Annotated in this window: 46 protein-coding genes, 2 tRNA genes and 1 rRNA gene (2 of these 49 cut by a window edge); 24 read left to right on the plus strand and 25 right to left on the minus strand. The window is 40.9% G+C overall.

Annotated elements, in window-relative coordinates:
* Positions 1 to 241: ribosomal RNA gene (locus AC3KZC_RS16570) — 16S ribosomal RNA — on the minus strand (it extends 1,301 nt beyond the left edge of the window).
* A 621-nt stretch (positions 242 to 862) separates the two neighbouring features.
* Here AC3KZC_RS16570 and plsB point away from each other — a divergent pair.
* The gene (gene plsB, locus AC3KZC_RS16575) at positions 863 to 3,292 is read left to right on the plus strand and encodes a glycerol-3-phosphate 1-O-acyltransferase PlsB (protein WP_490578541.1); all 2,430 of its coding nucleotides are present in this window, start codon (positions 863 to 865) and stop codon (positions 3,290 to 3,292) included.
* Between the two features lie 84 nt (positions 3,293 to 3,376).
* Positions 3,377 to 3,859, plus strand: a complete 483-nt coding sequence (locus AC3KZC_RS16580; RefSeq protein ID WP_490578542.1) for a glutathione peroxidase — start codon at positions 3,377 to 3,379, stop codon at positions 3,857 to 3,859.
* A 45-nt stretch (positions 3,860 to 3,904) separates the two neighbouring features.
* Here the strand turns inward: AC3KZC_RS16580 and AC3KZC_RS16585 are convergent, their stop codons facing one another.
* Positions 3,905 to 4,096, minus strand: coding sequence for a PA3496 family putative envelope integrity protein (locus AC3KZC_RS16585; RefSeq protein ID WP_490578543.1), 192 nt, complete (start codon positions 4,094 to 4,096; stop codon positions 3,905 to 3,907).
* 291 nt (positions 4,097 to 4,387) lie between these two features.
* Between AC3KZC_RS16585 and AC3KZC_RS16590 the strand changes: the two genes are divergently transcribed.
* On the plus strand, positions 4,388 to 5,179 hold the full coding sequence (locus tag AC3KZC_RS16590) for a DUF2884 family protein (RefSeq protein ID WP_490578544.1): 792 nt from the start codon (positions 4,388 to 4,390) through the stop codon (positions 5,177 to 5,179).
* Positions 5,180 to 5,252: 73 nt separating this feature from the next.
* On the opposite strand, the gene AC3KZC_RS16595 is transcribed toward AC3KZC_RS16590, so the two are convergent.
* Entirely contained in the window at positions 5,253 to 6,692 is a 1,440-nt protein-coding gene (locus tag AC3KZC_RS16595) for an aminotransferase-like domain-containing protein (protein ID WP_490578545.1), read from the minus strand.
* A 103-nt stretch (positions 6,693 to 6,795) separates the two neighbouring features.
* Between AC3KZC_RS16595 and AC3KZC_RS16600 the strand changes: the two genes are divergently transcribed.
* Positions 6,796 to 7,752: a DMT family transporter gene (locus tag AC3KZC_RS16600; RefSeq protein ID WP_490578546.1), complete on the plus strand. Its 957-nt coding sequence runs from the start codon at positions 6,796 to 6,798 to the stop codon at positions 7,750 to 7,752.
* Between the two features lie 37 nt (positions 7,753 to 7,789).
* Here AC3KZC_RS16600 and AC3KZC_RS16605 read toward each other — a convergent pair whose 3' ends face one another.
* On the minus strand, positions 7,790 to 8,713 hold the full coding sequence (locus tag AC3KZC_RS16605) for a diacylglycerol/lipid kinase family protein (protein WP_490578547.1): 924 nt from the start codon (positions 8,711 to 8,713) through the stop codon (positions 7,790 to 7,792).
* A 1,052-nt stretch (positions 8,714 to 9,765) separates the two neighbouring features.
* Between AC3KZC_RS16605 and AC3KZC_RS16610 the strand changes: the two genes are divergently transcribed.
* From AC3KZC_RS16610 to AC3KZC_RS16640, 7 genes are all read left to right on the plus strand, one after another.
* Complete coding sequence (locus tag AC3KZC_RS16610) at positions 9,766 to 10,467, plus strand: carbonic anhydrase family protein (protein WP_490578548.1); 702 nt, start codon at positions 9,766 to 9,768, stop codon at positions 10,465 to 10,467.
* Between the two features lie 72 nt (positions 10,468 to 10,539).
* Entirely contained in the window at positions 10,540 to 12,153 is a 1,614-nt protein-coding gene (locus AC3KZC_RS16615) for a sensor histidine kinase (RefSeq protein WP_490578549.1), read from the plus strand.
* Positions 12,150 to 12,833 carry a response regulator transcription factor gene (locus AC3KZC_RS16620; RefSeq protein ID WP_490578550.1) on the plus strand — a complete coding sequence of 228 codons (684 nt, stop codon included), beginning with the start codon at positions 12,150 to 12,152 and terminating at the stop codon, positions 12,831 to 12,833. The genes AC3KZC_RS16615 and AC3KZC_RS16620 overlap by 4 nt, the downstream gene beginning before the upstream one ends.
* Before the next feature lie 256 nt (positions 12,834 to 13,089).
* Positions 13,090 to 13,180 (plus strand) — tRNA-Ser (locus AC3KZC_RS16625).
* A 20-nt stretch (positions 13,181 to 13,200) separates the two neighbouring features.
* A tRNA-Ser gene (locus tag AC3KZC_RS16630) sits at positions 13,201 to 13,293 on the plus strand.
* A gap of 209 nt (positions 13,294 to 13,502) precedes the next feature.
* Positions 13,503 to 14,687 carry a cyclic di-GMP phosphodiesterase gene (locus tag AC3KZC_RS16635; RefSeq protein ID WP_490578551.1) on the plus strand — a complete coding sequence of 395 codons (1,185 nt, stop codon included), beginning with the start codon at positions 13,503 to 13,505 and terminating at the stop codon, positions 14,685 to 14,687.
* Between the two features lie 103 nt (positions 14,688 to 14,790).
* Complete coding sequence (locus AC3KZC_RS16640) at positions 14,791 to 16,182, plus strand: M28 family peptidase (RefSeq protein ID WP_490578552.1); 1,392 nt, start codon at positions 14,791 to 14,793, stop codon at positions 16,180 to 16,182.
* A gap of 89 nt (positions 16,183 to 16,271) precedes the next feature.
* On the opposite strand, the gene AC3KZC_RS16645 is transcribed toward AC3KZC_RS16640, so the two are convergent.
* From AC3KZC_RS16645 to AC3KZC_RS16655, 3 genes are all read right to left on the minus strand, one after another.
* Positions 16,272 to 19,163: an insulinase family protein gene (locus AC3KZC_RS16645; RefSeq protein ID WP_490578553.1), complete on the minus strand. Its 2,892-nt coding sequence runs from the start codon at positions 19,161 to 19,163 to the stop codon at positions 16,272 to 16,274.
* Positions 19,164 to 19,607: 444 nt separating this feature from the next.
* Complete coding sequence (locus AC3KZC_RS16650; RefSeq protein WP_490578554.1) at positions 19,608 to 20,087, minus strand: hypothetical protein; 480 nt, start codon at positions 20,085 to 20,087, stop codon at positions 19,608 to 19,610.
* A 304-nt stretch (positions 20,088 to 20,391) separates the two neighbouring features.
* Entirely contained in the window at positions 20,392 to 21,315 is a 924-nt protein-coding gene (locus AC3KZC_RS16655; RefSeq protein WP_490578555.1) for a DUF808 domain-containing protein, read from the minus strand.
* Between the two features lie 284 nt (positions 21,316 to 21,599).
* Between AC3KZC_RS16655 and AC3KZC_RS16660 the strand changes: the two genes are divergently transcribed.
* Complete coding sequence (locus AC3KZC_RS16660) at positions 21,600 to 23,633, plus strand: methyl-accepting chemotaxis protein (RefSeq protein WP_490578556.1); 2,034 nt, start codon at positions 21,600 to 21,602, stop codon at positions 23,631 to 23,633.
* A gap of 75 nt (positions 23,634 to 23,708) precedes the next feature.
* Here AC3KZC_RS16660 and AC3KZC_RS16665 read toward each other — a convergent pair whose 3' ends face one another.
* Positions 23,709 to 24,782: a GGDEF domain-containing protein gene (locus AC3KZC_RS16665; protein ID WP_490578557.1), complete on the minus strand. Its 1,074-nt coding sequence runs from the start codon at positions 24,780 to 24,782 to the stop codon at positions 23,709 to 23,711.
* 239 nt (positions 24,783 to 25,021) lie between these two features.
* Here AC3KZC_RS16665 and AC3KZC_RS16670 point away from each other — a divergent pair, with 239 nt between their 5' ends.
* Entirely contained in the window at positions 25,022 to 26,191 is a 1,170-nt protein-coding gene (locus AC3KZC_RS16670) for a PrnB family protein (RefSeq protein WP_490578558.1), read from the plus strand.
* A 4-nt stretch (positions 26,192 to 26,195) separates the two neighbouring features.
* The gene (locus AC3KZC_RS16675; RefSeq protein ID WP_490578559.1) at positions 26,196 to 27,311 is read left to right on the plus strand and encodes an aminotransferase class V-fold PLP-dependent enzyme; all 1,116 of its coding nucleotides are present in this window, start codon (positions 26,196 to 26,198) and stop codon (positions 27,309 to 27,311) included.
* A 20-nt stretch (positions 27,312 to 27,331) separates the two neighbouring features.
* On the opposite strand, the gene AC3KZC_RS16680 is transcribed toward AC3KZC_RS16675, so the two are convergent.
* From AC3KZC_RS16680 to AC3KZC_RS16710, 7 genes are all read right to left on the minus strand, one after another.
* Positions 27,332 to 28,096: a substrate-binding periplasmic protein gene (locus AC3KZC_RS16680; protein ID WP_490578560.1), complete on the minus strand. Its 765-nt coding sequence runs from the start codon at positions 28,094 to 28,096 to the stop codon at positions 27,332 to 27,334.
* 109 nt (positions 28,097 to 28,205) lie between these two features.
* Positions 28,206 to 29,189: an ABC transporter substrate-binding protein gene (locus tag AC3KZC_RS16685; protein WP_490578561.1), complete on the minus strand. Its 984-nt coding sequence runs from the start codon at positions 29,187 to 29,189 to the stop codon at positions 28,206 to 28,208.
* 85 nt (positions 29,190 to 29,274) lie between these two features.
* Positions 29,275 to 30,558 carry a sensor histidine kinase gene (locus AC3KZC_RS16690; RefSeq protein ID WP_490578562.1) on the minus strand — a complete coding sequence of 428 codons (1,284 nt, stop codon included), beginning with the start codon at positions 30,556 to 30,558 and terminating at the stop codon, positions 29,275 to 29,277.
* Positions 30,559 to 31,920 carry a sigma-54-dependent transcriptional regulator gene (locus AC3KZC_RS16695; protein WP_490578563.1) on the minus strand — a complete coding sequence of 454 codons (1,362 nt, stop codon included), beginning with the start codon at positions 31,918 to 31,920 and terminating at the stop codon, positions 30,559 to 30,561.
* A gap of 85 nt (positions 31,921 to 32,005) precedes the next feature.
* Complete coding sequence (locus AC3KZC_RS16700) at positions 32,006 to 34,450, minus strand: ABC transporter permease (protein ID WP_490578564.1); 2,445 nt, start codon at positions 34,448 to 34,450, stop codon at positions 32,006 to 32,008.
* Between the two features lies 1 nt (position 34,451).
* Positions 34,452 to 35,177: an ABC transporter ATP-binding protein gene (locus AC3KZC_RS16705; RefSeq protein ID WP_490578565.1), complete on the minus strand. Its 726-nt coding sequence runs from the start codon at positions 35,175 to 35,177 to the stop codon at positions 34,452 to 34,454.
* The gene (locus AC3KZC_RS16710; protein ID WP_490578566.1) at positions 35,174 to 36,439 is read right to left on the minus strand and encodes an HlyD family secretion protein; all 1,266 of its coding nucleotides are present in this window, start codon (positions 36,437 to 36,439) and stop codon (positions 35,174 to 35,176) included. Before AC3KZC_RS16710 ends, AC3KZC_RS16705 begins: the two co-directional genes overlap by 4 nt.
* A 254-nt stretch (positions 36,440 to 36,693) precedes the next feature.
* Here AC3KZC_RS16710 and dbpA point away from each other — a divergent pair, with 254 nt between their 5' ends.
* The 6 genes from dbpA (at position 36,694) to AC3KZC_RS16740 (ending at position 45,107) form a co-directional block, all read left to right on the plus strand.
* Complete coding sequence (gene dbpA, locus AC3KZC_RS16715; RefSeq protein ID WP_490578567.1) at positions 36,694 to 38,076, plus strand: ATP-dependent RNA helicase DbpA; 1,383 nt, start codon at positions 36,694 to 36,696, stop codon at positions 38,074 to 38,076.
* A 191-nt stretch (positions 38,077 to 38,267) separates the two neighbouring features.
* Complete coding sequence (locus AC3KZC_RS16720) at positions 38,268 to 39,782, plus strand: hypothetical protein (protein WP_490578568.1); 1,515 nt, start codon at positions 38,268 to 38,270, stop codon at positions 39,780 to 39,782.
* Between the two features lie 72 nt (positions 39,783 to 39,854).
* Entirely contained in the window at positions 39,855 to 40,514 is a 660-nt protein-coding gene (locus AC3KZC_RS16725; RefSeq protein WP_490578569.1) for a hypothetical protein, read from the plus strand.
* A gap of 133 nt (positions 40,515 to 40,647) precedes the next feature.
* Positions 40,648 to 43,413: a CHASE domain-containing hybrid sensor histidine kinase/response regulator family protein gene (locus AC3KZC_RS16730; RefSeq protein ID WP_490578570.1), complete on the plus strand. Its 2,766-nt coding sequence runs from the start codon at positions 40,648 to 40,650 to the stop codon at positions 43,411 to 43,413.
* 35 nt (positions 43,414 to 43,448) lie between these two features.
* On the plus strand, positions 43,449 to 44,579 hold the full coding sequence (locus AC3KZC_RS16735) for a GNAT family N-acetyltransferase (protein ID WP_490578571.1): 1,131 nt from the start codon (positions 43,449 to 43,451) through the stop codon (positions 44,577 to 44,579).
* A gap of 192 nt (positions 44,580 to 44,771) precedes the next feature.
* Positions 44,772 to 45,107 (plus strand): hypothetical protein, encoded by a 336-nt coding sequence (locus tag AC3KZC_RS16740; RefSeq protein WP_490578572.1) that lies wholly within the window; start codon positions 44,772 to 44,774, stop codon positions 45,105 to 45,107.
* A gap of 2 nt (positions 45,108 to 45,109) precedes the next feature.
* On the opposite strand, the gene AC3KZC_RS16745 is transcribed toward AC3KZC_RS16740, so the two are convergent.
* Positions 45,110 to 45,712, minus strand: a complete 603-nt coding sequence (locus AC3KZC_RS16745) for a DUF938 domain-containing protein (RefSeq protein ID WP_490578573.1) — start codon at positions 45,710 to 45,712, stop codon at positions 45,110 to 45,112.
* A gap of 202 nt (positions 45,713 to 45,914) precedes the next feature.
* Between AC3KZC_RS16745 and AC3KZC_RS16750 the strand changes: the two genes are divergently transcribed.
* Positions 45,915 to 46,124 (plus strand): hypothetical protein, encoded by a 210-nt coding sequence (locus tag AC3KZC_RS16750; RefSeq protein WP_490578574.1) that lies wholly within the window; start codon positions 45,915 to 45,917, stop codon positions 46,122 to 46,124.
* Between the two features lie 51 nt (positions 46,125 to 46,175).
* Here the strand turns inward: AC3KZC_RS16750 and AC3KZC_RS16755 are convergent, their stop codons facing one another.
* The 7 genes from AC3KZC_RS16755 to AC3KZC_RS16785 are packed head-to-tail and all read right to left on the minus strand — an operon-like array spanning position 46,176 to position 52,187.
* Positions 46,176 to 47,249 carry an alpha-hydroxy acid oxidase gene (locus AC3KZC_RS16755; RefSeq protein WP_490578575.1) on the minus strand — a complete coding sequence of 358 codons (1,074 nt, stop codon included), beginning with the start codon at positions 47,247 to 47,249 and terminating at the stop codon, positions 46,176 to 46,178.
* A complete protein-coding gene (locus AC3KZC_RS16760; RefSeq protein WP_490578576.1) occupies positions 47,246 to 48,622 on the minus strand; it encodes a tetratricopeptide repeat protein in 1,377 nt (458 codons plus the stop codon). The genes AC3KZC_RS16755 and AC3KZC_RS16760 overlap by 4 nt, the downstream gene beginning before the upstream one ends.
* Positions 48,619 to 49,257: an energy transducer TonB gene (locus AC3KZC_RS16765; RefSeq protein WP_490578577.1), complete on the minus strand. Its 639-nt coding sequence runs from the start codon at positions 49,255 to 49,257 to the stop codon at positions 48,619 to 48,621. The genes AC3KZC_RS16760 and AC3KZC_RS16765 overlap by 4 nt, the downstream gene beginning before the upstream one ends.
* Positions 49,258 to 49,659 carry an ExbD/TolR family protein gene (locus AC3KZC_RS16770; RefSeq protein WP_490578578.1) on the minus strand — a complete coding sequence of 134 codons (402 nt, stop codon included), beginning with the start codon at positions 49,657 to 49,659 and terminating at the stop codon, positions 49,258 to 49,260.
* On the minus strand, positions 49,649 to 50,032 hold the full coding sequence (locus AC3KZC_RS16775) for a MotA/TolQ/ExbB proton channel family protein (RefSeq protein ID WP_490578579.1): 384 nt from the start codon (positions 50,030 to 50,032) through the stop codon (positions 49,649 to 49,651). The genes AC3KZC_RS16770 and AC3KZC_RS16775 overlap by 11 nt, the downstream gene beginning before the upstream one ends.
* Complete coding sequence (locus tag AC3KZC_RS16780; RefSeq protein WP_490578580.1) at positions 50,033 to 51,373, minus strand: MotA/TolQ/ExbB proton channel family protein; 1,341 nt, start codon at positions 51,371 to 51,373, stop codon at positions 50,033 to 50,035. It abuts the gene before it with no gap.
* Complete coding sequence (locus AC3KZC_RS16785) at positions 51,366 to 52,187, minus strand: DUF3450 family protein (protein ID WP_490578581.1); 822 nt, start codon at positions 52,185 to 52,187, stop codon at positions 51,366 to 51,368. The genes AC3KZC_RS16780 and AC3KZC_RS16785 overlap by 8 nt, the downstream gene beginning before the upstream one ends.
* Before the next feature lie 135 nt (positions 52,188 to 52,322).
* On the opposite strand from AC3KZC_RS16785, the gene AC3KZC_RS16790 reads away from it, so the two are divergent.
* Together AC3KZC_RS16790 and AC3KZC_RS16795 are read left to right on the plus strand one after the other, a co-directional pair.
* Complete coding sequence (locus AC3KZC_RS16790; protein ID WP_490578582.1) at positions 52,323 to 54,569, plus strand: TonB-dependent receptor; 2,247 nt, start codon at positions 52,323 to 52,325, stop codon at positions 54,567 to 54,569.
* A 91-nt stretch (positions 54,570 to 54,660) separates the two neighbouring features.
* Positions 54,661 to 55,359: a Fe2+-dependent dioxygenase gene (locus tag AC3KZC_RS16795; protein ID WP_490578583.1), complete on the plus strand. Its 699-nt coding sequence runs from the start codon at positions 54,661 to 54,663 to the stop codon at positions 55,357 to 55,359.
* A 40-nt stretch (positions 55,360 to 55,399) separates the two neighbouring features.
* On the opposite strand, the gene AC3KZC_RS16800 is transcribed toward AC3KZC_RS16795, so the two are convergent.
* Both AC3KZC_RS16800 and AC3KZC_RS16805 read right to left on the minus strand, forming a co-directional pair.
* On the minus strand, positions 55,400 to 56,236 hold the full coding sequence (locus AC3KZC_RS16800; RefSeq protein ID WP_490578584.1) for a class II glutamine amidotransferase: 837 nt from the start codon (positions 56,234 to 56,236) through the stop codon (positions 55,400 to 55,402).
* Positions 56,237 to 56,562: 326 nt separating this feature from the next.
* Entirely contained in the window at positions 56,563 to 57,273 is a 711-nt protein-coding gene (locus AC3KZC_RS16805) for a LipL32 family surface lipoprotein (RefSeq protein ID WP_490578585.1), read from the minus strand.
* 309 nt (positions 57,274 to 57,582) lie between these two features.
* Between AC3KZC_RS16805 and AC3KZC_RS16810 the strand changes: the two genes are divergently transcribed.
* Positions 57,583 to 57,671 carry the 5' end (the start) of a DUF2960 domain-containing protein gene (locus tag AC3KZC_RS16810; RefSeq protein ID WP_490578586.1) on the plus strand. It continues 169 nt past the right edge of the window, so only the first 89 of its 258 coding nucleotides appear in the window; the start codon lies at positions 57,583 to 57,585; its stop codon lies beyond the right edge, outside the window.

Genomic DNA, 57,671 nt, shown 5'->3' on the forward strand with positions numbered 1-57,671 from the left:
CCACTTGGGCCAATCTTTAGGCGTGAGGCCCGAAGGTCCCCCACTTTGGTCCGTAGACATCATGCGGTATTAGCAGTCGTTTCCAACTGTTGTCCCCCACCTAAAGGCATGTTCCCAAGCATTACTCACCCGTCCGCCGCTCGCCACCTCAGGAGTAAACTCCCTTGTGCTGCCGCTCGACTTGCATGTGTTAGGCCTGCCGCCAGCGTTCAATCTGAGCCATGATCAAACTCTTCAATTAAAAGTTTTTAGTCTTTCGACTGCTCAATGAATTCTGATTTTTGTTTCCACAATTCTTAATAAAAAGAGAAAGTGAAATCAAATTGACTGTATAGTCACTCAGTTACATTTGAGACTCTAAATTTTTTGCTTTATTCAAAACCTAAGTTTCGAACTAAGCTGTTAGAACTCAACCTGTACGAGTGCCCACACAGATGATTGCTTAAATTGTTAAAGAACGTTGCAGCGCCAACTCTAGGAGCTTGCTGCGAAGTGGAGCGCCATGATAAACGTTTCACTTTTCAAGTCAACACTTAATTTTAAATTTCTTTCAAAACCAAACTAAGTTTTATCTAACTCTGTGAGTCGACTCTTGCCTCGCTAAGCGTTGCTGTCTGCCGTCTCAGTGGGGTCGCATTATAGGGGGATCCTTTTTTTGATCAAGCTTTTTTTATCAAAAACAACACGAAAGAACAATAAGTGTTCGAAGTGTTGTTTTTTAGAGCTGTTGGGTTAGATTTTACCGTGTTTAAGGCTAATTTTACGCTTTAGGTTTTGCTTCTATTAATTGATATGCGAACATATTGGAATGGTCTGTCCAGTTTCGTTGCTGGATTTTAAATTTAAGTATGATGGTGAATGTATGGATATTGTGAATTTGTTAGTGAAAGGATTAGCACAGCTAGCGAATAAGCTAATTGTTAAAACTAAATTATTACCCGATGATCCGGTAAAACAGTTTAACCTTAATCCAAACGCTCCTACCTTTTATATAAGTAGGCTAAATTCTGCCGCCGATTTAGCAGCATTGACTGCAATCTGTAAACAACTAGGGTTGCCAAATCCCAATGGGTCAGAACACCTATTATCTGATATAAAAGTAGATAGATACCTTTGCTTACAAAATCCAACGCCATTATTCAGTAATGAAGCCTCACCCACTGATGCATTAAAGCAAGGGGAGATTTTATTTCAAGCCCTTCAACTAGACCCAAGTTTAAATATTCAAATTATACCTGTGACAATCTTGTGGGGTCGAAATCCGGGAAAAGAAAAAGCCGGACTTGGTACATTACTTTCTCACTCTCTGACTCCTAGCTGGTTACGAAAAATATTTGTTGTACTGTTTTCTGGACGCGGCAACCTGATCCGCTTTAGTCAACCGCTCGAACTTGCTCCTTTGCTTAACCGCAAAACAAAACGACAAGATTTACCTCATGCATTATTAAGAGTTGCACGCTTTCATTTTAAGCGACAAAAATTAGCTGCTACAGGGCCTAAACTACCATCGCGGGATCATTTGTTTCAAAGCCTACTTGCAACACCACACGTTAAAAAAGCAATTATTGATGAAGCTAAATCAAAAAACATCAGCGAATTAGAAGCAAAGAAAATTGCTCTTAAATTATTAAGTGAAATTGCAGCGAATTATAATGATGCCATGATTAGCATAGGGGATCGCATTTTAACTTGGCTTTGGACTAAGCTTTATAATGGCATAGAAGTTAATTATACCGATAAAATTCATGAGCTAGCTCATAAAGGACATGAAATTATCTATGTCCCTTGCCATCGTAGCCACATGGACTACCTACTACTCACTTATGTTATTTATCATCAGGGATTGGTGCCACCTCATATCGCAGCAGGCGTTAATTTAAACTTTTGGCCTGCAGGGCCTATTTTTAGACGCTCTGGTGCTTTTTTTATCCGCAGAACATTTCAAGGTAATAAACTTTATTCAACTATTTTTAGGGAGTATTTGTCGCAACTTTTTATCAAAGGTTATTCAATTAAATTTTACACTGAGGGTGGTAGAAGCAGAACTGGAAGACTACTTCCACCTAAAACAGGTATGTTAGCTATGACTATACAAGCCATGCTGCGGGATATTGAAAGACCTGTTTCTGTTGTGCCAGTTTATATTGGCTATGAACATGTAATGGAAGTAAATACCTACCTTAAGGAGCTAGCTGGTAGCGCAAAAGCCAAAGAGTCAATGTTCGGTATCATTAAAACGATTAAAAATTTAAAAAACTATGGCCATGGTTATGTTAACTTTGGTGAGCCAATTAATCTCAATCAATATCTAAATCAACACCAACCCGATTGGCGTGAGAATATCGACTGCACCCAAGTACAAAAGCCGCAGTGGCTCAATAGCCAAGTTGCGACCATTTCAAATCAAATAATGACACACATCAACTCAGCAGCAGCACTTAATAGCGTTAATTTACTTGCCATTATTTTGCTTCAAAGTGAACAAAAAGCACTTCCCCAAAACCAAGTGATTGCCCAGCTAAACTTTTATATGCAATTATTTAATCAAGCCAAGTACAGCAATACTATTTCTATGCCTAACAAAACAGCGCAAGAGCTTATTAATCATGCCTTAACATTGGGAAAATTCAATTTGGTCGATGATATTATTGCAATAAATAGCAAAGAAATAATTTTGCTTAATTACTATCGCAATAACGTTATACATTTGTTCGCAGTGCCAAGCTTGCTTGCACTACATATTCTTAGAACTCGTACCACAAACATCGATGATTGCATCAAGAAAGTAAAAATCCTACACCCTTTATTTGCCGCAGAATGGTTTATGAGCACTCTTGATGAACACTATATAAAAGAGGTGATAACCTCTTTTGAAGATCAAAGTTTAATAAGCTTAACAGGCGATCAGATTAATATTAGCCAATCGAGTAGCAGTTATTTTATGCTCGATTTACTTGGCCGAGTATTAGATTGCACACTACAACGCTATGCTGTGGTCATAGGCCTGCTAACCGAACAACATAAAATGGATAAAAGTGATTTAGAATCATCGAGCCACGCATTAGCTGCTCGTTTGAGTAAACTTCATGGTATTAATACACCTGAGTTTTACGATCAAAAAGTATTAACTGGTTTAATTGCTGGTTTAAAAGAGCTAAATCTTGTTGAGCTTAATGAACAAAATCAATTAATAAGTACAGAACGCCTACAGCATAGCTCTACTATAATTAACTCCTTATTAAAGCCCTCTGTGCTTCTATCAATTCAAAATCAACTTTCTGGACACCATTAAACGCTTTAGTATCTCGCTCTACAAACAGCTACTTTGTAGAGCAATACCGTACTAACAATGGCACTAAATAATAAAGGGTAGAAAATGGTTCCGTTTTATCAATTTGAAGCAATTAGCTTGCAAGGAAAACCTATCTCACTGGCAGACTATCAAGGGAAAGTTATATTAGTCGTCAATACAGCAAGCCAATGTAAACTGACGCCCCAATTTAAGGGGCTCGAAATGCTATACCAGCAATATCAATCCGATGGGCTGGTGATCTTAGGGTTTCCATGCAACCAATTTCGACAACAAGAACCTGGTAATGCACAGGAAATTAATGAGGTGTGCCAATTAAATTATGGCGTCACATTTCCAATGTTCGATAAAGTAAGGGTAAATGGCAAGCATAGCTCACCCATTTATCAATATTTAAAGCAGGAGCTACCAGGTTTTTTTGGGAGCTTTATCAAATGGAACTTTACTAAATTTTTAATTGGTCGAGATGGATTACCCATCAAACGATACGCACCAATATCGACACCTAAAAGTATTGAGCAAGATATTGTTAACGCTTTAAAAACGTAAATTACCCGCATTAAAAAAGGGCTCAACTGAGCCCTTTTTTATGAATTAGTCTTCTAAGTAACTGTCGAAGTCATCATCTCCGATATTCTTACGCAAACGTTTTTGCTCTAAGTAATCTTCAATTTTACGTTTCACTTTTCTTTTCTGATTGTCATTTTGGGCCTTTCCACCTGGCTCAAAACTATCATCACTTTCTAAAGAATCATCGAAATCGTCATATGAATACGTCTTACCCACACCTATCTCCAAAAACAGGATTATATACAGTTAGTTCTAGATTGAATAAATAGCCGCAAATGCGATTATTGCAAAGAGAAATATTTTTATCGTATTGACAAGATAATTAAATCAAACTTATTTAAATAGTCAAAATAACTATTTTTTCGTCAAAACCTTTATTTTTAGAGATATTCAAAATCATCAATAAAATTTAAATGTTTGATTTTAAACAACTAAAATACTGGCATTCAACTTGTAATAGATATATCAACGCAACATAACAATATCTATACAACGGGATTAGTTAGTATGAAATCAATTATTTTATTAAGCTCAGTTTTACTTGCCACTCCAGCGATAGCGCATTCAGATGCTCACAAAATTTCATTTTCTTCAGATTCATGTAATGTAGAACTAAAACAAACGCTCAGGATCACACCTGAGTATCTTGAAATCGAAAATAGCCAACATCAAATAATGCTCATTGATAATAAAGGCCATCTTACTTTAAATGGGCAACAAATCTCAGTTTCAAACAAACAACAAACCATGCTCACCGACTATGCCAATGGCTTAAGAGTCCAAATGCCTCAAGTAGCGGAGATAGCATTAGAAGGTGTCAAAATAGCAGGCGTAGCGATTGACGAAATCAGCCAAGCGTTTGGATTAAAACATATGGAAGGTATGACAAACCTGATGGACGAAGTGAGCGTTCAAATTAACGATAGCTTTTATCAAGATGGCATTTTTGTTATCGACCAAGCACAGTTTGATACCATAGGCGATAACTTTGGTGAAGAGTTTGACCAAAAAATCGATAAAGCTATGGAAGAAGCCGTGATGAATTCAGTGGGAAGTCTTTTAATCTCACTTGGCTCAGAATTAATTGGTGCGGGTGGCAATATGGGAGAGTTTGAAAACCGCATGGAAAGAATGGCAGAGCAAATTGAGCAAAAAGTTGAAGTTCAGGCTAACGTACTTGAAAAGAAAGCGGATGCATTATGTGGTTCAATTGAGCAGCTAGCTCAAGTAGAACATCAATTACAACAAAGTTTACCTGAACTTAAAAATTACGATTTGTTTGTGGCGAATCACAAATAAATCAAGCCTTGTCAGTCATCAGCAAGCAGAATACCAGCCGCAATGCGGCTGTTGTTTTTTTATAAAATAAATACTAGCGACGATTTTTGAGTAGAGTCCCTAATTGCGCGATTGCTTGCTCGATTTCAAGTGTCCAGATTACGCCATAACTCATACGTAAACAGCGCTGGTATTTATCACTCGCCGAAAAAATACTCCCTGGAGTAATACTAATATTGTGCTCTAACGCCTCATGAAATAACCGCGTGGCATCATAACCTACTGGTAACTCAACCCAGATCACACAACCACCTTGCGGATCACTAATGCAAGTCTCGATTGGAAAGTGACGTTGGATCTGATGGATCATCCGCTCTTTATTTGACCGTAAGGTCTGGCGCAAACGTACTAAATTACGATCGTAGTCTCCACTTGCTAGAAACTCTGATAATGTCCATTGATTGAGTAACGGCGCCGAACAACTCAGAGCACGCTTTAATCTGAGCGCTTGCTTTGCAAAACGACCGGCTATCATCCAACCAACGCGATAACTAGGTGCAGCTGTTTTTGAAAAAGATGAACAGGTAATAACTAGCCCTTTTTGACTATAATATTGTGCCGGTTTTGCTCTTTGCTCAGTAAAATGCAAGTCGCCATAAACATCATCTTCAATTAATACCACCTCATGGGACTCTAATAATGCAACTAAAGCGGCGCGATTAGACTCGGGCATAAATGACCCGACGGGGTTATTGACCGATGTTGAAAAGACGCCTGCCACAATTTTATGTTGCTCAAGCGCTTTGGCTAAATCGTCTAACCAAATTCCCTGCTCACTACAAATTGGAATTTCAAGCGCCTTTAAACCTAAGCTTTCAATTAACTCAATAATGCCAAAATACGTTGGCGACTCGATTGCAATCACATCCCCAGGCTTTGCTACACATTGCAACGCAATCGCTAAAGCCTCCTGTGCACCATTAGTAATTATGAGTTCATCAAAGTTAACGCCAATACCAAAATCCAAATAACGGTAAATCAATTGTTTTTTCAACGGCGCAAACCCATCCATTGATCCATAGTTAATTGCAGCTTGGCCTGACATACTCATGACTCGGCGCATTGTTCGGCTAAGGGCTTTTATCGTAGGACTGGCAGCGATTGGATTTGCAATACCAAATGGCACAACACCCGGTCGATGAATAGCGTCATATACTTGTTCTATTAAGGATTGTTTTTGCACTGCCACAGGCTGATTCAACATTCGCCGCCGTTTTGGTTTAGCCGCTAATGAATCCATCGCTTTTAAAAAATAGCCCGATTTAGATTTCGCCTCTATCAAACCTTGACGCTCAAGCTCTAAATAAGCTTGTTTTATAGTTGGTACACTCACCGCTAAATTTGCAGCCATGACACGTAATGAAGGTAACTTTTGCCCGGCGTGCAACGTACCTTGTTGTTTCATGTGGCGAATGAGCTGTGCAACTTGTTGATATAAAAAATCAGTTTGATGACGATCGACAATAATAGACATAAGCTAAATCTGTGTAGGTTACATTTATAAATATCTGTACATGTTAACTATACAGAAAAACTTTAAACTGCCAACCATCCCTTGATTACGCAATCGAATTACCATGAAGAATATATTGTTATATCTCAGCACTGTCCTTATTTGGGGCTCAACTTGGCTCGCTATCGAATTTCAACTCGGTGAAGTTGCAGTAGAAGTCTCACTCTTTTATCGCTTTGCTTTAGCCGCTTTACTTATGTGGCTTTTTTGCCTTATCAAAGAGCTACCAATGCAATATGGTATAACGCAGCATGCTTTTTTTGTCTTACTGGCCTTTTTTAACTTTGGCGCTAACTACTTAATTTTATATTGGGCGCAGAATTATTTAACCTCAGCCATGACATCTATCGCTTTTTCAATGCTGTTATTAATGAACATAATTAATACACGGATCTTTTTTGGTAAACCGATTGCAGCTCGCATCTATCTTGGTGCAATGATGGGGGTGATTGGGATCATCGTCTTATTTTGGCACGATCTAAGCGATCTGAGCTTGTCGAATGAAGCGATTATCGGCTTATTACTCTCACTTGGGGGAACTTTAGCTGCATCATTTGGCAACATGATCAGTGTACGTAATTCAAAAGCAAACATTGGTGTATTACAAGGTAACGCATGGGGCATGTTATACAGTAGTATTTTATTGTTTATTTACAGCGTATTAAGCCAAGCAGAATTTACTATCTCAACCTCAACAAGCTACTGGGCTTCACTGGTTTATTTATCAGTATTTGGCACAGTTATCGCTTTTGCTTGTTACTTTGCGCTACTTAAGAATATCGGCCCAGAAAGAGCAAGTTATGTCATTGTCCTTTTCCCGCTTGTGGCTGTGGTACTCAGTACTTATTTTGAAGGATTCATTTGGGATTCCAACACTATTATAGGCTTTACTTGTGTATTAATAGGTAATGCCATTGTATTAACACCGACAGCAAAACTTAAAATGCTGTTCAACTTATCCCCAGTCAAAGAAACGTTAAAGGCAGAACCTGAGCTTGTAGCGTCTCGCTCTGCCCAATAACATTAACTGACTCAACCAAAGGGCTACGGCCCTTTTTTCATGGTACTTTTATTAAAATTGCATTGGGTACTAGCTTCATTGTAGTTGGCGTCAACCCAACATATTCGCCATCCGCTTCAATGGGTAAACCTACGCTGAGCACACTCATTTCTTTTATAGCCATTTGTTTAACCACTTTAGGGCTTAATGGCATCGCAAACGTCATTCGAATCAATTGCACCAATTTAACCAGTAGCGAGCAATCCCTGATCATTACACATTCCAGCGCACCGTCAGCAATATTGGCATTTGGCGCCACCTTCATTCCACCACCAAAATAACGACCATTCGCAAATAGCGTCATAAAATGCTGATAGCGATATTGCTCAGATCCATGTTGGAGTTCGATTGATTGAGGTTGATAATTCAATAAATGCTTTAACGTTAAACCAAGGTAAGCCAATTTAGCCCAGTAGCGCCGTTTTTGCTTATCAACTGAATGAGCTACAACATATCCATCAAAACCAACACCTGCAACATTAATAAAATAGCGATTTCCTACCTTACCTAAATCATAAAATTGCTGCTGTTGAGAAAATACAGCTTGCTTTAGTTGCGCCATCGACCAACCTAAAGAGCGTGCAAAATCATTACCCGTCCCGCAGGGCAATAATGCAATTGGTGTGAGTTGATGTGCCATGCAATTAACCACCAGATGCAAGGTGCCATCTCCACCTAACACCATGACTTGTTGATAATATTGTAAATTTTCCGCAAAAAAGCGTTCATTTTCAACGACATTACTCGAGGTGTAATACAACTGATATTGAATATTTTTATTGGTCAGTTCATTTAACAACCATGCCATTAGATGCTTTTTAAGCACGTTTTGAAAAGGATTAGATACAATTAAAAAAGATAAGCGCTGCACGATGATTAGATTTCTTAACTTAAAAAGTAATAAGGCAATATTTTCCAGCATACCCTCACGCACAGAAAAACCCAGTGATTTTGGCTTTAAAACAGCATTTTATGCACTTTCAAAGCAAAAAGCAGACTTTTATGCACAAAAAACCAGTAACTATTCAGAACTTTAAAGAATCAATTTCAGATTAGTTTTTTTAATCTTTAAAAAGTAATTTATCTCATTAGTCAAAAGCCACAATTGAGTGCAAAATAGCCACCAAGTTAACCAATTAAGACGAGAAAAGTAATGACACCCAATACATTAAACAGCCAAGATCAAGGTATTAAACAAGTAACAAAAACGTTAGGGAAACGCGCAAGATTAATATCTAAATTAAACAGTTATGGTAGCAAGCTAGGTTTATCAAACGCAGTAAGATACAAATAATCAAACTGTAATTTTGTTACTTTTCTTGATGATGTTCATTTTTATTAAATAGATAACCCATCAGCGCAATGCTATTAATGTGTTATTTTAAAAAATGAACATCTCATTATTTTTTTTAACCCAAAAAACCTTTCATTATTTCATTTAAAGACGCGCCGCAGCACCAAATCTCATTTCTCTTTAAATTCACTCATCAGCCATACTCAATCAATATTTTTTACTAACCTCAGTTCTGAACAAGAGATTTAGCAACGTGTTGAATTAAAAATAAATTTCTACATCATTCATCTCTAACCTCAGATTTTAGGACTAACAAGGTAGATGTGATCGTCAATAGTTCACCTATTACACGTCCATGCTGTACTGCTAACACTGTAAGTAGCGTCTAAGATAGATTGATTAACCAGTATTACGCTTAATTAACACCTGATACGTACACCATATTGCATAAAATAACTAAAAGACCTTTAAGTTAAATTTACTTACCCATTAAACAAATTTAATCATTTCAACAAGCTGTCTTTAGTGCTCGTCTATATAATTTGTTGGCGTTCCTGTATTACCCCTCATTGGTTTTTTGAGGTGTTTACACTAATTAATTTTCTTTGAGGGGTATTTTCAGGGGACAGGAACGCACTTAATTCTTATCAATACAATTGCACAACAACGGGGAACACACCATGTCTTTAAATAAACTTGTTTTAGCAGCAAGCTTAGGTTTGGGCTTAAGCCTTTTACCTATTACTAGCTTCGCATCTGTACCTGCACAAACTGCGGTATCACAAAGCGCCATTACTCCAGACCAAGCTTTAAAAATGCTGATCGATGGCAACAAACGTTTTGTAGACGGCAAAATGGTTGAGCGTGATTTAAATAAACAAGTTTCGGCAACTGGTGCTGGTCAATATCCGTATGCCACTATTATTGGTTGTATTGATTCTCGTGTACCACACGAGTTAGTGTTTGATGCTGGTATCGGTGACATTTTCTCAGCTCGTATTGCTGGAAACTTCGTTAACACTGATATTTTAGGCAGCGTAGAATTTGCAACAGCAGTTGCAGGTTCAAAGCTAATTGTTGTTCTAGGCCACACTGAGTGTGGCGCTGTTAAAGGTGCTTGTGACAATGTTGAGCTTGGTAACTTAACACATACACTAAGCAATATTGCACCAGCAATTTACGCAACAACTGATATTCCAGGTGTACGTACTTCTAAAAACAAAGAGTTTGTACAAGCCGTTGCTGATAAAAACGTTGAATTAACTGTACAAAATATCTTAGATCGTAGCCCAGTGATTGCAGATTTAGTGAAACAAGGTAAAGTAAAAGTCGTCGGCGCGATGCACGATGTTGCTACAGGCAAAGTTACTTTCACTAAATAATACTTGCCCATCAACTCGTTACTGCGCCAAATTGCACTAATGCAGTAACGAGTTTTTTATTTTTGTGCGGAAATGAGCTTGAAGCCAGCAACCTCTCTTTATCATAGTAGTCGCCTCACCCATAAGCTGTTGTTAGCTTTTTTTGTGATCTTTTTATTTACCAGCCTGATAGCTTGGTTGTATTTCGACAGCTCAGAGCGCTACAGTCGACACGCAAAACAATCCGACTTAACTCACGAAGTACTCACTCACTATTCAGAAATAGCCAAGCTTAGCTTGGAAAAGCTCATCGCCATGGGTGAAATCGTACGTACAGGTCAAGTGCAAACCCCCCAACTGCGTGAAGAAAACGAACATCAATTACGTGCTGCACTGTTCAATGTTCGAGATAACTTGCTTAAAAAAATCACCTTTAGCAAACAGATTGATGCAAACAAAGAACTTGCGGTACTCGATAGCATTAGCCAAAAAGTAGAGCAAATCATTACCACAAATAACGAAATCAAGCTATTAGTGGCGCAAAACAAACTACCTGAAGCGAATCAACTCTTTAGCTTACTGCAAAAACAAGGGGTCGATACCGAGTTTAATCAACTCATTGGCAATGCCGTTAGCCAAGAACAAGCACAGGCACAGGACATTCGTAACAACGTTAATACTCTTTACCACTGGAGTAACCGAGTGCTTGCAGCCGCTTTAGGTGCAATGAGCTTATTTACCTTAATGACATTTTGGTATTTTTGGCGCCGCATAAACTCCGCCACCAAACAATTACACGCAGCTACCAGTCAATACAGTGAAGGTAACTTAGCACATCGCATCGCTCCGCTTAGTGATTTTGAATTTCAGTATCTCGGTACAGCCCTCAATGGCATGGCCGGTCAACTCGCAACACAACAAGCCGAACTCAATGAAGCGAAACGATCTTTAGAACAAAAAGTAGCCCAGCGTACCGAAGCGCTCGAGCGTTCAAACCAAAAGTTAGCGCAAGTTGACCACCAACGCCGCCAATTTTTAGCTGATATTAGTCATGAACTACGCACACCACTGACAATTATTCGCGGTGAGTCTGAAGTATTACTACGCAGCAAATCCGCCCAGCCTTCTGATTACAAAGAAGTATTACAACGTGTCGTTGATGAAGTTCAGCATACTACAGCATTAATAGAAGATTTAATGTTGGTTGCTCGCTCAAGCGCAGGCCAACTAAAACTGAGCTACCATCAATTTGATTTAAAAAACTTGCTCAGTGAAATGCAGCAAATTTATCAACGTAAAGCCCGTGATCAACAAAAAACGATTATCCTCAACTTGACCAATCAAGATGCAATTATCGATGCAGATGAGCGCCGTTTACGTCAAGTTATGATGATTTTACTTGAGAATGCCCTAGCATATTCACCCAGCCAAACACAAACTGAAATTCAATTGATCATGCGAGAAGAACTCATCGTGATTAAAGTGATTGATCAAGGCATGGGCATTCCAGAAAACGAGCAACAACAAGTATTTGAACGTTTTTATCGTGGCAACCGTGGCCAAACACCAGGTTCAGGGTTAGGATTACCTGTAGCAAAAGCAATCATTGATGGCCATGGCGGTCACATAACATTGCAACCTAATCCAACTGGTTTAGGCTGTACCGCAACCGTATTACTGCCCATTTTAGGTACCGAGACAACATGAGAATATTATTAGTTGAAGATGACGACCGCGTTGCGAGTTTTTTAGAACGAGGCTTACGCGCTGAAGGTTACTTTATTGTTCGTGCGTGTGATGGTAAAGAAGGCTTAGAACTCGCTCAAGAAGGCGATTTCCAATTAATTCTATTAGATATCATGCTCCCTAGCTTAAATGGCTTAGAAGTATGCCAAGCATTACGCATCAAAAAAAATCTGGTGCCAATTATTATGCTAACCGCAATGGATGAATCACAAGACATCATCAAAGGTTTGCGTTTAGGCGCTGACGATTATGTAACTAAACCATTTGCCTACGACGAATTACTTGCACGCATTGAAGCCGTAACACGTCGCACACCCAATGAAATCAAAAATACCAATATTCTAGAATTTGGCCCACTGTGCTTTGACCGCAGCAGTTACATTGTCAGCCTTGATGGTGAAGAAATTTCTCTCACTGTCAAAGAGATGGCCATTCTTGAATTACTGATGACCAATACAGGAAAATACCTTAGTCGCGAACGTATTTTAAGCAATGTTTGGGGCATGGAAATGGATCCAATGACGAATGTTGTTGATGTATATATTGGCAAACTACGCAAAAAGCTCACCATTGAAAGTAAAGGTGAGAGTATGATAGAAACCAAACGAGGCATTGGCTATCGCCTTAATTTAGTTGAATAATTTCTACACTAAATCATTAAAATTAAAAACCAGTAACTACAATAATCGTGGTGCTGGTTTTTTCGTTTTTAATCAAAAATGCTTTTAACCTCATACATCCCCCCTTCGTTCAAGCCTGATTTACTCAATAAAAATGAGTAAAAACATTCATTTCAATAAAAATTAAAAATAAATCATGTTTTTTGCACAAAGAATAAGCAAACAAACCTATTTACTATTTACATGCCCATAGAGGATAAGTATTATCTTCACCCACGGAGAGATGGCAGAGTGGTCGATTGCACCGGTCTTGAAAACCGGCATAGGTTTGTAGCCTATCTAGGGTTCAAATCCCTATCTCTCCGCCATATTTTACAGATTAAACGCCGGAGAGGTGGCCGAGTGGCCGAAGGCGCTCCCCTGCTAAGGGAGTATAGGGTTTGTAGCCCTATCGAGGGTTCGAATCCCTCCTTCTCCGCCATTTAATAAAAAAGCTCAGTTGCAACGCATCTGAGCTTTTTTGTTTTTAAGCCCTTTATTTTTCATATTACCCACCTTCACACGCACAATTTTTTTCTAAATTGATTAATTAGCTTTCTTGAACTTGAATTAAGCATAACTACGACATACCGCAACGCTTTTATTGCAACGGCGGTATATATTTAAAATTACTGAGACTCCACCATTAATATGCTGCAAGAAATCAAAGTAAATGAGCTCATAATTGGCCATTTTGTTATGAAAATAATGCAGCAAAATGCTAACTACCAATTAGCCAAACCAACTCACATAAAAAACCTCAATGCAATCAAACAACTTAAAGCCAAAGGTGTTACCTCTGTTTTGATTGATCCAGATAAAACACTTCATCAAACCGTACTTCCTGTGCCTATTTCAAATCAAACACAAACCCGCTCTCCCTCAAAACAACTAATTGAAGAAGATGTACGCCGCGCCAAAGCCGTGTTTGATGAGTCCAAAGCAATTTCTGCCAAAGTATTTAACGACTTACTCAGCGGCCGTGAGCTCGATTTAAAACCCGTTGTAGATATCACCAATACTGTCATTGCCGAAATATTTAAAAATTCTAGTGCACTTGCTTGTGTTATAAACATTCGCGCAAAAGATCAATATTTACTAGAACACTCAGTATCAGTTTCTGTCTTAATTAGCATTTTTGCGCGTTATCTCGATCTTGACCCAGAAATAACCCATCAATTGGCTATCGGTGGTTTTTTACATGACATAGGTAAAATAAAAATACCTGATGCCATATTAAATAAACCTGGCAAGTTAACTGATGATGAGTTTGAGATCATGAAAACACATGTTAATCATTCAATTACCGCCATTGCTGCAACGGCAAATATTCCCGCGCTGAGTTTAGAGGTTGCTGCGCAGCATCACGAAAAGCTCGATGGCCAAGGCTACCCATTTAAACTCAGCAGCAATGACATTTCTTTCCATGGGCGCATGATTGCTATTTGCGACATTTTTGATGCACTCACTGCAAACCGAGTCTACAAAGAGGGGTTTTGCCATATCAAATCATTTAGCATTTTACGAAATCTGGCCAAGCTCAATCACCTTGATGGCGAACTAGTTGATCAATTTATTAAATGTATGGGTGTCTACCCCATTGGCTCTTTAGTTGAGCTTCACTCTCACAAACTGGCGATGATAGAAGGCCACAACGATAACAGCCCAACAAAACCAATAGTTAAAACATTTTATGATGTTGACCAAAAAGGTTATCAACCCGCAATATCTATCGATTTATCAAACGATGAAGACTACATCGTAAAAGGGGTGCGGCCTGATGATTTTAATTTAGACATGAGCCACATCGTCGAATTTTTACTCAACCAAGGTTAATGTTTAATATCAAGCGATGAAAGGGTTCACCTCAATCTCTTTGCGTTGATTTGCCGAAAATGATTAAATGTTGGCCTTTGTTCACAGCTAGATACCTGATCTTATGAAAAAACTTTTCACTTTTGCTGTAATGGCAACCTTTAGCCTGCATTTGCAGGCCGCTGCACCACTATTCACACCGCAACAATTAGAGCACGTTGCCACGATTCGCAATCAAGCAATGCAAAGCCCGTTAGCGTTTGAGCTTTTAACCTCGTTAACCACTGAGATAGGCCCTCGCTACCCAGGCACCGAAAATGACAAGCTAGCAGTAAAATGGGCACAAGAAAAACTCACCAGTTTAGGATTTGATAAAGTATGGCTAGAGCCTGCGCATTTTCCTGATTGGCGTCGTTATAGTGAATCAGGCAGCATCCTCACTCCGAGCCACCAACCAATTCACTTAACAGCACTTGGCAACAGCATTAGCACACCTAAAGATGGTATTACTGCTGATGTCATTAAATTTGAAACCCTAGAAGAGCTCACTGCAGCTCCAGCTGAAATTGCCAAAGGTAAAATAGTCTTTATTAATTACCGCATGAATCGTGATATTGACGGTAATGGCTATGGACCGGCGGTACAAGCGCGTAATTCTGGCGCGGTAGAAGCAGCTAAAAAAGGCGCTATTGGCTACATGATGCGCTCTGTAAGCACCAGCCATCATCGCTTTGCACATACTGGTGGCAGCCACTACAAAGAAGGGATCACCAAAATCCCAACCGTTGCCATTGCCAACCCTGATGCAGACCAAGTGGCGCGCTTAATTGATTTAGGTAAAACAGTCAGCGTTAATATTAATATTCAAGCTGAAGATCGCGGCCAAGGAAGTGGTTTTAACGTTATCGGCCAATTTAATGGCACTGACACGCCAGAGCAATATGTCTTAATTGGCGGGCATTTAGATTCTTGGGATTTAGGCACCGGCGCGCTCGATGATGGTGCTGGCGTTGCACTTTCAATGGCTGCAGCGAAATTTGTCAGCAATGTGAAACGCCCAAAACGCAGTATTCGAGTGGTATTATTTGCAGCCGAGGAGCTAGGTTTATGGGGTGCAAAAGATTATGCTACAGCCCATAAGGCAGACTTAACAAACATTGTCGCTGCTGCAGAGTCTGACTTTGGTGCTGATGTAGTTTATGCGTTTGAATCAAATGTATCCGCTCAATCCCTGCCAATTGTAAGAGAAATCGCCAAGCAACTGGAGCCGCTTAATATTGAGTATATAGGAAAAAATAAAGCCGGTGGAGGCCCTGATCTGATCCCACTTAAAGGCGCTGCATCTATTCCGGTTTTTGACTTACACCAAGATGGCACCGATTATTTCGATTATCATCACACAGCCGATGATACGCTTGATAAAGTTGACCCCGCTAAGTTGCAACAAAACGCTGCTGCTTATGCCGTATTTGCTTTTATGGCAGCTGATGCGCCCTTTGCCATGACAGGTAAATAGCTCTTATTGTTAAAACAAAAAAACCAGCTCGCGCTGGTTTTTTATGTGTGTCATCAGGTGAACAAGCTAAAGTCTCACCCTACTAACTCTTACATCAAGATACTGCGCGTATCACCACTGGCAAAACAGCCATTGGCTCGGCAGATAGCTGCGTCGCTTAAGCTTTGTTGATAGTCATCTTCATCACGATGCACTTCACCAAAACTACGCACTACAAAAGGGTGAATGTCTTGCACTGCATGCTTAAAAAATGGCAATAAGTCTTGCACTTTAAGCTGCTCAACCGCCGCCATTAATTGATTATCGCTATCAAAAGTAAGTACATGACTATTAATTTCAGCCCAATAATGCGCAGTCCGTTCATTTAGGTTTTTATCTTTAGTCGCTAAATCTTTTAATAAACCATCTTTGTAATCTGCAAACTGCGCCGCTGTTAACACAGAGAGCTGCGCCTCAAAATCCACAAAAAACTGCTCGATACGACGTGTTAACTCAACCGGCCCAACTTTGGGTGATTGAATTAAAAAATACAAGCCCGACAACTCTCCAATGCTCGTGCTACGCCCCGCAACTATATAACCTAATTGCTGCTCAGTTCGGATCGCTTTAAAAAACGGCGCATTAATCACGCTACCTAACATCGCATACAATGCCCTAGTACGTAATGATTTATCCGGATTAACATAGCTCATAATCAATGCGGAATCATCATGATTAATGTCAAGCTCACGAATTAACGCTCGACCACTACTATTTACCCTTACTTCTTTTGCTGGTCGCGAGAAAGCAGCTGAATCTGTCATATTCAGCTCATACAAGGTCTGCGCTAAACGCTCTGACTCATGACGCTGGATATTACCGTGAGCTAACACTTCAATGTCAATCTGCTTATGAAAATCAAGAATATACTGCTCAAGGCCTTCAATAGTCACCGCTTTTAAGGCTTCAGCTAACTGTTCAGGTGCAAACACCTTATTACGTTGAATTTCACCTAAAACAGATAAGCCTTGCGAATAAGGTCGGTTAAATTTGGTGTTACCCCAAGCGCGAATAAGGCGGTTTTTATGTAATTCAAATGCCGCAGCCGCAATTGTTAAATGACGCACTCGATGATTAAGGGTGAGTAATAAATCAACCTGTTTTTCATCAAAACCATTGGCACCAAAACCCATACCTTGATTTGTTGACCACAAATTATAATTAAGCCCCGCTTGCTTTGCCGGATAACCAAACTCAGTCAAACTGTCTTTTAATAATGCATTATATAAAAAGTTTTTAGCTCGCGAGCCCGCATCTTTGCCCGCCATTGGCGAATAAATTTGTACATTAATTGATGCTTTTGGCACCAAAAATTCAGTATCTTGTTTATGCCACAACTTAAAACCCGCTCGTTCAAACACCACTTCGGGTAACGGTTTTACGTCAACGTGTTCTTTTAAGGTTAAATTGGTGGCTATAAAAGGGTTCGCTTTAGGAAGGGCAAAGGCTTTTTTTACCGTATCAGCCTGATACAGCGCCAACTGCTGCTCTGTAAGCGGCGCAATAGCATAGGGCGTATGATACTCAGCTTGCACCTTGTTGGTTGCTAAACCTTTAGCAACTATAACCTGGCGCATATTTTGTGGTGTTAAATAAGCAAGATACCTTTTAACTAAATCGACAGAAAAATCTTCGTAAATGAAATCTGAATTTAATACATATTGAGGCGCATAATAATGTAATTGTGAGGCAATGCGTCTAGCCGTATTAGCCGATGAATATTTCTCTTGAAAGTCAAAGTTCGTTTTTGCAATCGCACGCAGTTCATCAAAATATAATGGTTTTAAGCCTTGCTCAGCAATCAGCCTTAAATATGAAAACATAGCTTGTGTCACAGTATCGTATTGCGCCAAGCCCGCTTCGGTCAGTGTCATTGCGACCGTAAATTGCTCAAAGTCATCAGGCCCATAATAATAGCTATTGAGCGATTCAATTAAGCCTTGCTGCTTTAAATAACTATATAAACTGCCCACGCCTTCATTTGCTAACAGGTCACTAATGAGCGTCAATGGCTTCTCTTTAAAATACTGCTGAGATGTCGGCACAGGGAAATACAATGTGAGCGTACGGGTATCTTTCATCGGCTCAATGTGTATTTTCACCCCAAGTTGTTCGGGTAAAAAAGGCCGCTCTATGGCCGGAGTGGACACTGAACCATTCGTAGGAACTTGCATAAACTGAGCACGCACCAACGCTTCAAGTGTATCGAGTTCTTCTTTGGCAACCACACTGAGCGCCATACGACTGGCTGAATAATATTGTTCGTATTGATTTTTTAAATCATCTATCAACAAACTCCCCTTACGATCCGCAAGGGTGGCTAAATTACCCACAGAGAATTGGCTCGCTGGATGCGCTTGGTTTGAGGTTTCTTTTAACACCTCACGAATCCGACGCGCATCGTCTTTTATCTTCATGGTGTACTCAGAGTTCACCGCATTTTTTTCGCGTTCAACATATTGAGGGTCAAATGTAGGAGCAATAAAAAACTGCGCAAAACGGTCTAACGCCTGCTCAAATGCATCTTCATTCACTTCAAAATAATAATTGGTATGCTCTTGACCCGTACCCGCATTAGACCACCCCCCATTTTCTTTCAAAAACTCATTATATTCGCCCACTTTTGGGTATTTTTCAGTCCCAAGAAACAGCATGTGTTCAAGAAAATGCGATAGCCCTTCACGGCCTTTAGGATCGGCCATATGACCGATGTGAACATCTAACGATGCAGCAGCTTTATCTGCTTTTAAATCTGATACTAATACAACTTTTAATCCATTTTCTAATTGTAAGTAGCGATATTGACGCTCGTCATTTTGGCTTTTAATTATTTTCTTTGAGGTTGGAGGTGTATTGATAGGAAGAGAGCTGCAACCCACTAACGAAGTCCCTAGGGTTGTAGCAACAATCGCAGCGACTACATTTAACTTATTATGCTCCATTAATACCTCTCTTAAGTGGCCAAAACACGATTTATGCCAGCTAAAAATAGGGAATTAAAAACAAGTTAAAAATAACGTAGGCTATAACAACAAAATAGTCACAAGGATAAATAAAAATAATATCCAATGTATTCACGCACTTAAACTCGTTTTGTAATAAAACCCAGTTCGAGCCTCATAATAAACCAGCCGAGCATATTAACACGTTGGTGATAATTTGTCCCATAGAAGAATGAATGTTATTTAATCCCCAACATTGGACAACACTCTCAATAACGCATTGAATTTAAAGTGAATTATCAAATAATTCATCTCTAGCCAGATATTTTAAATACTAACAAAGCGGACGGGGTGTTAATAGCAGTTCTATTACAAGTAAATCCAACACTGTTAGCATTAAAATTCGCTGCCTGAGGTAGATTTATTGTCCAATATTAAAGTGATTTAATGTCCCAAATCATCTAAACAGGCATGACACAGCTTTAAAAAGTCTTGAAGGTTGTTTTTAGCCCAAAGCTGTTGTTTGTAATCACTTTCTGCAGACAAAAAACCAAGAAAATCACCATAACCATGCTGGCTAAATTTATTTATGTACTCTTTAAAAGCATCTTGGGTTGTGTGATTCCCAAGTGTCGCCTCTTTTATGACATGCTCTGCAGCTTCAAAAATGATCGTTGTAAAACGCAAAGACTGTATTTCTGGTGAACCTCCGCTCTGTAATCGCGTAAATCGCTCTTTTTGAGCCAAAAAATCAGCACGCGCAAAATCGTATAATAGCTGAGATAATTCACGCCCTTCTTTGTTAGCCACCTCAGCACGCCTGCGATACAGCATTAACTCCTTACGGTAGTTTTCGCCTCTAAAATACAAAAAAGCCATTAAAAAAAGCGCAACTGCAGCAATACCCAATAATGTCATACTCATAACAACCCTACCTAAGTAATCTGAACTCTGGATAATAAATCTATCTCCAGTGGCTATTTTCAACAATAACTACGTTGAGTTTACTTGCAATAAACCAGCTATTGACGCGTAAACTCGCCTTGTTATCCCTGTAAATCTCTGACTGGAGAGTTTCTGGGTTTTTATATAAATCAAATCAATACGTTACTAAATCCCTAACCAGAATTCAGGTTAAGTAGATAAAAATAAGCTAATGATTAAACCTAGCCTTAATTACTGCGCTTGTCATATTCCTCGGTTTGTTAGAGCATCGGCAAAAATACAATCAAGTCGCGGTACGAGTTACAGCTTTTCGGATAACGGCCGCACAATAAATAACGCCAACCACGACCAGACCCGCTAAAAAGCCAAAAAGACCATTAAATAATGCGGGAATCATCCATGCCAACCACGTCACAATATAGGGTAAGAGTAAGGCTGATACCTGCCCTTCTAAAACAGCAATAAAGTGCAGACCATGGCTCAAAATACCACCGCCAACCATAAACATAGCGAGCGTGCCTACAATCGAAAGCGTTTTCATTAAATAAGGAGCGCAATTAACCAACCCCGCACCTAATATCGCTGCAATACTTTTTGGTTTGTTGTGAGTTAAAAGATAGAGCCCCGCATCATCAATCTTCACAATTAACGCCACAATACCATATACCCCGACTGTCATTACGAGTGCGATAATACTGAGCACTGTAAATTGCGAAAACAAACTCGCTCCTGCAACTGTGCCTAGCGAAATAACAATAATCTCAGCCGATAGAATAAAATCTGTTCGAATTGCCCCTGAAATTTTTTGTTTTTCGTATTCGCTAGCGCTTTGAGGCTCTGCGCAATTATCACGTGGATTTTCCTGTGCGGGCGCCAAATAACTTTCGGCAAATTTATGTGCACCTTCATAACATAAAAATAACCCACCAATCATCAGCATGGGCACAATGAGCATGGGTAAAAACGCGCTGATCAGTAATGCTGCTGGTACTAAAATAATTTTATTAAACAAAGAGCCTTTGGCAACGGCCCACACGACTGGTAATTCACGATCAGCCGTCACGCCTGAAACCTGTTGCGCATTAAGCGCCAAATCGTCACCCAATACACCCGCTGTTTTTTTTGCCGCAACTTTACTCATTGCAGCAATATCATCAAGCAAGGTCGCAATATCATCAATTAATGTAAATAAGCTAGCACCAGCCATAAAAATCCCTTTTAAGTTATTGGTTTTATTTAAGCGCTAACATACACAATGCGCTATCGTTGAGCTAGTGCTATGACTCGTGATTTAAAGATGAACGAACATCAATCTCACTTGCCACTTTAGCCAATTAAAGCATTCAGTTTTAGTGCCGATAAAATTGACACTGATTTAATTCTGCTAAAGTTATACACACTAAAATGTAATTTAAAATTGAGTTTTTACTCAAATCACCCTTATTATTAATGCTTAAAATGCACTATTAACAATAATATAAAGAAGCTAGCATGTTCAAAATTGAATTAACAATCAGACAAAAAATCATCCTTGGATTTAGCACATTAACAGTGCTACTGATTGCTGCCAGTTGCTTTTTTTACTTATCCTTAAGCCAAATTGCCCAAGCAAATAATAAAGTCAAAACCATAGCGACACCGATCCAAGAACACAGTCGCACTTTACAAATTCAATTATTAAAAATGGTTAAATTAGGAGCACTGGCCTACACCCAAACCACTCAAGCAGCGATTAATCAAAGTCAAAAAAACTTTGCCAACTTAAAAAACGACTATCAAAAAACCACCGATGAACTCAACGATAAAGTTGCTGACCAACCACTCATGCGTCAAACCTTGCTTGAAACCCAAACCAGTTATCAAGCATATTTAGCCACCACGACACACATGTTTGATGCCGAACTTGCAGCCATTAGTGCTGAACAACGCTTTAATGACCTTGCGATGCAAGTTGAGCAATGGCGCAATAGTGCCAGCATGGCCATGCTTGATTTAGAAACGCTTAATGCCAATGGGCAAGACCGCTTACTCGAGGAAGTGATTGGAACTGGAGTACGTATTGATGACCTACTATTCACTTTAGCAAGTAGTCTCAAAGGCCTAGCTCAAATTAGCCAACTTGATGCAGTAGATGCGCACCATGGAGATATGCAGTTTTTAGTCGGTAATATTCGTACTAATTTTGAATATTTAATTCGCCAAGCTGTCGATTTACCAGCGGGTGAGTTAATTGCACGCTTTGATGCTGATTTAAAACAACTTTACTCTGCGCTCGATACGCCCGCAGCCCTGCACCAACTTCAGCGCGCAAAGTTAGAACAAAAAAATCTGGCGCAACAAGCCTATTTTGCTGCCGAAGAACACTTTAATCAAAGCTACCTTGGTTTGGATAAACTCAATCAACAGGCCAACGTGCGCTTTGATAACTTACAGCTCGGTGCACAAAACGCGATAACTCGCGGTGAAACTCTCGCGATTACTATCGCATTTGTGTGCATAATCTTAGCTAGCTTTATTGCTTACTTTACCGCTAAAGCGATGCTTGGGCCGTTAAGATTAGTCAATCGAGCCTTAGCCAACATTGCTGCTGGTGACTTAACTCAACGCTTTAAACAGCGCAGTAATGATGAGTTTGGCCACTTAATTGCCAACATAAATAAATTGTCAGATGATCTCACGCAATTATTACAAGTGATCGAAAAAAATGCGCTCACACTCAATCAATCGGCGCAAGAATCTCGCGATCAAAGCTTAGAAATTTCACATGCTGCAAAATCGCAAATTACCCGTGTGGCCAGTGCCAAAACACTGGCTGAAAAAATCTATCACAGCTCTGAAATGGTGTATAACGAAGCAAATAGCAGCGCCGAGCATGTCTCTGCAGCATCAAAATCAAGCCATGAAATTCGCAGCATTGCTAACAACAATCTTGAGCGCATCAATTCCCTCTCTGAGCGCCTAAATATTGCAGTCAACACCATGACACGCCTCACAAAGCACAGCCGCGATATTGGCAGTATTTTAGACACCATAGGCAGCATTGCCGAACAAACAAATTTACTGGCACTTAATGCGGCAATTGAAGCAGCCCGAGCAGGTGATCACGGCCGAGGATTTGCCGTTGTTGCTGATGAAGTTCGCTCTTTAGCCGCGCGCACCCAAGCAAGTACCGCCGAAATTCATGCCATGATTTCAAACCTCCAGCAAGAAACAAAAGCCGCAGAAACCGCGATAGAACAAGGTCAACAAGCAGCTAATTTATGTGTCGAACAAAGTAATGAATTAAGCCATGCAATTGCACAGATAGAATCGGCGCTCAATACCATTGATAAAATGAGCGAAAGCATTACAGCAGCATCTAAGCACCAAGTAGACTTTAGTGTCGAGATAAGTGACACCATGCAAATAACCGAGCAAGCGGCACAAGGAAACGCCGAACAAGCCCTTTTGATGACACACAGCAGCAGCGAAGTGAGCAAGCTAGCAGACTCTCTTTCATCATCAGTGAAACGCTTTAAATTGTAATTTAACCTTTGTTTTGTAAAGACACTTTTAAGAGTAACAAAGGGGATTTTCTGGTCAATTATTAACCAGACACTGCTAGCCTTGAACCTGATTTCGCCCTTGCTCTTTGGCGAGATAAAGCTTGCTGTCAGCAGCCATAATTGCACTATTTAATTGCGTCGCGGATGCCGCCTCTGCCACACCAAAACTCACGGTTAAATCGATATAAACTTGTTTTAAATTATCAAATTGATGAAAAGGGCTACTTTGACACTCCGCCCTCACTTTTTCAGCAACACAAATCCCATCACACAGGGCTGTTCGAGGCAATAACATCAAAAACTCTTCTCCGCCGATACGCGCGACCACGTCAAGCCCACGTAGATTTGATTTGAGCAAATTGGCAACATGCTTGAGCACGTGGTCTCCGGTATCGTGACCATAAGTGTCATTGACTCGCTTAAAAAAATCGATATCAGCCATCACCACAACCATAGGAAAGTAATGTTCTGGCTCACGATGTGCATTGACAAAAAATACTGAATCTAAAAAACGGCGATTAGGTAACAGAGTAAGCGGATCTGTATTGGCTTGCTTTTGACGCTGATAATTAATATTTGATAGCTCCTGATGACTGCGATACCGTAAGTACTCAGTTACAAAAGCTAGAAAAATAGTCACTAAATACGAGGCGATAAAACGTGACTTCTCTTCAATTCTATAGTCGGCCAAAATCAAATCTGGCTGATAGAGTAAATATAAAATTGCGGAGAATATGAATAAGTTAGCTACGAGCCCTTTTCGGTAATCAAATAAAATAAAATACACCAACGGAAAAGGGTAAAGCCAATAGAGCGCGGTATTTTCATGGCCACCACTGAATACCAACCCCATCATTAGCGCTGCAACACCCAACCCATTGATGTAGCATGATAAGCGAAAATAAGAGTGAAAATGCGAAATAACTGCATTACTCAACACCACCACAGAACTTAATAATAAAATACATGTGAGGAGAGAATCTTGGCTGGCAACATGCTGCAGATAAAACAAAAATAAAATGCCGCCGCCAATGTAACTCGAAAAATACAATACTAACTTTTGTCTTTTTATCTCAATATCTTGCGATGATTGCAGATCTATAAAATTTGACCACCAATCCGATTTCATTCGGCACTACTCTCAACAATCAATAAAACGCACGATGCAATAACAATTACAAAGACAATAAAGAAAAATATTAACTCAAAATACTACGCGCAACACGCAATATTTAACGAAATTTATACATAAGATATTCAAAAAAACGAGTAACTATTAATAGCGACCTTTCTCTGATAGGTGATTTAAGGTGAAATAATTCCTCTCTGCTATGATGGTTATGATTAAAATAACAATAGTAACCACCTATGACTGATAACGTTAATCAATTTGATTATTGGATCCGCCATGAATTTGTTGACCTCAACACCGCCCTTGAGGACATTTACTGGCAACAAGAAGACAAAACTTTAATCGCACCAAGCGCTAAACCACTGCTAGAACAACTTGAGCACCAAGGTAAAGAATTGATTGTCCAACTATTGGCCGAAGGCAATACTGACCAAGGCTTTGACCATGCATTTGATTTACTAGGTAATGTTGGCTTATATATGGCCGCTTGCCGGCGCCATGAAATTACTGAACCTAGCCGTGAAACTCACTCACCTCTGCAACAAGCAAGCGCGCTGGCAATGCACATTGGTGCATCTCTTGGAGTCATTCCTCGCTTTAGCACTGCACATCTTACAACGCACAACAAAGCTATTAATGGGGTATATAAGCGCTTCACAACCTTAGCAGACGAAAAAACCTTTATTGATTTTAATACCAAAGGCATTTTAGCGTATAAGCAAGCGGCTGATTCATTACTGCGAATTATGCCTTTAGGTTTATCGCACCCTGCGACTGCCGAGTTGTTAAAATCTGCGATAGTCGCCTTGCAAAATGTACATAACCATAACGAACAGCTATTTAATGCGCTTGATACAGAGCGATTTTTTTACTGCGTACGACCTTATTACAAACCCCATCGGGTAGGCAGTTTAATTTACCGAGGAGCCAATGCAGGTGACTTTGCAGGCATAAATGTCATCGATTTACTCACTGGGTTATGTGCTGGTAATGACCCGAGTTATTCACAAATATTAGTCGACAAATTTTTATACATGATGCCCGAAGATCAGGCCATCTTGCGTGACTGCATGCGCCAACCCAATATGCTTGATCAATTTCTTGCTTTGAGTGCAGAGCAACATCAACCTTGGTATCAAGAGCACCTTGCACTCTTTTTAACGCTTTGCCACTGGCATGGACTCACCGCTATTCAGCATCACAATCAATTAGTTGAAAAATATATTTGCCAACCTGCAACACAACTAAAACCAGCACAAATGGCCGCATTAACAGCGAGTGGCCCACCACTGCAAGTGTTACTAAATAGCTTAACAAAGTTGCGTGATCGCCGTGCTGGCGCTCAGCGAGATGATATTTCGACACGTTTTAACGATTTAGAAAAATTAAAAGCAATACTAAGGTAGTGTGATGAATCATAAAGAAGAATTTATTTTAGCCGATGGTATTTATTTATTAAGTCACTCTGTCGGCCGACCGCTTCGTAATTGCCATGATGTAATCCAACATACTTTTTTAGACCCATGGCAACAATCTAATCGAGAACCTTGGCCCGACTGGCTGGCGGCAATCAGTAACTTTCAAACTGCACTGGCGCAGCTTTTTCATGCGCAAGCAGAAGACTTTTGCCCGCAAACGAATTTATCCAGTGCACTCACTAAAATTATCGGCTCATTAGCACAATTACAACAACCCAATACCACAATACTAATGAGTGAAGATGACTTTCCAAGTATGGCGTTTGCATTTCAACATGCTTTACATCAACACGCCTCCATCCGATTTATTCCTAAGCAAACCGACTTAACTCAATTTGCTAACTGGCAGCCCTACTTAACCGACGACCTCGATGCTGTTTTTATTTGCCATGCCTATTCGAACACAGGCCAACTAGCACCTATTGAAGAGCTTGTTGCAAAAACAAAAGCGATGGGGATTATTAGCATCATCGATTGCGCACAATCGGCGGGCGTGATACCTCTGAATATTAGCCGCATTGATGCCGACTTTGTGATTGGCTCAAGCGTAAAGTGGCTGTGTGGAGGACCTGGCGCTGCGTTTTTATGGGTTAACCCGAAACGAGAAAACCAATGCGAGCCCAAAGATGTTGGCTGGTTTTCACATCAAGATCCATTTGAGTTTAATAGCCATCACTTTCGCTACCATTCAAGCGCACTTAAGTTTTGGGGCGGTACCCCCTCTATTTTACCTTTTGCTATTGCTGCCAATAGCATCCATTACGTTAGTAAACTCAGCATAAAAAAAATCCACTTTCACAATCAGGCATTACTGCTGCCGATTATTGACACATTTACACCCTATTGCGTCTCACCAACAAACCTGACTCTTGCTAGCGGTACGTGTATTTTAAATTTTGCCGATAAGCAGGAAGCCGTATTAACCGCTCTTCGCAAAAATAATATCAGCGTAGATGTTCGTAAATATGGCATTCGTATTTCACCTCATATTTATAATGATGAAACCGAAATACACAAACTTGTTGAGATAATGAAGCCGTATGCTTGATTCACCTAATACAGATAAAACTATAAACTGTTAATAATGTCCTGAGCTGGTTTTTCACCGTACCATTTAACCAAGATTTCGTAATACACCATAGAGCGAGACAATTGCTCAAAGGCTTGCTGATAGGCGACTATAATTTTGGGGTCTGTTTGTTTTGTGAAAGCTAAATAAATACTATTACTTTTAATTTCAAAAGCTGGCTCAAGCTCTTTAGGATCTAAAAGAGCCAGTTCAGCAAGACGCTGTATTCCCAAGTTAGTAGTTAAAATCACGTCATTGTGATTAGCGTAAAGTTTACGAATTCGACCAAAATTATCTTCAGATAAATCTAAATTATTAAATCCTAAACTAAGCAAATAATTTGCTTTGGCATCGTTTCGAGTGGCAGCAATAGAATGCAGCTTTTTAGCTTCCTCAAGTGTGGCAATCTTTAACGATGAACGACGATGCTTGTACAGCACCCATTTCACGCGCAATAAAGGGCCAACCCAGTGAAATTGGTCTTCACGTTCAGCAGTACGTGACGTTGAATAAAGCGCACTATTAGGAGTATTCAACACCGTATTCATAGCTCGTGTCCAAGGTACAACATGGCTTTTAACCCGATACCCCGCTAAGCGGTTGAGCTCCTCAATCATTTCAACGCTCGAACCCACTAAAATACCTGATTCATTAAGGTAATTTCCAGGTGGAGACTCTTCGGTATAAAAGTTCAGTGTTGGCTTTTGTGCAAAAGTACTACAAGAAAAATATAAACCTATTAAAGCGCAAAAAATCCGAACCATAATCTCTCCAAAAGTGATTTTCACAAAAACACCATTCTCAAACAGAGACACCTTGTGAGATTGCTAATGTGGCTATCATCACGCATCTGTAAAGCTTATATCCACGTGATTAGTAAACACTTTTAGCTGTGCACCCTAAAGGCATCCAAGCTGCAACTTGCGGCTGATAATGCTTTAACCACCGCTGTGCTGCCTGTGCTTCACTTTGTTGATCAACCTCTTTTAATGCTGATGCTTTGGCTATCATTTCATGACTAAAATGAATATTTTTTAATAATTGATAAACACAAGGCCACGTCTGCTCAGTTCCCGTCCATACCACTTTTTTAATTTGGCTGGCTGCTGGACTTGCACAATCATGGGTCATCATAGAATTAACACCCCAGCTCGGCCTCAGTTCACAATCAGGTTCATACGTTGGAAATTCAATAAACTGGCCTTTAACGTATAAGTCGGTCCAATTAGGCGTCCAATTCAGTAATACAATCGGTTTGTTTTTTTCAACGGCCTGCTTGAGCTTTTGCCACAGTGGCGTTGCGCTTGGTAAACGATCGATGCGAAAATTTAAATTTAAAGCACGGATCAGTTCAGCATGGCGCGCATTCCAAGGGCCGGTAAAAAACACACCTTGTTTGGGATTTTTTTCAGTTGAAAATAATGCTGCACAACGATTTAACGCTTGCCAATTAGGCAAATCGGGGCACAACGCTAAAACGTATTCAGGCACCCACCACTCCTCGCGGCCAATCGCATCATGGTTACCTAGGTCTTCAAACCACCCTTTGGCCAACCCTTTGACCAAGACATCGGTCAATGAACTTTGCCAGACCTCTATTTGCACATGAACAATACCTTGGCGAAGTGCCCCCCACTGGTTTTCAACTGAAATATCTTGGTATTCAACAGGATAACCTAATTGCTGAATCAAAGCCCCCACCGCCTGTGACAATACACGTTGGCTGGCCCATTCATTTACAGCAATAACAACAGGTGGCTTGTGGGTAGGTATTTTTTGGCCTGCCAAACTGCTCTGACTTAAAACAAGTAATACATAAAATAAACAAAAGGACAAAACACTGCGAGATCGCTTCATAACACACCTCAATAACACCCATCGAGTCAGTATAGTAACAAATACCATTTTTGAGTTTTATGGACTGCTATTTTGTCTTGCCTAATTAACGCGGCAATACAATCAATACCTCCGTGCCAATGCCATCGATATTTGGCCTTAAAGAGAGATCACCGCCTTGGTTTCGGATCAACTCCCGACTTATCACCAAGCCAATACCTGCACCTTGCTGTTTGGTGGTATAAAACGGCACGAATAAATTATCTGGATTTTTAATGCCAACCCCTTGGTCAACAATTTTAATAACAACATTATTTCCTTGTTGCTGCCAAAATAATTTAGGCGGGATGCCATTTGACGCCTCAACTGCATTTTTTATTAAATTAATCAGTGCTTGCTCTAACTGGCCTAAATCAACCGAAAACGTAATATTCTGCAGGCTCACTAATTCGAGCTCGGGAAATATCGCGTGTAACCGCTGATTAATGTGATGACTACTGACTGATTTTTTTTGCGCTGCACTAACTTGCGAAAACGCACTGTAGCTGGCGACAAAATCAAGTAAATGCTGAGCCCGCTTTTCAATTACTTGTAACATATCAAACGCCAAGTCATTTTCTTTACCCAGCTGCCCTTGCTTTTTTAAATGCAATAACGATTGGCTCATCGAATAAATTGGCGTGAGCGAATTGCGCACTTCATGATTAATGACCCGAATTAAACGTTGCCAAACTTGCTGCTCATTGGCGCGTAATTGAGTTTCAATCGAGAAAAAAGCCAGCAATTCGTAACACCGACCCGAGCGCCAAAATCGATGGCTCGATATTTGAAATCGCTCTTTAAAATCAGCATGTTCACTTTGCTGCCAATGGTCACGCGTGCGTACAAGCCCTATATCTTGCGCACTTAACCCTTCAACACGCTGTAATTGCAATGCCGCCAATAACGCATCATTGCCCGAATAAACATGTCCATGAGGGTCAAGGATCACAATCGGTAAATCAAGCATGGCAACAAACTCAAACACCAACTCTTCTGTTTGGCTATGCTCACGTTTTTTATTGGCGATGGTATCAGCGACTTTTTTAAAATCAGCCTTCAAACCATCAAGGCGCCCGCCAGCATATTGCGCCAAATGCCAGCTATTGGTTTCTTGATAGGCCAAGGCATCCAGTTGCAAACCCAAGCGCTCTATGAGGTCAATCACACGTTGATAACTTTTACTCAGCGCCCATAAGCTAACAGCTAAAAAAGGCAGTAACAGCGTAAAGCTCGTAAACCAATCAAACGACCACGCATACGCAAGCAATCCCGCCATGATTATCAATACAACAAAAACGATGCTAAATAACTGCGTTAAACGCCTTTCAAACGATGCATCACGGGGCATTTATCGCTCCAATTCTTTTAAATCAAGCTGAAATTTTTCAATGCGCCGATAAATCGCCGATTTACTCAACCCTAAAAATTCGCCTGCTGCGATTACATTGCCGTTAAATTCTTTAATTGCTTTGACTATCATTTGTTTTTCTAGCTCATCAAGTGGTAAAAGCGGCAGTTCAGACGAAGCACTAGCTGCGCTTTGTTGCAGTGATAAATCACACACTTTAATCTCTAAATCATCACTCATTATCACCGCACGCTCAATGCAATGGCTCAATTCGCGCACATTACCCGGCCAGTCGTACTGCGTTAAACACTGCATCGCTGCGGATGAAAAAAATAACCCCACTCGCTGGTATTTTTTACTGTGCACGGTTAGCAAATGAGCACTCAAAGCAATAATGTCTTCAGGTCGCTCTCGCAGTGGCGGAATGTGCAGCTCGATGGTATTTAGGCGAAAAAATAAATCTCTGCGAAATTCACCTTGCTCAATACTGCTTGCAAGCTCAGCATTGGTTGCAGCAATAATCCTCACATTGGCTTGCTGAGTTTGGCTTGAACCGAGCACTTCAAATTCTTGACTTTCAAGTACACGTAGCATTTTACTTTGTAATTCAAGAGGTAATGTTGCAATCTCATCTAAAAACAACGTGCCACCAGCGGCTATTTCAAACCGCCCGAGTCGGTCTTCTTTGGCATCGGTAAACGCGCCTTTTTTATGGCCAAATAATTCACTTTCAAATAACGAAGGCGCTATCGCGCCAATATTAACGCTGACAAAACGCTGATCTTTTCGCGCTGAATGCTGATGAATGTAGTGTGCCAGCAAGCTTTTACCAGTGCCATTTTCGCCCGTAATTAAAATACTGGCATCGGTTTGTGCTGCCCGTTTTGCTTGAATTAACAAACGATGCATCACGGCAGAATCTGCAATATAGTCATCCTGATTACTCGGCTGTAGCGCTTTAAAACAAGCATTCTCATGGCTGATTTTTTGCTGTTTAAGTTGCTGCTGTACAATCGAGATTAAGCGCATGTTGTTCCAAGGTTTTTCTATAAAATCTACCGCACCTAGTTGCATGGCTTGCACCGCCACATCCACACTCGCCCACGCCGTCATCACCACCACAGGAATAGACATTTGCTGCGCCTTTAATTGCTGAAGAAAGCGTAACCCTTCTTCGCCCGATGTGGTGTCGAGCTTAAAATTCATATCCAATAAAATCAGGCTAATACTACAACTGGCGATCGTATCAAGCGCCTGTTCTGGGCCTTGCGCTTCAATACATTGATATCCCATTTGATTAAGCGCGATAATTGCAGCCATGCGCACATCGGCCTGATCATCAATAACTAAAATCGTGTTCATAATCACTCTTTTTTAAATAACAAAGCAAAAGTGCTAGGCTTTTGCTTTGTGGATCAATCTTTTTGGCGGGTGTTAATCTGCCGTTTTATTCATTGCGTAGCGCAGCCATTGGCTTGGCCTTAATCAATAACCATAACGGCCTAAAACATGCGATGAGCGCTATCAGCAGGGTGATGCCCCATGCCAGCAATTGCAATGCCATATCCATCACTGCCCAGCTGGCGAATTGGGCCTGATAAAGAGCAGTAACACCCAATAACACCATCACCGCAAGGCTAAAGCCGATTAACACAGGAATGACCGCTTCCTTGCTCATCAATTTAATTAAACGCGCTTTTTTTGCCCCGAGCGCCATGCGAATACCAAATTCATAACGACGCAAACCCAGGTTGTAACTTAATACGCCAAATATCCCAATTGCCGCTAATACTAACGTAAATAGTGCCAAGGTACTGCACAAAGCAACCGTTAAGTGGCTCATGTAAAGTAAGCCGTCATACTCTTGCTGTAAGTCTTTAAATTGCCATAACGTTAAATGACTATTGGCTTCTCTGAGTAGATTTAATATTTTTTCACTGTTAAGCGTGACACCGTCTTCCATTGCAATGGTAAACATATAGCTCCAAGGTTGCGCAGGCCACCACATGTGTCTACCAAGCGATTCATCATAATATTTAGGGTGATTAAAATCGTCGGTGACGCCGACTATTTCAAACATTTTATCCTCTAACCCCTTATAGCTTTTACCGATAACCTTTGTGTATTCCTGATCGGGTAATAACCATTTTGCCACACTAATAGATACCAACAACTCATTGGTTTCCCCTCGCATGGCTTGCTCGCTAAAAGTGCGGCCAGCAAGTATTTTGGTACCCACTAAATCAAAGTAATCAGGCCCAACCCATTGGCTTGGAAAGAAAATGGAGCTTTTGCCTTCAACATCGGTCAGTGTGTTGGCATTTTGTCTTGGTGATACTGGGCTATGGCCAATTGCCACATCTTTGATGCCTTCGCTATTTTTCAGCACGTGTTGATATTGCTTAAGTTGTTCATAACGCTCTGGCAGTGTTGCATTGTTATCAGCTTGAAAAAGCTGAGCAAAGTATAAGTTTTCAGTATCGCTACCGAGTGGGCGATTAATGGTATCAAGCGCTTTGCTGACAATCATAATGGAGAAGCTAACCAATAAAGCAGCAACAAACATTTGGCTTGCGATCAGTATACGCACAGTACGGCCAGATACTTGAGACACACCGCCTTTACCGCTGCTTTGCATTTGACTATTTAGTGTTTTGTAGTTAACTAAGCGAGCCGTAATGACTGAGAATACATACGCCAAGGCAACACAGATAGCAATGGCAATGAGCACCAAGCTAGTGTCGACAGCTAAACTATTGACTAGCGGCAAACGGCCTTCAGCTAACACCTTAAAGAGCCTAATTCCCCACACAGATAAAAAGAGTGCAATGCTGACTGAAATAGTCATCAATATCAGTGATTGCTGTAGGATGCTATTAAATAAAATTTTACGTTTGGCACCCAGTACAGCTTGCAGTGCTAATGTTTTGTGCTGTGCCAAAGCACGCGAGAAAAACAACGTGCTGACGTTAAGTACAGCAATAATAAATAAGCCTAATGCGCCAGCAAGCATCATTAAACTAAGCTCATCATTATTACCCAGTTCAGCTTCACGATAAGGCGTGACAACAGGGTTCACATCAGTAATACCGCCATTGTTGAGCCACTCAGATTTAATGGTATCAATTTGGGCTTTTAAGTCGGTTTTTACTTGCTCGTTGTTAACGCCCGGCTTTAATACTGCAATCAATTTTAAGTTTCGAAACGTGTTGGTCCACGGACTTTGCCAGTCATCATTGTGAAAAAAACGGCGATCTGCGCTCATTGGTAGCCACACATCTACTAAGCCTGTTTTTATCATGTATGACGGACTAAACTCATTAGAAACAACGCCACTAATAGTGTATGAAATACTCCCTAATGTTTGTAATGGGGTGCCAATGACATCGGGATTACTGTCTAAGTGCTCACGCCAGAAACGCTCTGAAATAACAACGCTATCATCAATTTGATCTAGTGTTTCGCCATTTTTAAAAGGCTGTCCGAGGATAAACTTTGTATTGAGTAGTTTAAAATACTCACCACTGACATATAAAATATCTTCTTTTGGTTCTCCTACAATATTTTTAAAGATCATTTCATCAGCATTGATAATAAACGCACTTTCAAAAGATTTATTGTTCTTAAACCAATGCACCATCGATTGATAACTTTGAAAGCCAACGGCATCGTAATCGGCATAAGTGAGACTTTGCTCAACCACCACCATGCGGGTTTCGTCAAACACATCAAGCGGCTTCAAAAAATAGCTGTTTACTAGGCTCAGCACCACAAACAGCGTGGCTAAGGTCAGCGATAAAGTCGCAACAACCGCAGCAACAAACCCCGGTGCGCTTTTTAACGATGCCCATGCCAAGCGCAGTTGGCTGCGGGTTTTTATCAAACTCACCATGTTACACCCCCTCGGCAACTGGGCGTGTGGCACGCGCTGTTGTGTGTGCGATAATTTCACCATCAAGTAATTTCAGCTGAGTTTTTGCCCGCCCTGCATAACGTAAATCATGGGTCACCATACAAATCGTGGTGCCTTTTTGATTCAGCGCATCGAGCAAGTCCATCACTGCATCGCCATTTTTTGAATCTAGGTTACCCGTTGGTTCATCCACTAATAAAATACTTGGGCTACCCGCCAGTGCCCGTGCAATGGCAACCCGCTGCTGCTGCCCACCTGATAGCTGATTGGGTTTGTGCTGCAAACGGTGGCCCATTTCAACTTCTGCTAAGGCTTTTTTTACCGCGTTATCAATCTCAGGTTGACTCATGGCCGGTTCTCGATAGGTCAGCGGCAAAGCCACATTATCAAAAACCGAAAGCTCATCTATTAAATTAAACGACTGAAAAATAAAGCCAATATGTAAATTTCGCAGCTCTGCTTGTTTATCCATATCTAAACTCGAAGTATCAATCCCTTTAATAAAATATTGGCCGCTGCTTGGGCTATCAAGTAGGCCTAATAATGACAACAAAGTCGATTTACCGCCTCCTGAAGGGCCGCTGATACAAATATAATCACCTTGCTGAACCTCAAGGCTGATATTTTTAAGGGCGTAGGTTTCAACATTTTGGCTGCGGTAAACCTTGGCGATGTGTTTTAACGAAATAAGCGTATTTGAGTTCATAAACTGTCCTGTTCTATTTTTATAGTTGCCAAATGCTGCCATTTTGATAAATCAGAAATGATCAGCTGCTCGCCCACCGCTGCGCCCTGCAGAAGTTGAATTTTATTGTCACTGAGTGTACCAAATTCAATCGCTTGCGGATGCGCTAAATGGGTGTTGGTATTAAGTTTAAAAAGTGTGTGGGTCGAATGGGGTTTCACACCTTGTGGTAGGTTTACCAGTAAGGCATTGGGAATTATTTGAGTAATTACATAACCTTCAATGCTTAAATCAGGCCGAGCATTAGCGGGCAAATCCCCCAGCAGCGCTAATTCAATCATCACTCGCCCTTCGGTGACAATTGGATCGATACGCGTGACGATAGCATCTACTTCACGACTAAAAGTATTTACTTTAGCTGCCATATTTAACGTAATCTTCTCAGCATCGGCCTGCTGAATAAGCAATTCAGCTTTGAGCGCCGCATCGGAACCGACCACGCCAAGGCGTGTTCCTGGGCTTAAGTTTTGCCCAAGCTCTACAGTAAGCTCTTGCAACATACCATCAATGCCAGCGGTTACTTGTAATTCGTTAAACGCCTGTTGCTGCACATTAAAATTCAATTCAAATTGCTGTAACAACTCTTGTTGCACTTTAGTACGCTCACGCTGCATTGCGTGCAGCTGCACTAAACGTTGCTGCTCAATGGTCACACGTTGTTTTAGCTGCTTTACAGCAAGCAAACTGCGCTTGTAATCAAGGCGCGAAACAATACCTTGGTCTATTAGCTGGCTTTCTGCCTCTGCGCGCAATTGTGCATTTTCAAGTTCACTTTGTAGTAGCGTTAAACCGGCTTCGTGCTCTAGAACTTGGCTTTTTTGATTGATTTTTTGCTCGTTCAACTGCGCCTTTTGCCGTGCAAGCTCCAACCTTGCAACCGATAAACGCTGTGCTTGCGCTGGATTGGCTAAGCTCAAAATCACCGTATCTTTTTGAACTCGAGTACCCGGATAAACATGAATCGCCTCAACCGTAGCAACATCTGAATGAGTTAAATAACGTTGGTACTTTGCTTTTAAACGGCCAAACCCCCGCACTTTTACCGCAAAATCACCACCAACAACTTCAGCAACTTGCAATTGCGAGGCAGCCAGACTAATTGGGCTTAACCATTTTTGCAGGCCAAATAACAAAAATGCTAAAGCCACCACAACGAACACCCAGCTTATTTTGCTGCGATATCCACTTTTAGCTTTGCTATTGAGCGTTGTTTCAATATCCATAAATTAATACTGCACGTGTTATCTATTTATAAACTGATTACGCCAGTATTGTGCCAAAAATTAAAGCACTGAAAAGTAAGGGTATTTTATTTTTAGACTGTCCAACCTTTCCCATTCAGGGGAAAATAAAACTACAAATGGGAAAAAAGAAACAGCCAAGTACACTTGGTTAAATTTACTGCGTAGTAAACCTAATAACTCTGATATAATAAGGGTTGAATTTTTCCCCATGCTTATCAAAACAGGATACCACCTTGAGCCAATCAGCATTTTCATCACTCAAGTTACAACCTGCGTTACTTGAAAACTTAACGTCACTTGAATATACCTCGATGACGCCAATTCAAGCGCAAAGCTTACCGCACATTCTTTCAGGTAAAGATGTGATTGCCCAAGCTAAAACGGGCTCAGGTAAAACCGCGGCATTTGCCCTTGGTTTACTCGAAAACCTCGATGTACGTAAATATCGTATCCAAGCACTGGTACTGTGCCCAACGCGTGAACTTGCTGACCAAGTTGCTCAAGAAATTCGTAAACTCGCTCGCGGTATTCCAAACGTAAAAGTTTTAGCTTTATGTGGCGGGGTGCCAATGGGCCCACAAATTGGGTCACTCGAGCATGGCGCTCATATTATTGTGGGCACACCGGGTCGTATTGAAGATCACTTAAGCCGACGCACGCTAGATTTAAACCACGTCAATACCTTAGTGCTTGATGAAGCAGATCGCATGCTCGATATGGGCTTTTCAGCTGCACTTGATGCCATCATTGACCAAATGCCTCGCGATCGCCAAACCTTGTTTTTTAGTGCAACTTTCCCTGAAAAAATTCAGCAAATTGCTAATCGCATTATGCGTGATCCAATTAAAGTGGAAGTCGAAAGCAATCATAACAACGTTAATATTCGCCAATACTTTTATAAAGTTGAGCAAAATAAACAACGTACCACTGCTCTGCGTTTATTGTTACTCAAACACGAGCCAGTTAGCTGCGTCGTATTTTGTAATACACGCGTTGAAACGCAAGCCGTTGCCGATGAATTAGCTGTCAGTGGATTTAGTGTATTGGCCCTACATGGCGAACTTGAGCAACGTGAACGCGACCAAACCTTAGTCCGTTTTGCCAATAAGAGTATCTCGATTTTAGTGGCAACAGATGTGGCCGCCCGCGGACTCGATATCAACGAACTAGATATGGTCATTAACTACCACATTACCCAAGATCCTGAAGTCCATGTACACCGCATTGGCCGCACAGGCCGAGCTGGCAGTAAAGGTACGGCACATTCGTTATTCACTGATAATGAAAGCTACCGTGTAGCTGCAGTCTCTGAGTATTTTGATAAACAGTTTGAACTTTCAGCACTACCGCCATTCACTTTATTAGACAAAGTGCCAGAGAAACCACTAATGGTGACACTGCAAATTGACGGTGGTAAAAAGCAAAAAGTTCGCCCAGGCGATATTTTAGGTGCACTCACCAGTAAAGACGGCATTGCCGGTAAGCAAGTAGGTAAAATTACTGTACTTGATAACTTTGCTTACGTGGCAGTTGCTCGCGATGCAGCCAAACCAGCTCTACGTAAATTAGGTGAAGATAAAATCAAAGGTCGCTTATTTAGAGCCCGCCGCATCTAATTTACGCTTTAAGTCCACAGCGTTAACTGTGGACTTAATTTCTATCCTCATCCAAGATTAAACACTTCCATCATCTTGTTCATACTGACAAAGTTTGCCGCTTAACGTTATTTCACTTATGCTATTGTAATTAATTGCGCTTTCTCGCCAAGCGGCAACACATACCCCAAACTTAGGCATTATTTTCTGGTATGAACAAAAACAATAAAACCTACCAAACAGCCCGACTTTCAGCCATTCCCAACATGGCCAGCGCGGTGTCGAAAAAAATCAGCTTATTTCAACAGCAGCACCGCAAAGTGGTTGAAGATGCCACAGCGTTTTATCAGCAATATCCTCTCGATATCGATCAGTTACGTAAATACAAAAAAAAACTCAATGCCTATGCTCAGCAAATAGAAATTATCGAAAAATATAAAAAAGAACATGGTATCTTGCCCCAAATTGCAGGGCAAAAATCACCAGAAAAATATCTTCATCAACTGTACATGTATGAGCAAAACGATAAAAAAGCATTTTCCCAGCTGCGCCAACAAATGGTTATTGCTCAAACCAAACGTTATGAAAATCTCGACCACCTTACCGACAACATGCTGGATTTACTCAACAACCAGCGAATTTTCAGCCAATTTTTAGGTACGCTAGTCCTATCGACTCCACTGCCCGATGAAAAAATACGCTGTGTCCGCAATGAAAAATTTAAGCCAATCTATATTGCTGGCTTGGTCGTGGCCTTATTTGAACAAATTCGTATTACCCATGGTTTTAAAAACCGCTATTTAGTCGAAGCAATGAACGGCATGTTTGCTGATCCTAAAGCCAGCTTTATGGACATCGAACAAAACAGCCTCACGCCCGAAGAAATGGCCGCCTATCGCGAAGAAGTACTCAAACCAATCGCCAAATCGGCATTATTACTCTCTATAGGCAGCTATTCGCCGCAAGTTGAAGAGATCTTTGCCGGTGATCGCTATCGACTGCTATCACAAGAAGAACGAGAGAAACTCGTTGCGACGATTAAAGTACAATCAACCGCTTACTTAAAGCTCGGCATAGGCATTCCACCGCAACGCTTTAATACACATCAAGAAAAGCTCGATTACACCGAGTTCGAGAAAAATAAATTAGAGTTTATGTTGTCGTTTTTTAGCGATGAAAATAAAGAAAATGGTGAATTACAAAAGTTACTTAAAATCCCTGTCGTTTACTCTTCGTTTATGATTTCGACTAAACCTGAGTTTGATTATCGCCGCATTTATGATGCCTACGATACCATTCGTAAAAGTGCGGCAAATAATGAGCTTGACCAAAATTACAGCCAATTGTTTTTGGCTATGGTAGGTCGCTTTCCTATCGGAAGTGGTATTTACTTCTTTAATCCAGAAACCGAAAGTATTGAACAAGCGATTGTTTCATCTTTGTATCCAGAGAATCCTCATCAGCCAATTTGCAAACAAATTACGCGTCGGCAACTTAAGTCAATGACCCAACAAGAGATTATCGTACCGGTTGCTAATAATATTTTTTTTGAGTCAGCACGACATAAATCAGGTTATGATGACGAATACTTCTCACTAAAATATCAAAACAGCTTTGTATGGAACGCAAACGAAGTCTGGGAAGTACAAATTCCAGCACTCGACTTTTGGAAAAAAGACGGCACACGCAAAGTCTGCACCGCCCCCACCCCCAAAACAAGTAATTAAAAACCAATCAAATAACAACTAGGTACGATAGTTGCTTTAGTTTCTTATCTCTTTGATAATAAATGAGCAACTATGAACCCAATCAGCGCATATCAGCAACCCAAAGCTGACTTTTCAGCCCAGACGGCCAATCAGCAGGCAGCGACCCCCACTAGCGCAAGTGCCGATAACAATAAGAGCAACACTCACAATCCCTCTTCGCAATCAGAGCAAGGGTCAATCTACATTTCAGAACGCAGCAAACAATTGTTTGAGGTGAACAATCAATTTTTTCACAATAAAAAAATTTCTTTTGATGACATTCCACACTATATCAATGAACTACATAACGTTGGGCTACTCAGTAGTGACCAACATCACTATTTAAGTAACAAAGTAAGCACTCAAAATGACAGTGCAACCGAGCCCAAAGGTGAACTTTCACAATTTGTGGGGAATTTAGCTGACGCATTACGCTCTGAATCACCCGAACACCCCCTTTTAAAGCCGCTGCAACAAACCACGCAACTATTCTCAAGTTTAGAACAAGGCAAACAACTTGATGCAAAAGCACTCAAAGATGCACAGCTTGGCTTTAACCAATTTTTTAATACTGATGAATTTAAACAACTCCCTACACAAGCCCAGCAAGGGTTAGAAAAAATAAGCCAAATGTTAGCGCTCATTGCCAAAACAGCTCAATCTCCTATTGATAAAACCTCAGCATATAAAGAGATTGCCAAGCTAATGTAATCCAAAAGCAGAAAAGGAGAATGATTCGCTAGCCTCAACCTGAACTTTTTAAAATGAGTGCTAGAATCAATATCTAACGTTAAAAATTTGTTTGATTATGACCCAACTATCACACCGTAATCGAGGGGCTTTTTTGTTAACACTCAACACGTCAAATAAGCGCTATTCTCTGGTGTTATATGCCTTTTTAACCATTGCTTATTTTTATAGCGGCAAAGCCTTCTCATTATTAGCAGGGCAGACTCAAGTGGTATCAATCTGGTTGCCTGCGGGGATTGCACTGTTTGGTGTTTTTTTATGGGGCATTCGATTTGCACCCGCTGTATTTATTGCATCGAGTGCCTTTAATTTTAGTGCTGTTGCATCGAATCAACTCAATGATTTAGCTTCATCATTAGGATTTGAAATTGGTTTAATTGCCTTTGGTGCAACGCTACAGGCAATCGTGGGCGGAATTATTTTACGGCGCTTTATTGGTAATCCACTACTGAGCACTTCAAGTATTAACATTATCGCTTTCGTATTTGGGGTAGGCATATTCACCAACCTCATATCAGCTAATATTGGTGTCTATGCATTAAGCACGTTTAATCCTAACTACAGCGCTGACAACCATTGGCTAAATGTACTCAATTGGTGGTTAGGCGACTCATTTGGCGTACTCTTAGCTACCCCATTATTACTGGCGCTATACCAACTGATAAACAATCCTGAAGCGAATAAAAAAAGGTTTTGGATTATCATTTCAACCATGGTGATTGCCAGTTTATCGGTTACATTTACCACACTCATTTTCTCACAAAACAGCCACCTTAACGCGCTCGAACTCAGCCAAAAAGAGGTTAAAGTCATTGAAAATAGCATGTATCGCCAACTTAATAGCAGCTTGGTGCAAATTCATAGCTTAGCCAGTCTACTTCAAAACACCCCTTTATTAACTGAAACCAAATTTGAACGCTTTGTCAGTGATTTAATGCTGCAAGACTCATCAATTAAAGCAATGTCGTGGAATCCCGTTATCAACGCCACCGACAAACCACTGCTCGAAGCGCGCCTAGCACATCATTATGGGGAGCCAGTGGCCGTAAGAGGTCAGCAACTGTTAGATACTGACCCTTTAATTGTCGTTGAACTAATAGCCCCGCTTGCAACAAACAAATCAGTGGTGGGGTTTAATGTTAATTCAGATCCAAAACGAAAATTTGTATTAAGCCAAGCCGCCCACACAGGGTTCCCGCAAGCAACCAGCATAATCCAGCTAGTTCAATCGACCCAGCCAGAGGCTGGTTTTTTACTCTTTGCGCCAATTTATACTATCGCCAATAACAGCAAATATGACGCTTTAGCACAAAGCCATTCAAAAGAATTATTTGGTTATGCGACTGGGGTATTTTTAGTGCAAAAACTAATTAACCAAGCAATGACGCAGCAACAGCAAAAAATGTTTCACTTTGAAATTTATGAGCCAAGTAAAAAAATACCGTTTTTAACCAATCTAACAACCACCACTGACCACCCCGAACAGTCTCTGCAACTACTAGGCAAAACCAATGTTTGGTCGCTAACCTTTAATTTTGCAGGCCAAACATGGTTAATGAATTTGCAACCAACAAGCGAGTTTTTAGCGCATGATCCCAATAACTTTGCACCGATGCTGTATGTTTTTCAGATAGTTGTGATCTCATTTATTATTTTATTAACCCTGTTAATGAATAATCGTCAGACTATTTTAAATCATTTAGTCACCCTTAAGACCCAAGACTTAGAACTTGCCCGCACCCAAGCCGAACAAGCAAACAAAGCAAAGAGCCGTTTTTTAGCTAATATGAGCCATGAAATTCGCACGCCTCTTAATGCTGTGATTGGTTTTTCGCAGTTAGCCAAACAAACCGACGATGTAAACGTGCTTGGCTCGTATATAGACAAAATATCCCTATCATCTAATACGCTGCTCAATATCGTTAATGACATTCTTGATATTTCTAAAATTGAATCAGAAAAACTAATCCTTGAACACATTCCATTTGATTTAGCTGCCTTAATTAATCGTGTAAGCACTATTTTTGAACCCATCGCCACACAAAAAGCACTACATTGGCAAGTTGATACTCAACTGCCCGAACAACAATGGTATGTCGGTGACCCGACACGAATTGAGCAAATATTAATTAACCTATGCGGCAATGCCATAAAGTTTACTCATGATGGCTTTATCAAGCTAACTGCCAGCGCTGTGTGCATTGAAAATAGCCGCGCTCAGTTAGAAATTGCCGTCTCAGATAGCGGAATTGGAATAAAAGCTGAAAACTTAAAAGTACTGTTTGATGCCTTTACCCAAGCCGATGACTCAACGTCTCGTCGATTTGGTGGCACAGGATTAGGCTTAACAATCAGCCAAGAGCTCAGCCATTTAATGAAGGGAAATATCACCATATCAAGTGAAGAAAATGAAGGCAGTACATTTACCTTTATATTCAACTTGCCAATTTGTGAGCCGCAAGTCGAAGCCGAAAAACCCATTGCCGCAGACATTAAAGGCATGCGTATTTTAGTGGCCGAAGATAACCCAATAAACCAAATTGTTATTATTGAAATGCTCAAAACGCTCTCAATCGAAAGCACCCTTGCCAACAATGGAGCAGAAGCAATAGCGCTGCTTAACACTCAGCAATTCGACCTGATATTAATGGATTGCCAAATGCCTGTACTTGATGGCTATGAAGCAACCAAACAAATAAGAGCGCAAGCCCAGTGGCAACACCTGCCAATTGTCGCCCTAACGGCCAATGTTATGCCTGAGGATAAAGCCTATGCACTCGAGGTTGGCTTTAACGCTCATTTGGCAAAACCTCTTGATTTAAAAAAATTAACGCAGTGCCTTGCTCAACTTAAAGTGTAAAATACACCAACCAACTCAGTCACTACTTTGCTGCTATGTTTCAGTTTGAATTTATTGATGACCTCACCCTAGTCAAGGCAGACACTTGGGACGCACTGCTCAATGGCGACCCATTTGTTAGCCACGCATTTTTGCTTGCCTGCCAACAAAGCCAAGCAGCAAACAGTGCATCAGGCTGGCATGGTCGCCACTTACTGATTTATCACCAGATGCAACTTGTTGCCTTACTACCGGGTTATTTAAAAACGCATTCGTATGGCGAATATGTGTTTGATTGGTCTTTTGCAGATGCATACCAACAGCACAATATTGAGTACTATCCCAAATGGATTTGCGCAGTTCCTTTTAGCCCGATTTGCGGCAACCGCATTGGCTGTGCAGAGCTTAATGACGAACTCATTCATTATATAAATCAAGTACTCACAACCACCTGCCAGCAGCAAGGTTGGTCAGGCTGGCATATTAATTTTTTACCTCAATCTCATAGCGATCAATTTGCAACAATTCCTGTCATGCAGCGCATTGGTGTTCAATTTCAATGGTTTAATCAAAACTATCACAACTTTGACGATTTTTTAGCGCGCTTTACCGCCAGAAGGCGTAAAACGGTTAAAAAAGAGCGACAAAAAGCACTGGCCGACAACATTCACATCGAATGGTTAGAAGGGGATCAAATCAGCAACGATCTGATGGCGCAATTTACCACGTTTTATCAAAATACTTATTTAAAACGCTCAGGCCATTTAGGGTACTTTAACCAAGATTTTTTTGAACAGTTACATCGCTCTATGCCCAATCAGCTGGTAGTCATGCTGGCAAAAAAAGACCATGAGGTTATTGCCGCTACACTTTGCTTAAAAAACCAGCACACTTTATTTGGCCGTTATTGGGGCGCTAAAGAAGATTATGACTTTTTACATTTTGAATTGTGTTACTACCAAGGTATTGAATATTGCATTAAACACAAATTAACGTGTTTTCATGCTGGGGCTCAGGGCGAGCACAAAATAATGCGAGGTTTTGAAGCGGTGCTCACTTACTCAAATCATTACTTTAGCCATCCAGATTTTAGCCGCGCGATTGGCTCTTTTTTTCAACAAGAACGCCAGCAAATGCTACATTATCAACAACAATGCTTGAGTTTATTGCCATTTAAGAAAGAGTAACAAGCTTAGGCATTAGATAAAAATCTTTCTCTGGTAGCTATTTGAACGCTAACAGCGTTGAAAATCGGCTATCTAGCACTGATGTGAAAAAATTTTAATAGCCAATGCTGTCAAAGTAAATTATGTTAACACGCATATTGGGAACATAACTTGCCTTAAATAACCCCTACCCTAAATAAAATGGAATTTGAGATGGAAAGAAAAGCAAGAACCTTATTAATTTACGGGCTAATCCCACCGCTATTCACAATTCATAGCCCATTTTTAATTGTTGCTTGGTTGCCCTATTTAATCTGTGGCTATTTTTACTTCACTAAGCGGTATCATCTTGCTTTTTGTGGCGCTCTTTTACCTGCAATACTCGACACTCTTTTGCTTTTTTCACGCTCTGGAAGCCAATCCTCTGTCGATTTTGGCATTGCAATCGTGTATTTCGCACCTGTGTTTAATTTATTAGCGTTGATGCCTATAGGCTTAGTAAGCGCTGATTTATTTATGCGCTTAAAAGATAAAAAACAGCACAAGTAGCTTTAACCTACTGCATGCTGTTTTTCAAATACTAAAAGCTGATTATTCGCTGGCATTGCCGTATCACTGAGTAACACAAGCCCAACCGATTGAGCCAGTTGTACAACGTCTTCTATATTTCGAACCCCTCGCGCACTATCATGTGCTTTGAGCCAAAGATCAAACTGCGCATTACTTTCACTTGTAAACTGACCTTGATATTTAAATGGCCCATACACAACCAACTTCCCGCTTAAAACAAGGTGCTGACCCACACCTTGAAAAAACAATTTAACCAATTCCCAGCTCATAATATGTAAAGTATTTGCGCTAAACATGCCATCCACTTGGCTAACGGGCCATTGGGTGCTGACATCTAATTCAAGAGGTGGCTGTAAATTTGGGCTTGGTTGTTCATTGCGCCAAGCGTTAATACCGTCATGATTAATTGCTAAATCTGTGGGCTGCCAAATTAAATGGGGTAACTGAGCGGCAAAAAATACCGCGTGCTGGCCCGTTCCAGAACCAATCTCAAGCACTTTTTTTGTCGTAGAAAAAACCGTTTTTAATTGTGCAACAATGGCTCTTTTGTTGTTTTCACAGGCTTGGGAAAATGGCGCGATCATCATAATAACTTTGTGCTCAATAGATTGCCTTACTATAATTTATTTTTGCCACTGCACCAAGCTGGCAAAAAACGCACAAAACCATTGCATTTTGCGTTGCACTACAATCAACCTAACAAACAAGTTGTTTAAAAACAGTTAATTAACTTTTGGTATAAAAAATGCTGTTTTAATATGCAACTTAAATAATGAGGAAGAATACATGAATCATATTTCGTTATGTCAAAAATTAGAAAGCTTTTATCCTGCTGTCGACCAAGCTCTATTTGAAAGCAACAGCCAGTATCGCACTGAGGTTCTTAATTTATTTTCACATCAAGAACAACAACTTGAAGCGTTAAAAGAACAATTTAGCGAACAGTCTAATGGTGGTGTTACCACTGAACCTAGATTTGTATTAGGTTACAATTAATGAAGTGAAAAATGCCTAATGAAGCACCACTTAATTAGGCATTTAATTTGATTATGTTTGAAATGTTATTAAATGTTTAGTTGAAATATCCGCAATACTGGCACAGCCACACAATGCCATTGTAAGTTGTAATTCATCTTTTAAAATCCGTAACATATGCGCTACACCGAGCGGTCCTGCCGTAGCTAGGGCGTACATCAATGGACGACCAATCAATACGGCATCAGCGCCCAGCGCCAGTGCTTTAAAAATATCGCTGCCACGGCGGATCCCACTGTCACATAAAATTAAAAAATCATCACCCACAGCTTGACGGATCAGCGAAAGCATCATCACACTTGGCGCCATGGTATCAAGCACTCGCCCGCCATGATTAGACACCACAATCCCAGCTGCGCCATGCTCTTTTGCTAGCAGGGCGTCTTCAACAGTAATAATCCCTTTTAAAATAATAGGTAAGCGTGTTACTGCCTTTATTTTGCTGATGGTATGCCATGTCGGTGCCGCATTTAAACATCCCTGCAACCCCTCAAAAGCCGATGAAGGTGTAATATTGACCGCACTAATGCCTGCAGGTAAAACAAACCCTGCACGCTGCTCTCGGTTACGCAACCCATTGATAGGTGCATCAACAGTGATGACTAATGCACTGTATCCCGCGCACTCTGCACGCTCAATAAGTGCCAGAGTATCGTGCCAATCTGGTTGTACATACAACTGAAACCAACACTCTGCACTTTGTTTATAATCAATAACATCTTCAAGAGCTGAACTGGATAAAGTACTTAGAATATACCCAACATCCTGTGCAGCAGCGCCTTGCATACTCCCAACTTCACCACTTGAATGAGCTAACTTCTGATACGCAACTGGGGCGAGCAATATGGGAAATTGATGCCGCTGCCCAAGCAAGTTCACATCAGTATTTATTTCGGTTACACCACTTAAGACCCGCGGCAATAACTGCCAGCGACTAAAAGCACCTTCGTTTGCGCGTTTTGTTAATTCATCAGCACTAGCGCCATCAATATAGTGCCAAGCTGATGAGGGTAATATTTGCTCTGCATAACGCTGATAATCGGCCAAGCACGCGATATCAGCAGGAATAGTAGTTAATGAGTTCATGATTGCTGGTTACTTAAACGCTGTAAAATCTCAAGGTTATTTTTTAGATCGCTACGAGTTGGGTTTGCTTTTAATACTTTATTTAGCAAGACAATCGCACTGGTGTAATCACGTTGATTAATTTCTAGCTGAGCATGACCCAACCACGCTTGCTCTTGCGTTTCACTTAAGGCGGCAGCCCGAATAAAATACAACTCAGCTCGGCTATACAACTGTAGCTGAGCAAAATGCTCTGCTAATGCAATTAAAACTTGGCCATTGTTCGCATTGAGCTCAAGAGCTTGATTATAAAATCTCAGAGCTGACTCAGAATTTTTTTGCGCCAATGCCACTTGCCCTTTGAATGCATAAAATTGGCTTTGCAACATCGGACTTAACTGTTTTGGCTGACTGAGCTGGTTTAAAAGCGCCTCAGCTTCGGTAAAATTATTGTTTTGAATTAACCATGCAATCGCATTTTGCACAGTATCAAATTGAAGTGGATGAGTACTTAATACTTGGCCAAGCAAGGTACTGGCCTTACCAATTGAGCCATACTGCAAATGCAATTGCGCCATTAATATAGTGTTTTCTATCGCATTATCACCTAAGCGATTAGCCACCTCAAAACTTGCCAATGCCTGCTGATATTGCTGTAATCCCAGCGCTATTTGACCACGGCGCAGCCATAAAGCTTGGTTATCAGGCGCTTTACCGAGCAATTCACCCACCAATGCTTGCGCACTTTGCAACTGCTGCGATTGCACGAGCGCGGCTAATAAACCGTGCTGCCACTGTTGGTTAGTTGGCTCAAGTAACAAGGCATTTTGATAACCACTGACCGCCCCCCAAGGTTGCTGCGCCTGCAAATTTAAATAGCCAAGCTGACCAAAAACTTGCGCATCGTATTGGCCTAAAGCAATGGTCTGAGCCAAATGCTGTTGTGCAAGGTCTATCTGTTGCTGCTGTAAATAAATCACCGCCAAACTTCGGTGTACACGGCTCAATCCGGGCTCAAGTGTCAGCGCCTGCTTCAATACTGCTTGCGCCTTATCTAATTGACCAAGTGCTAAATAAACTTGGCCACTGAGCTGTAATAACGCCGCACTTTTTTCAATTTTTTGATGTCTTTCAATAACCTTTACGGCTGCGTGATAATCTTGCTTAGCTAATAACGGCTTGAGCTGCTCTGCTAAATACTGCTCAGACACCGCTAACTTGGCCTCATTATTAGGAATTAAAACACTATCGGCTTCAAAGACCCAATTCGGTGAAGGCATCTTAATTTGCACTTGGGCATAAGGCACCGAGTTTAATTGAGGTTCTGCAGTGCTTTGCGCCTCAAGACGCATTGACACGGCAACCAGCACCCACATTACACTATTTAATTTCATGACTTTTTAAATTCCACAGGCCAAATAAAGCGGGCTTTGACCGCTTGGCCATTTTTTTTAGGCACACTAAAACGTGATGTTTTAACGATGTTATGAATACTACTGACCAACTCAGAGTGGGGGTTTTCAGTTATTGCAATTAAGCTCACTAAGCCTTGCTCATCAATAAATACATCGAGTTTAACCACCACTTGCAACACCCCTTGGCGAACCAAACTATTGGGAAAGATCGCCTTAATTGACGTTAGCAATTGCGGTAAGCCATCTAATTCATCTAGGCCAAATGCTTGCCAATCAATATCTAAGGCAGATTGCCAATCTGTAGGTGCCTGAGTCATAAGTACAGGCTCAGGCGCTAACATTTCGACTTTGACGGGTGGCACTAAGCTTAAGTTTAATGCAGCACCTTGGCCTGACACCGCTAAGGTCATCGCCTGTACTGGCACGTCGGTTTGTTGCTGAACTGGCGGCGGTGGAGGCGGAGGTGGCAAACTTACAGTGTGCACTTGTCGCACCTCCACTTTTTGCTGCAACGTATTACCTAACCATTGGTTGATAAAAAGCAGCGAAACCGCACTGCACAATAATAAGCAACTCAACAATACCGCATAAAAATGATGTCGTTTTAGGCGCATTTACAGCACAGTCGCAATGTTAACGCTGCTTGCGCCAGCGAGCTTACTTTCATCAATCACTTGCACTAACAATTCCGTTGGCACTTGTTTATCAGCTTGAATAACGACAGGTTGCTGGCGATTTTTTAGTAGTTGTGACACGGTATTTCGCACTCCTGCCACTGTAATATTACTGCTGTCATACATCACCTCGCCGTTGTTGGTGATGGCAATCATAATGACATTACGATCTAGTTTTTGAGTAGACAGTGCTTGGGGTTTATCTACCTCAACACCCGTTTCTTTAACAAAAACGGTCGTAACAATAAAAAAAATCAGCAAGATAAACACCACATCCAGCAAAGGCGATAAATCAATGTGCTGCTGTTGTTGCTCTAACCTTTTTTGTAAATTAGCGCGCATTTGCCAAGCTCTCTTTCACTAATAAGTTATTAAAATAACTCAGCAATAACCATGCAGGCACCGCCAGCACCAAACCCAACTGAGTAGTCCAAAGCGCATTGGCTATTCCTTGGGTCAGCACACTACTGGCCGATAAACTGCCACCTTGTGACATGGCAAAAAAAGATTGTAACAAGCCCATAATGGTGCCAAGCAGCCCAAGCAACGGCAAGGCATTGATTAAACAGCGTAATGTTTCGAGCCATTGCTGATCGCTTGCGCGCGAGCTTTGCCCACGGAGCACCACTATAAATAAGCTTAATTTGTAATAAACAAACAACGCCAACACTAAAATGGCCCAAACAACGCCATTATCAAACGATTGAAATTCCATTTATGCCGCCTCTTGCCAAGTTGAAGATGAATGCGCATTTAACTGACTAAGATTAACGGCGCAGCTTTCGAGTTCGCCGTAATAGGTTTTAGCGCGGCGCGATAATAATGCATGGCATAACAGCGCCGGAATGGCGACCACTAGACCAAGCTCAGTGGTAACTAGCGCTTCGGAAATACCACCCGATACGGCCGCCGCATCACCTGCGCCAAACAACGTCATTAATTTAAATGTTTCAATCATGCCGCTTACGGTACCTAGTAGCCCAAGCAACGGCGATACTGCGGCCGTAATTGCTATCGCACCAAGCCAGTACTCTAATTTATGCTTGTGATGTAACAACGCAGCAAATAATTGGTCATCTCGACTAGGTCCCACTTCAGTGTTTAAGCTGATTGTTAATAGCTCATGCTGCATACTGCCTGCATGTTCACCAGCTTGTTGCTGTAACTTAGATAACTCAGTGCTGACTTGCTCGTTTGGTAAACTAAATATGTGCGCCAAACGTGTACTAAGCGCTGGCAAAATACTCGGTAAACGCCATAGCTGTAACGCCTTGGCGAATGAAATGAACAGTGCAAAAACACCAAAAGCTAAAATTGGTAACACCCAAACGCCGCCTTTTTTAATGTGATCAAGTACCGACTCTTGTGATACTTGCAGCGTCATCGCCCGCTCAAGAGTCGGGTCAAAGAGCACTTCGCCCTGCCCTTCATTTAATAAGGCAAGCAATGCTTGGCTATCACTGGCTGAAAAATTTAATGCTACTTGGGCAATACCCTGACTAATTTGATAAATACCAGCGTGCTCGCGTGCGGTATCAACAAACCAATGCATTGGTCCAACCGTTAATGTCTTGAGTTGTTTCAACTGCCCATCAAGCATGGCAACTTGTTGCGACTGCCACTGCGGGGCACTTTTTTGACTCAAGGCAATCAACTGCGTTTCAACTAATGCTAATGTCGCAGCAAAATCAGCTTGGCTTGTAGTTGGTTTTACGCCCTGCTGCTGAATAAAACGCTGTAATAAATTACTTTGATAACTGTGTTGCTGTTGCCAATCACGTAAACGCGCTTGTAAAGTTTCAAAACTCAGCGTTTGCTCATCCGCTGCACGGCGTGCAACCGCTGTTTTATCTTGCAACGTTAATACTGACTTTTCTAATAGGCTCAATTGCTGCTGTAGCTGAGCGCTGTCTTTTGCAATACTTTGTTCTGTTTGTTTTAACGTACGCTGGGCTTGTTGGATATCATTAACTAGGCTTTGGGCCACATCGTTACTCGCAGCCTGTGCTAAAGCTGTATATACAAGCAAAAAAGCCACTATAATTAGTTTATTCATGACCCAAATCCATCTTTAATAACCCATCACGTGAATTGATCTGCATGGGCAAACGCACAAATTCAGCCTCCCCTTGCTGTTCGATCATCGCGATTGCCGAGCTGATCTTTGCCGGATCTAGCGCTTTATTTTCTTGCCAGATCCACCCCTGATCCGTTGCTATTCCTTCAAATACCTCTTGACCATCAAGGCTGATATACCAACCTCTGGCAATGCCTAAGTACAATTGTTTTACTAATTTTTCTTGTTGATCCGATGTGATAATGGTCGATTGCACAAATGCAACACGCTGATCAAACTCATTGAGTTTATTAAACAAACTCAGCAACAAGGCCAACTTATCACCTTCACTTGCTTGCGTCAGATCGGTTTCTTGCAGCATGCTCTGCCATTGCTGTGCTAAAGGGGGTGGGAGACGATCATGTAAGTTACTCACAGCACTAAACTGTACTGCTAACCAGCTTTTTAGCTGAGCCTGATCTTTTTCCATATTGGTTTGTAATGCTAAAAGTTCAGACCGCTTTTGCTCCACATCACTACCTTTGCTTTTATTCTGCTCAAGCATGGTTTTGAGTTGGATTTCTTCTTGTTTTAATAACGCAATGCGTTGTTGCAAAATCGGCTGCTGCTCGTGCCAATAGGCTTTAAGTGCACTTTGCTGCCCAGATAAATTGAGCCACTGCTGCACTAATCCATCCGCCTCTGCAACAGGGTTAGCATTTAATGGCAAGCTACCTGATACGGCTATCACAGCGCTCAACCACATCGTATGACTTAAAACTTTTTGCCTAAATTTTGCGTTTAAAATTGCCATTAACGTTTTATGTTCCGAACAGATAAATATTAAGTTAAATTTAACTCACTAGTTGTAAATGATAACTATTAACATTAACATACGCAACAATTTAAACACTACTGATAATAATTATCATTTGCGCGCGGAGAATTTATGCGAGTTGTTAAACAAAGCCCCACATTACCTTTCACAAAAAAATTGATGGTTCAAGCGATTGCGCTTGGCGTAGCCTCAATAAGCTTACAAGCACAAGCCAATACTGAAGTGAAAGAACTAGCAACTACAGCGGTAAAAGAAGAAAAAAAAGAGGATTATAAAGTCGAAAAAGCGTCTTCTGAAAAATATCAAACTTCACTCTTAAATACGCCAAAAACCATTACAGTAGTGAATGAACAAGTATTAAAAGACCAAGGTGTAACCAGCTTAAATGATGCACTGCGTAACGTTGCGGGCGTATCAACTTTTGGCGCTGGTGAAGGTGGTGGTGGCAACATTACCACTAACGACAAAATTACTATTCGTGGCTTTAGCGCCAGTGAAAATATTTATATCGATGGTATTCGTGATATCGCTGGTTATTCGCGCGATATGTTTAACTTTGAACAACTTGAAGTTACAAAAGGTGCAAGCTCAAGCATTACCGGTAAAGGTTCATCAGGCGGTAGCGTTAATTTAGTCTCTAAACGTGCCGAGCAAGACGAGTTTAGCACGGTAGAAGCAAGCTTTGATGATGCTGAGCGTTTACGTACCACTCTAGATCACAATACACAGTTAAATAAAAAAGTCGCTTTACGCATTAATGGCTTGTATACACAAGGTGGCGACGCCTTTAATAACGGCGTTGAAGAATACCAAACAACGGCTATCGCGCCTTCTTTGCGTGTTGATTTTAATGACAAAACAGCTCTGACTGCTGACTTGCTTCATATGAAACAAGATAATAACCCAATGTTAGGACTACCTTGGGTTACGAGTGATATTTCATCGCAACTTGGTTATAAAGAAGGCCCAATAGCAACAAAGTACTGGGATAACTATTACGGTGTTGCCAAACGTGATTTTGAAGATGTGTCGGTCAATCTAGCCACACTACTTATCGAGCATCAATTTGCAGATAACGTTTTACTTCGCAGCCAAACTCGCTTTGGTAGCAATGAAAAACAATCTGTCTTAAGTCGCCCATTGTTTCGTAGCACCCGCGACCCTGAAACTCGCGAGCGCACCTATTTTAATCAAATCGACATTGATTGGACTCAAGGTATTGATAAAAAAAATGAACTGTTTGTAACGCAATTTGATGCCATTATTCACCTTGAAACTGGCACGGTTAAGCATGATATTGTTGTGGGTACTGAATATTACCAAGAAAAAAACACCCATTATACCCAGCTTAATGAAACTAAGCTTGAGTCAAATTTTGTTGATTTAAATGCACCGCGCCCAGACATGCTTTATACAGGTGCAATTAACCGTACTGGCGAATCAACCAACGTTGAAGGTACTGGTTTTGCGCTTTATGCACTCGACAGCTTAACATTTAATGATAATTGGATCGCCACAATCGGTGCGCGTTATGAAGATTACGAAGCGCAAGGTTCAGCTTATGTGCGCCAAGTTATTGATGGTAATCGTGTTAATGTACTAGTTGATGACCTAACGGCACAAGGTGACTTCTTTAGCTGGAATACATCTGTTGCCTATAAGCCAAATGCCAATACAAGTTATTATGTGGGTATCGCCAATTCTCAGGACCCTTCAGGTGGCGATTTAGCGTTTACAGGCCGCAGTTTAGAAAGCATTACTGAAGTATCAAACCTTGACCCACAAGAAGCTAAAAGTTACGAGTTAGGCGCTAAATGGGATTTAATGGACGCTAAGTTACAGGTAAGTGCTGCATTGTTCTTAACCGAAAAAACCGTACTTGATACCAATGATGAAGGCGGCTATTTCTTAGCAGGTGAGCAAGAGTCTAAAGGTTTTGAGTTTTCGGCCAATGGTGCAATTACAGAGCAACTTAATGTACTTGCAACGTATACCCATTTAGACAGCGAAATTACCAAAGACTTTAACCCAGAGACACAAGGCAACGGGTTAAGTTCAGCCCCAGAAAACTCGGCAAGCGTTTGGTTTAATTATGAATTAGACAAACTAAGCTTTGGTGCGGGCGCACAATATTCATCAGGTAATATCTATTGGCGTCGTAACATGGCTTATTTTGATACGGGCAGCCAAACAGTATTTAATGCCATGGCGGGTTATGATGTCACCGACAAACTAGCACTGCAGTTGAATATTGATAACTTAACCGATGAAGAATACGTGACTGATTACAGTGCCCGTGGCCACTTCCGCCCAGGTAACCCTCGTACTATGAAGCTAACTGTTCGTTATCAATTCTAAGTAATGAACCTTAGTAAGGCGGCACTTTGCCGCCTTCTTTGTTTTAGCTTTCACCACAAATCATGATCGTACACACTTAATAAGGCCAAGCATGTTAGTTAAAATTCCAGGAGTATTATCTCAATCACAAGTAATTGAATGCCGTGATATGCTCGCCAGCACCCATTGGGTTGATGGTCAACACACTGCCGGCCACTTAGCTAAAGGCTGCAAACATAACTTACAGCTTCCCCAAACAGATCCCATAGGGATTGAAATTGGCCATTTTATTTTAGCGCGCTTAGCCGATAATCCTTTATTTACCGCTGCAGCATTACCGAATATTATTTTTCCGCCCATGTTTAATTGCTACCAACAAGGTGGCACGTTTGGCAACCATGTTGATAACGCAATTCGCACATTTAATCTCCCTGCAAATCAACGCAATCAAAGTAATAAACTCAGAACAGATGTATCAGCCACTTTATTTTTAAGTGAGCCAGAAAGCTATCAAGGCGGCGAACTGGTAATTCAAGATACCTATGGCGAACAGCGAGTAAAACTTGCGGCAGGTGATATGGTGATTTACCCCTCAACGAGTTTGCACCATGTTACCCCCGTTACAGAAGGCCAGCGGCTTGCCAGTTTTTTTTGGATCCAAAGTTTAATTCGCCAAGATGATCAGCGCCGTATTTTGTTTGACCTTGATAATAGTATTCAAGCATTACGAGCTGCAGACTCACAACAACCCGAACTTATTCGCCTTGCTGGCGTGTACCATAATTTACTCAGGCAGTGGAGCGAGGTGTAAAGCGTTTTTTTGATACAACAAGCATCTGGTCAGCTAAAAGCTAGAGGTTAATTTGATAAGGCAAATCGATTGGCATTTGCATCACACTCACATTGCCGTGCGCAATCACAATATGATTACGCCTCACTTTAACCCATTGCTCATCTTCTTCAGTAAATGGCTCAGAACAAATCATTATGCTTTGACGCTCTGGCACATCGCTTACGATGATGTCCACTTCTCCTTGTTGCTGAGTCAACTCTCCTTTGGCAAAAAACAATGACGCAGGCCGCTCTGATTCAAGCGTTGCAAAACGTGTTGCTATGGTATGAAAGCCATCTGTCACGGCAAAGTTGATAAAGGCATTAATATCAGCGCCAGCAGCTTTACGAATAAGCATAATTTCACGAATTGTTTCTATCATTGCCTGCGCTAAGTCTTCAGCGCTGGCATTCGCTTTAAACCCTAACTTATCCATAAATAAAGCAAAAGCATATTCAGAGTCGGTATTCCCCTTAACTAAGGCAAAAGCACGATCGGACAAACCATTAAGCAAATCACGACGGAAACTATCAAACAAATCTAACCGCCCATTATGCATCCACAAATAATGCATACACTGAAATGGGTGGCAATTAGCTTGGCTAACGGGCATCCCCTCTGAGGCATCACGAATATGTGCAAAATAATGGCCCGTCTTAACCTTTTGAGCGATGCTTTTTAAATTCCGATTGCTCCATGCTGGGTCAACACTCACAAAGGTCGCGGGAATTGGGTCATCATGCGTGGCATACCACCCTAATCCAAAGCCATCCGCATTAGTCGGTACTTTGCGTTTTTGAGCGTATTTACACTGCATGATAAGCGAATTTTCAGCTTCAAAAATTAAGGGTGACATCAACGTGGCCGGGCCACTATAGGTTAAAAAACGACACATACGCAGTACTCAAAAAATGCTCCTAACTCAAAACCTAGTTCTAAATTTCATAAGCGCAACGTTTTAAGCCAACCGATTAGTGTCTACAAAATGAGTTTCGAGGGGTCGTTATCTGATAAAAATATAAAAAAAGGGCTAACCTTTTCAGTATTAGCCCCGCACAAACCTGTTTGATTCAGTTAACTGACTGGCGAATTGACGCGCCCATAATGGGCTTATTCCTCGTTTATTCACACCGTTAATATTGAAAAAACCACCTTAAACAGATTGATTATCCAGTTTTAAAATTACTTATTGACGGCTTTATGTAACTCAGCCAAGGATGTTGCCATTGTTATTCCTGGAACATTCGAGCCAACGGTTGCAACAAACGAGCCTTCAACTTTACCGGTTTTATAGGTCGTAAACGCAACACGATACAAACCGCGCACTAACGCTTTTTCTGGTTTACTTACTTGTGATTCAATACGTGTTAATGAGTTATATTTTGCATGGCGTTTTTCTTCATAAGTATCATCGCCATCATCATCGGTATCAAGCACACTGAACACTGACTTTGCATCTTTAATTTGGTCAGGGCTAATAACATCCATGCGCTCAACACGGATCCACGTATCAAACCATTTCTCTTTATCGGCTGTTAATTTGTCTGCAAAACCGCTTTGCACAAAATCACTTTTTTCTGGTTTCGCTAAATCACCCACGGGTGAAATCATGCGCACACCTAATTCATCAAGTGCGGCAGGTACCCAAATATAAAGATAATAGGCATCTTTACCTTTAATGGTTTCATCAGGTTTTGAATCTTTATCAATATAGCCAAAATAATTCACTGTATTAGCGTAAGGAAGGGCCACTTTGGTAAATCCTAAGCTTTTAGTTTTACTTGAAGTTAAGCTTGGTAAACCATCGCCATCGGTTAAGCTATTTAAGCTAAAACCAGCAAATGCAGTGCTGCTTACTAACGACAATGCCGCCACGACCAGTTTGATTTTCATGTTTAATTCCTTGATTTAGTATAATTTTGCTTCCGACTGCGTACTGGATGCTTTTTTTGGGTGTAATTTAGTCACCCAGCATTTTACCGTGCAAGGTACAAAAAGCGATGACTTTTTCCAACTAAAACAGGCTAAACAACTACTTCACTCGCGTTTTGGGCCATGTTTTCCATTACCTGCACAACAACGATTTCTTTTAAATTAAAAATACGAACGCGCGCCCAGCAGCCACAAAAGATTGCAAGCTGCTATCTAGCAAAAAAGCCGTTATAATTGATACTGTTTTTATTGTCCAAACGAGAGAGCGCTGTGGCACGTCGAATTAGCTATAAATTTAAAGGGGTAGCAAAAGAAATTAACTTTGCTAACGATAAATATCACGATATGTATGACGCCAT

It is taken from the genome of Pseudoalteromonas sp. J2K-J031, from assembly GCF_058197095.2.

Coding starts and splice junctions, on each gene's coding strand:
- plsB (WP_490578541.1), top strand. CDS start 863: ATGGATATTGTGAATTTGTTAGTGAAAGGATTAGCACAGCTAGCGAAT.
- AC3KZC_RS16580 (WP_490578542.1), top strand. CDS start 3,377: ATGGTTCCGTTTTATCAATTTGAAGCAATTAGCTTGCAAGGAAAACCT.
- AC3KZC_RS16590 (WP_490578544.1), top strand. CDS start 4,388: ATGAAATCAATTATTTTATTAAGCTCAGTTTTACTTGCCACTCCAGCG.
- AC3KZC_RS16595 (WP_490578545.1), bottom strand. CDS start 6,692: ATGTCTATTATTGTCGATCGTCATCAAACTGATTTTTTATATCAACAA.
- AC3KZC_RS16600 (WP_490578546.1), top strand. CDS start 6,796: ATGAAGAATATATTGTTATATCTCAGCACTGTCCTTATTTGGGGCTCA.
- AC3KZC_RS16605 (WP_490578547.1), bottom strand. CDS start 8,713: ATGCTGGAAAATATTGCCTTATTACTTTTTAAGTTAAGAAATCTAATC.
- AC3KZC_RS16610 (WP_490578548.1), top strand. CDS start 9,766: ATGTCTTTAAATAAACTTGTTTTAGCAGCAAGCTTAGGTTTGGGCTTA.
- AC3KZC_RS16615 (WP_490578549.1), top strand. CDS start 10,540: ATGAGCTTGAAGCCAGCAACCTCTCTTTATCATAGTAGTCGCCTCACC.
- AC3KZC_RS16620 (WP_490578550.1), top strand. CDS start 12,150: ATGAGAATATTATTAGTTGAAGATGACGACCGCGTTGCGAGTTTTTTA.
- AC3KZC_RS16635 (WP_490578551.1), top strand. CDS start 13,503: ATGCTGCAAGAAATCAAAGTAAATGAGCTCATAATTGGCCATTTTGTT.
- AC3KZC_RS16640 (WP_490578552.1), top strand. CDS start 14,791: ATGAAAAAACTTTTCACTTTTGCTGTAATGGCAACCTTTAGCCTGCAT.
- AC3KZC_RS16645 (WP_490578553.1), bottom strand. CDS start 19,163: ATGGAGCATAATAAGTTAAATGTAGTCGCTGCGATTGTTGCTACAACC.
- AC3KZC_RS16650 (WP_490578554.1), bottom strand. CDS start 20,087: ATGAGTATGACATTATTGGGTATTGCTGCAGTTGCGCTTTTTTTAATG.
- AC3KZC_RS16655 (WP_490578555.1), bottom strand. CDS start 21,315: ATGGCTGGTGCTAGCTTATTTACATTAATTGATGATATTGCGACCTTG.
- AC3KZC_RS16660 (WP_490578556.1), top strand. CDS start 21,600: ATGTTCAAAATTGAATTAACAATCAGACAAAAAATCATCCTTGGATTT.
- AC3KZC_RS16665 (WP_490578557.1), bottom strand. CDS start 24,782: ATGAAATCGGATTGGTGGTCAAATTTTATAGATCTGCAATCATCGCAA.
- AC3KZC_RS16670 (WP_490578558.1), top strand. CDS start 25,022: ATGACTGATAACGTTAATCAATTTGATTATTGGATCCGCCATGAATTT.
- AC3KZC_RS16675 (WP_490578559.1), top strand. CDS start 26,196: ATGAATCATAAAGAAGAATTTATTTTAGCCGATGGTATTTATTTATTA.
- AC3KZC_RS16680 (WP_490578560.1), bottom strand. CDS start 28,096: ATGGTTCGGATTTTTTGCGCTTTAATAGGTTTATATTTTTCTTGTAGT.
- AC3KZC_RS16685 (WP_490578561.1), bottom strand. CDS start 29,189: ATGAAGCGATCTCGCAGTGTTTTGTCCTTTTGTTTATTTTATGTATTA.
- AC3KZC_RS16690 (WP_490578562.1), bottom strand. CDS start 30,558: ATGCCCCGTGATGCATCGTTTGAAAGGCGTTTAACGCAGTTATTTAGC.
- AC3KZC_RS16695 (WP_490578563.1), bottom strand. CDS start 31,920: ATGAACACGATTTTAGTTATTGATGATCAGGCCGATGTGCGCATGGCT.
- AC3KZC_RS16700 (WP_490578564.1), bottom strand. CDS start 34,450: ATGGTGAGTTTGATAAAAACCCGCAGCCAACTGCGCTTGGCATGGGCA.
- AC3KZC_RS16705 (WP_490578565.1), bottom strand. CDS start 35,177: ATGAACTCAAATACGCTTATTTCGTTAAAACACATCGCCAAGGTTTAC.
- AC3KZC_RS16710 (WP_490578566.1), bottom strand. CDS start 36,439: ATGGATATTGAAACAACGCTCAATAGCAAAGCTAAAAGTGGATATCGC.
- AC3KZC_RS16720 (WP_490578568.1), top strand. CDS start 38,268: ATGAACAAAAACAATAAAACCTACCAAACAGCCCGACTTTCAGCCATT.
- AC3KZC_RS16725 (WP_490578569.1), top strand. CDS start 39,855: ATGAACCCAATCAGCGCATATCAGCAACCCAAAGCTGACTTTTCAGCC.
- AC3KZC_RS16735 (WP_490578571.1), top strand. CDS start 43,449: ATGTTTCAGTTTGAATTTATTGATGACCTCACCCTAGTCAAGGCAGAC.
- AC3KZC_RS16740 (WP_490578572.1), top strand. CDS start 44,772: ATGGAAAGAAAAGCAAGAACCTTATTAATTTACGGGCTAATCCCACCG.
- AC3KZC_RS16745 (WP_490578573.1), bottom strand. CDS start 45,712: ATGATCGCGCCATTTTCCCAAGCCTGTGAAAACAACAAAAGAGCCATT.
- AC3KZC_RS16750 (WP_490578574.1), top strand. CDS start 45,915: ATGAATCATATTTCGTTATGTCAAAAATTAGAAAGCTTTTATCCTGCT.
- AC3KZC_RS16755 (WP_490578575.1), bottom strand. CDS start 47,249: ATGAACTCATTAACTACTATTCCTGCTGATATCGCGTGCTTGGCCGAT.
- AC3KZC_RS16760 (WP_490578576.1), bottom strand. CDS start 48,622: ATGAAATTAAATAGTGTAATGTGGGTGCTGGTTGCCGTGTCAATGCGT.
- AC3KZC_RS16765 (WP_490578577.1), bottom strand. CDS start 49,257: ATGCGCCTAAAACGACATCATTTTTATGCGGTATTGTTGAGTTGCTTA.
- AC3KZC_RS16770 (WP_490578578.1), bottom strand. CDS start 49,659: ATGCGCGCTAATTTACAAAAAAGGTTAGAGCAACAACAGCAGCACATT.
- AC3KZC_RS16775 (WP_490578579.1), bottom strand. CDS start 50,032: ATGGAATTTCAATCGTTTGATAATGGCGTTGTTTGGGCCATTTTAGTG.
- AC3KZC_RS16780 (WP_490578580.1), bottom strand. CDS start 51,373: ATGAATAAACTAATTATAGTGGCTTTTTTGCTTGTATATACAGCTTTA.
- AC3KZC_RS16785 (WP_490578581.1), bottom strand. CDS start 52,187: ATGGCAATTTTAAACGCAAAATTTAGGCAAAAAGTTTTAAGTCATACG.
- AC3KZC_RS16790 (WP_490578582.1), top strand. CDS start 52,323: ATGCGAGTTGTTAAACAAAGCCCCACATTACCTTTCACAAAAAAATTG.
- AC3KZC_RS16795 (WP_490578583.1), top strand. CDS start 54,661: ATGTTAGTTAAAATTCCAGGAGTATTATCTCAATCACAAGTAATTGAA.
- AC3KZC_RS16800 (WP_490578584.1), bottom strand. CDS start 56,236: ATGTCACCCTTAATTTTTGAAGCTGAAAATTCGCTTATCATGCAGTGT.
- AC3KZC_RS16805 (WP_490578585.1), bottom strand. CDS start 57,273: ATGAAAATCAAACTGGTCGTGGCGGCATTGTCGTTAGTAAGCAGCACT.